At 50.7% G+C, this 57,671-nt stretch carries 44 protein-coding genes (1 of these 44 running past the window's edge); 21 read left to right on the forward strand and 23 right to left on the reverse strand.

Translation table 11 applies throughout. From position 1 onward, the window contains the following. Positions 1–220 precede the first annotated feature (220 nt). Together HY774_12750 and HY774_12755 are read right to left on the reverse strand one after the other, a co-directional pair. Positions 221–4,363, reverse strand: coding sequence for a carboxypeptidase regulatory-like domain-containing protein (locus HY774_12750; protein MBI4749353.1), 4,143 nt, complete (start codon positions 4,361–4,363; stop codon positions 221–223). Positions 4,364–4,734: 371 nt separating this feature from the next. Next, a complete protein-coding gene (locus HY774_12755) occupies positions 4,735–6,270 on the reverse strand; it encodes a sugar transferase (protein MBI4749354.1) in 1,536 nt (511 codons plus the stop codon). A gap of 386 nt (positions 6,271–6,656) precedes the next feature. Between HY774_12755 and HY774_12760 the strand changes: the two genes are divergently transcribed. The 5 genes from HY774_12760 to HY774_12780 all read left to right on the forward strand — a co-directional run bounded on the left by HY774_12760 (position 6,657) and on the right by HY774_12780 (position 12,471). Then, a complete protein-coding gene (locus HY774_12760) occupies positions 6,657–7,463 on the forward strand; it encodes a metallophosphoesterase (protein ID MBI4749355.1) in 807 nt (268 codons plus the stop codon). 405 nt (positions 7,464–7,868) lie between these two features. After that, on the forward strand, positions 7,869–9,122 hold the full coding sequence (locus HY774_12765; protein MBI4749356.1) for a VWA domain-containing protein: 1,254 nt from the start codon (positions 7,869–7,871) through the stop codon (positions 9,120–9,122). 153 nt (positions 9,123–9,275) lie between these two features. After that, positions 9,276–10,181 carry a hypothetical protein gene (locus HY774_12770; protein ID MBI4749357.1) on the forward strand — a complete coding sequence of 302 codons (906 nt, stop codon included), beginning with the start codon at positions 9,276–9,278 and terminating at the stop codon, positions 10,179–10,181. A gap of 302 nt (positions 10,182–10,483) precedes the next feature. Further along, the gene (locus HY774_12775) at positions 10,484–11,710 is read left to right on the forward strand and encodes an ATP-grasp domain-containing protein (protein MBI4749358.1); all 1,227 of its coding nucleotides are present in this window, start codon (positions 10,484–10,486) and stop codon (positions 11,708–11,710) included. A gap of 179 nt (positions 11,711–11,889) precedes the next feature. Next, the gene (locus HY774_12780) at positions 11,890–12,471 is read left to right on the forward strand and encodes a phosphatidylglycerophosphatase A (protein MBI4749359.1); all 582 of its coding nucleotides are present in this window, start codon (positions 11,890–11,892) and stop codon (positions 12,469–12,471) included. 237 nt (positions 12,472–12,708) lie between these two features. Here HY774_12780 and HY774_12785 read toward each other — a convergent pair whose 3' ends face one another. The 3 genes from HY774_12785 to HY774_12795 form a co-directional block, all read right to left on the reverse strand. Next, a complete protein-coding gene (locus HY774_12785) occupies positions 12,709–14,244 on the reverse strand; it encodes a glycosyltransferase family 39 protein (GenBank protein ID MBI4749360.1) in 1,536 nt (511 codons plus the stop codon). Positions 14,245–14,686: 442 nt separating this feature from the next. Continuing rightward, a complete protein-coding gene (locus tag HY774_12790; protein MBI4749361.1) occupies positions 14,687–15,475 on the reverse strand; it encodes a response regulator transcription factor in 789 nt (262 codons plus the stop codon). Then, positions 15,472–16,602 (reverse strand): histidine kinase, encoded by a 1,131-nt coding sequence (locus tag HY774_12795; GenBank protein ID MBI4749362.1) that lies wholly within the window; start codon positions 16,600–16,602, stop codon positions 15,472–15,474. Before HY774_12795 ends, HY774_12790 begins: the two co-directional genes overlap by 4 nt. Positions 16,603–17,012: 410 nt before the next feature. Here HY774_12795 and HY774_12800 point away from each other — a divergent pair, with 410 nt between their 5' ends. Together HY774_12800 and HY774_12805 are read left to right on the forward strand one after the other, a co-directional pair. Continuing rightward, the gene (locus HY774_12800) at positions 17,013–20,261 is read left to right on the forward strand and encodes a WGR domain-containing protein (protein ID MBI4749363.1); all 3,249 of its coding nucleotides are present in this window, start codon (positions 17,013–17,015) and stop codon (positions 20,259–20,261) included. Beyond that, on the forward strand, positions 20,251–21,909 hold the full coding sequence (locus HY774_12805; GenBank protein ID MBI4749364.1) for an SWIM zinc finger family protein: 1,659 nt from the start codon (positions 20,251–20,253) through the stop codon (positions 21,907–21,909). Before HY774_12800 ends, HY774_12805 begins: the two co-directional genes overlap by 11 nt. 401 nt (positions 21,910–22,310) lie before the next feature. Here HY774_12805 and HY774_12810 read toward each other — a convergent pair whose 3' ends face one another. Further along, positions 22,311–22,487 (reverse strand): hypothetical protein, encoded by a 177-nt coding sequence (locus tag HY774_12810; protein ID MBI4749365.1) that lies wholly within the window; start codon positions 22,485–22,487, stop codon positions 22,311–22,313. A 189-nt stretch (positions 22,488–22,676) separates the two neighbouring features. Here HY774_12810 and HY774_12815 point away from each other — a divergent pair, with 189 nt between their 5' ends. From HY774_12815 to HY774_12825, 3 genes are read left to right on the forward strand one after another with little or no spacing between them, the layout of a single operon-like run. Next, positions 22,677–23,309 (forward strand): Uma2 family endonuclease, encoded by a 633-nt coding sequence (locus HY774_12815; GenBank protein MBI4749366.1) that lies wholly within the window; start codon positions 22,677–22,679, stop codon positions 23,307–23,309. A 54-nt stretch (positions 23,310–23,363) separates the two neighbouring features. Continuing rightward, positions 23,364–24,917 (forward strand): RNA-directed DNA polymerase, encoded by a 1,554-nt coding sequence (locus HY774_12820; protein MBI4749367.1) that lies wholly within the window; start codon positions 23,364–23,366, stop codon positions 24,915–24,917. Between the two features lie 52 nt (positions 24,918–24,969). Continuing rightward, positions 24,970–25,512, forward strand: a complete 543-nt coding sequence (locus tag HY774_12825) for a hypothetical protein (protein ID MBI4749368.1) — start codon at positions 24,970–24,972, stop codon at positions 25,510–25,512. A 136-nt stretch (positions 25,513–25,648) separates the two neighbouring features. Here HY774_12825 and HY774_12830 read toward each other — a convergent pair whose 3' ends face one another. The 8 genes from HY774_12830 to HY774_12865 all read right to left on the reverse strand — a co-directional run bounded on the left by HY774_12830 (position 25,649) and on the right by HY774_12865 (position 32,980). Continuing rightward, positions 25,649–25,786, reverse strand: coding sequence for a hypothetical protein (locus HY774_12830; protein MBI4749369.1), 138 nt, complete (start codon positions 25,784–25,786; stop codon positions 25,649–25,651). Positions 25,787–25,862: 76 nt separating this feature from the next. Then, on the reverse strand, positions 25,863–26,441 hold the full coding sequence (locus HY774_12835; protein ID MBI4749370.1) for a TerD family protein: 579 nt from the start codon (positions 26,439–26,441) through the stop codon (positions 25,863–25,865). Positions 26,442–26,478: 37 nt separating this feature from the next. Beyond that, entirely contained in the window at positions 26,479–26,931 is a 453-nt protein-coding gene (locus tag HY774_12840; GenBank protein ID MBI4749371.1) for a DUF721 domain-containing protein, read from the reverse strand. Between the two features lie 90 nt (positions 26,932–27,021). Then, positions 27,022–27,828, reverse strand: a complete 807-nt coding sequence (locus HY774_12845) for a hypothetical protein (protein ID MBI4749372.1) — start codon at positions 27,826–27,828, stop codon at positions 27,022–27,024. A 93-nt stretch (positions 27,829–27,921) separates the two neighbouring features. Further along, positions 27,922–28,131 carry a hypothetical protein gene (locus tag HY774_12850; protein ID MBI4749373.1) on the reverse strand — a complete coding sequence of 70 codons (210 nt, stop codon included), beginning with the start codon at positions 28,129–28,131 and terminating at the stop codon, positions 27,922–27,924. An 80-nt stretch (positions 28,132–28,211) separates the two neighbouring features. Continuing rightward, complete coding sequence (locus HY774_12855; protein MBI4749374.1) at positions 28,212–29,849, reverse strand: serine/threonine-protein phosphatase; 1,638 nt, start codon at positions 29,847–29,849, stop codon at positions 28,212–28,214. A gap of 119 nt (positions 29,850–29,968) precedes the next feature. Then, complete coding sequence (locus tag HY774_12860) at positions 29,969–30,916, reverse strand: zinc ribbon domain-containing protein (GenBank protein MBI4749375.1); 948 nt, start codon at positions 30,914–30,916, stop codon at positions 29,969–29,971. 543 nt (positions 30,917–31,459) lie between these two features. Further along, positions 31,460–32,980, reverse strand: coding sequence for a DUF4388 domain-containing protein (locus HY774_12865; protein MBI4749376.1), 1,521 nt, complete (start codon positions 32,978–32,980; stop codon positions 31,460–31,462). 571 nt (positions 32,981–33,551) lie between these two features. Between HY774_12865 and ccsA the strand changes: the two genes are divergently transcribed. The 3 genes from ccsA to hemC all read left to right on the forward strand — a co-directional run bounded on the left by ccsA (position 33,552) and on the right by hemC (position 37,048). Then, positions 33,552–34,382: a cytochrome c biogenesis protein CcsA gene (gene ccsA, locus HY774_12870; protein MBI4749377.1), complete on the forward strand. Its 831-nt coding sequence runs from the start codon at positions 33,552–33,554 to the stop codon at positions 34,380–34,382. Positions 34,383–34,445: 63 nt separating this feature from the next. After that, entirely contained in the window at positions 34,446–35,783 is a 1,338-nt protein-coding gene (locus tag HY774_12875; protein MBI4749378.1) for a glutamyl-tRNA reductase, read from the forward strand. A 308-nt stretch (positions 35,784–36,091) separates the two neighbouring features. Beyond that, positions 36,092–37,048 (forward strand): hydroxymethylbilane synthase, encoded by a 957-nt coding sequence (gene hemC / locus HY774_12880; GenBank protein MBI4749379.1) that lies wholly within the window; start codon positions 36,092–36,094, stop codon positions 37,046–37,048. Positions 37,049–37,107: 59 nt separating this feature from the next. Here hemC and HY774_12885 read toward each other — a convergent pair whose 3' ends face one another. Together HY774_12885 and HY774_12890 are read right to left on the reverse strand one after the other, a co-directional pair. Beyond that, a complete protein-coding gene (locus HY774_12885; protein MBI4749380.1) occupies positions 37,108–37,539 on the reverse strand; it encodes a hypothetical protein in 432 nt (143 codons plus the stop codon). Between the two features lie 71 nt (positions 37,540–37,610). Next, positions 37,611–40,925 carry a hypothetical protein gene (locus HY774_12890; GenBank protein MBI4749381.1) on the reverse strand — a complete coding sequence of 1,105 codons (3,315 nt, stop codon included), beginning with the start codon at positions 40,923–40,925 and terminating at the stop codon, positions 37,611–37,613. Positions 40,926–41,246: 321 nt separating this feature from the next. Between HY774_12890 and mdh the strand changes: the two genes are divergently transcribed. Further along, positions 41,247–42,170: a malate dehydrogenase gene (gene mdh, locus HY774_12895; GenBank protein ID MBI4749382.1), complete on the forward strand. Its 924-nt coding sequence runs from the start codon at positions 41,247–41,249 to the stop codon at positions 42,168–42,170. Between the two features lie 252 nt (positions 42,171–42,422). Continuing rightward, a complete protein-coding gene (locus HY774_12900; protein ID MBI4749383.1) occupies positions 42,423–43,481 on the forward strand; it encodes a mechanosensitive ion channel family protein in 1,059 nt (352 codons plus the stop codon). A gap of 53 nt (positions 43,482–43,534) precedes the next feature. Here HY774_12900 and HY774_12905 read toward each other — a convergent pair whose 3' ends face one another. Beyond that, entirely contained in the window at positions 43,535–44,434 is a 900-nt protein-coding gene (locus HY774_12905) for a class I SAM-dependent methyltransferase (GenBank protein ID MBI4749384.1), read from the reverse strand. A 37-nt stretch (positions 44,435–44,471) separates the two neighbouring features. Between HY774_12905 and HY774_12910 the strand changes: the two genes are divergently transcribed. Beyond that, positions 44,472–45,269 (forward strand): mechanosensitive ion channel family protein, encoded by a 798-nt coding sequence (locus HY774_12910; GenBank protein ID MBI4749385.1) that lies wholly within the window; start codon positions 44,472–44,474, stop codon positions 45,267–45,269. 32 nt (positions 45,270–45,301) lie between these two features. Next, positions 45,302–46,303, forward strand: a complete 1,002-nt coding sequence (locus HY774_12915; protein MBI4749386.1) for a VWA domain-containing protein — start codon at positions 45,302–45,304, stop codon at positions 46,301–46,303. 276 nt (positions 46,304–46,579) lie between these two features. On the opposite strand, the gene bamE is transcribed toward HY774_12915, so the two are convergent. Both bamE and HY774_12925 read right to left on the reverse strand, forming a co-directional pair. Further along, complete coding sequence (gene bamE, locus HY774_12920) at positions 46,580–47,089, reverse strand: outer membrane protein assembly factor BamE (GenBank protein ID MBI4749387.1); 510 nt, start codon at positions 47,087–47,089, stop codon at positions 46,580–46,582. 333 nt (positions 47,090–47,422) lie between these two features. Further along, complete coding sequence (locus HY774_12925; protein MBI4749388.1) at positions 47,423–49,666, reverse strand: DUF3488 domain-containing protein; 2,244 nt, start codon at positions 49,664–49,666, stop codon at positions 47,423–47,425. Positions 49,667–49,943: 277 nt separating this feature from the next. Between HY774_12925 and HY774_12930 the strand changes: the two genes are divergently transcribed. Then, positions 49,944–50,498 (forward strand): polyketide cyclase, encoded by a 555-nt coding sequence (locus HY774_12930; GenBank protein MBI4749389.1) that lies wholly within the window; start codon positions 49,944–49,946, stop codon positions 50,496–50,498. A gap of 78 nt (positions 50,499–50,576) precedes the next feature. Further along, complete coding sequence (locus HY774_12935; GenBank protein ID MBI4749390.1) at positions 50,577–51,482, forward strand: DUF4351 domain-containing protein; 906 nt, start codon at positions 50,577–50,579, stop codon at positions 51,480–51,482. Positions 51,483–51,560: 78 nt separating this feature from the next. Here HY774_12935 and mutS read toward each other — a convergent pair whose 3' ends face one another. Further along, positions 51,561–54,233, reverse strand: coding sequence for a DNA mismatch repair protein MutS (mutS, locus tag HY774_12940; GenBank protein ID MBI4749391.1), 2,673 nt, complete (start codon positions 54,231–54,233; stop codon positions 51,561–51,563). Between the two features lie 208 nt (positions 54,234–54,441). Between mutS and HY774_12945 the strand changes: the two genes are divergently transcribed. Both HY774_12945 and HY774_12950 read left to right on the forward strand, forming a co-directional pair. Beyond that, positions 54,442–54,654, forward strand: coding sequence for a helix-turn-helix transcriptional regulator (locus HY774_12945; protein ID MBI4749392.1), 213 nt, complete (start codon positions 54,442–54,444; stop codon positions 54,652–54,654). Next, a complete protein-coding gene (locus tag HY774_12950; protein MBI4749393.1) occupies positions 54,651–55,217 on the forward strand; it encodes a restriction endonuclease in 567 nt (188 codons plus the stop codon). The genes HY774_12945 and HY774_12950 overlap by 4 nt, the downstream gene beginning before the upstream one ends. Here HY774_12950 and HY774_12955 read toward each other — a convergent pair. From HY774_12955 to HY774_12965, 3 genes are all read right to left on the reverse strand, one after another. Next, a complete protein-coding gene (locus HY774_12955; protein ID MBI4749394.1) occupies positions 55,165–56,142 on the reverse strand; it encodes a site-specific DNA-methyltransferase in 978 nt (325 codons plus the stop codon). The two genes, HY774_12950 and HY774_12955, sit on opposite strands and share 53 nt — an antisense overlap. 151 nt (positions 56,143–56,293) lie before the next feature. Continuing rightward, positions 56,294–56,794 carry an NUDIX domain-containing protein gene (locus tag HY774_12960; protein ID MBI4749395.1) on the reverse strand — a complete coding sequence of 167 codons (501 nt, stop codon included), beginning with the start codon at positions 56,792–56,794 and terminating at the stop codon, positions 56,294–56,296. 410 nt (positions 56,795–57,204) lie between these two features. Further along, positions 57,205–57,671, reverse strand: partial view of a formylglycine-generating enzyme family protein gene (locus HY774_12965; GenBank protein ID MBI4749396.1) — the 3' portion only. The gene runs 448 nt beyond the window's last position; the window shows 467 of its 915 coding nt (coding positions 449–915); its start codon lies beyond the right edge, outside the window; its stop codon occupies positions 57,205–57,207.

A 57,671-nucleotide genomic window follows, 5' to 3' on the forward strand; every position in this document is an offset into this window, starting at 1 on the left:
TCAGGGATTTCCAGTATCGTTTTTCCAGGCACAGATGACTTTGCTCCTTGGTTGGTAATTTTCTTTTTTCTCAAGTATCAAAGTTTTTGGTCTGTGCCAAGTCTTCTTTCTCTGTTCCAATCCCTTGTGGACCGATTTAGTTACAAGCTGGTTTTTCTCAAAAACGAACTCATTAAAATATCAGGATTTGGTCTACTGACTACTGACTACTGACTACTGACTAAAGTGTCTTCACTTCGCGAACGACTTGCCAGATGCTGTGGCTGCGCTTGATCCAGTACCGCATCAGGTCAATGCGATAGGCAAAATCCTCGTTGCCTTCCTTGATGAGGATTTCACTGCGGAACAATTCTTCGAGCGTGAGACGGATGGTGTTTTCCGAGAGCGTGACCGGATAGTCATTTCGGACAATGACTCGGGCAAGCCTGGCAGCCGTGGCAAATTGGGAATCATCTGAAATTACTTCAGCCAGTAGGGAAAGCACAAGCTTTTCATCGTCACTTAGACCTTCCCAGAAGTAAATCATTTGCGGAAGCGGGTTATCTACGATTTCTCCGATGATGTGTTTAAGGTCGGCCCGCACAATAAAGTGGCGTTTGTGTTCATTTAAGTAGTCAATCACGTTTTGGCAAATGACCTGGGTGTAGAACGGCTGGCCTGCCGTCAGGCGGTAAATCCGTTCCACCACGCCGCGTCCATACACCACCTGGTCGCGTACGGGTTCGGTTGTCAGACGGAATGTGTCACGCTGGCTGAGATATCCGACTTTGCGGAAGAGCGACCGGCGCAGCATTTCACGCCAGTAGCGTCGGTCCCGTTGTTCGATTTTCTTCGAACCAGTAAAAATGAACGAAAGTTGATCGTGGCTATCAATCAGACCAGCCAGAAAGGCAAAAATTTCGCGGTTGAGTTTTTTATTTTCGACTTTGGTTTCGAGCAACTCATATTCATCCACGAGCAAGATCAACCGGCGGTCGCCAATCATGCGCAACACTTCATTAATGAATTCCCGAAACAAATCAAAGGGATTGGTACCAACCTGGGTAAATGGATAGCGCTTGGAGTCATAGCGCGGCGTGCCGGACTGGGAATGAAATGGAAATTCGAGGGTGCTTTCCGGTCCCAGGTGCCGGTGAACTGATTCGGCAATCAGCCGGGCCATGCGTTGAAAGAATTCACCATCGCTTTCGATGATCATTTCCTGCATATCAATAAACACCGGCACAAACCGCACGCCCAGCCGCCCATTCTGAATTTGATACAAAATCGAACTTTTTCCGGTTCGTCGTTCGCCACAAAACACAATCACGAGTCCCTGAGCGGTGCCTTCCAGTTTTTTGCGGACGTAGTTGAAATCATCCTCGCGTCCAAAAAACATTTGCGGCTGGCGGATTGGATTCCCGACAATGTACGGGTTGGGCTCGATGGGGCGGAATGTCTTGAGATGCGGAGGCAGGAAATATTCACGCCGTTGGTGGCGTCGAATCAGGAAGATCCCGGTTCCACCACTGGCCAGCAGGGTGATGCCCACCGCCAGAAACCAGGGTTTGGTGTAAATCGGGCGATCAATGCGCACGGTTAACTGGGTGGGCGGGGCATTCCAGCCATAGAGATCCCGGTTTAAGGCGCGGACCTCAAAGGTATATTCACCTGGCGGTAAATCCATCACCGGTGACTCGGTTTTATTTGGCCGGTCGGCATCAATCAGCTTCCACTCATCATTTCCGTTTTTATCGCCAACCAGCCGATACAGATATGCCACATCACTCATCATGCTGATGCCGACATATTGAAATTTCAGCCGATGCTGGCCGGAACTGATATAGACCGGGGAGGGCTGGCTGATTTCAGCCCCATCCACTTCAAGTTTGATATCAATCGGCGGTGTCAGCCGATTGGGGACATGACGAGTTAATCCCTGGTCGGTGGCAAACCAGAGAATCCCCGCCGCATCCTGGGTAATGGTGCGAATTCGGGTGCCGGTGAGATCATAATCATCACGTTTATAGGTTTTGGTCAGTCCGGCAATCTGCGGGAGAAACTTGCGCAGGTTCCCATCTCCAAGCCCAACCCATAAATATCCATCCTGATCCAGAAACAAACATCGGACATCGGCCCCTTTGGTGGCACTGCTGATCGGTTCCAGGTCAAACCGGCTGCCATCATAACTTTCAACGCTATGTCCGGTGGCAAACCAGAATTGTCCTTTGGTGGGTTGTTCCAAAATCCAACGCACATCGAGGCTCTTCAAGCCCTGGTCGGTGCCGATGACGACCAGTTCAGCTTTGGTCGGGTCATACCGGTACGCGCCACGGTCAGTTGCCACCCACAACAACCCCGACGACGCCTGCATCAGAAATCGAACTTTTCCATCAATCCGGACTGGCTCGCCTTCCGGTTTGAGGGTGACAGGGTTGATTGGAATGACCGAATTGGTGGTGGCAACCCACACCAGTGGTCGTTTGGTGTCAATGACAATGTCCTGCAACTCAAGGTTGGGGAACAGCGTCGGCTCTGTTTTCAAGAGGCTGCTCCCGTCCCATCGAAACAAACCAGTGGAGGCCGCGATCCAAAGCGCGCCATCAGGCGCCACCAACAATCTGCGAACCATGACGTCAGGCGGCAACTGGTCAAGCTGGCGGAACTGGATTCCGTCAAATTCAGAAACCCCGCGTGAGGTGCCGACCCAGAGGTGTTTTCGGCTTGTATCGGGCGCAATTGCATAGACATCGCTGTCAGTTAAGCCGCGACTGGTGTCAAATCCAACAAAACTAAAGACATCGTGAAAAATGGCGCCTTCGTTGGTGCCAAACCATAAGCTTCCTTCCCGGTCAACGGCCAGGGTCAGAACCTGATCTGTCCCGAGCAATTCGGCTGCTTCCCGGCGGAGTGGGTCATACACGACAATGCCTTTTCCAGTTGGCACACACCACACATTTCCCAGCGCATCAACCGCACATCGGGTCAGTGGAACATTGACGGCGCCAGGCTCGGCTTTAAAGAGGATATCGCCAATCAAGGAATACAACCCGGTGGCCGTGGTCATCCACAGAGTTTGTGAGTTGTCTTCGCTCAGCCCAAAAATTTCACCAATCGGATTCCCCGATGGATTCTGGATCGAGACCAACGACCATTGCCCATTAAACCGAAACAAGCCCTGGTCAGTCGCTGCCAGTACCTGACCTCCGACTTTGGACTCAATCAATGCATTGACCCGTCCATCGGTGAGCCCCTGATCTTTTCCCCAGAGGGTGACTGCCTCATCCACCAACCGTGCCACGCCGCGTTTGGTGGCAAACCACATCACCCCTGAGCGATCCTGGAGTATCGAGGTGACTTCCAACGAAGATAAAATTGATTCTGGGAGTACTCGTTCGAGGGAGTGTTTGGCGGCTGGCTGGAGATAGATCCCTTCACTGGTGGCAAACCACAATCCGCCATTCCGATCCCGTAGGATCGCGTTGACCTGCAATGTGCCAATCAGGTGCCAGGGCACATCCGTGCGTTCGGAGGATTCATAATTCTGGCCATTGTACCGACACACACCGTGCGTGGTGCCAAACCAGATGCTTGAGTCCCGGTCCGGATACACGCAGAGCACCTGGTTAGCTGGGAGTTTCGGGACAGTAAAAGACCGGTTTTTTTGCTTATTTCCAAGCGGGATGGTTGATACCCGAGCCAGCACAACGGTTTGTTCGTTCGTCACGCCTGACGTAATGGAAATGCCATCCAGGTCACGCGTTTCATACCCGGTCACCGATACCCGCATTTCATAGAATCCATTGACCAGTCGTCCAAAAAAATACTCACCGTTTCCCACATCAAAGGCCCGTCGCGTGGTTTCGTCATTTGGACTGCGGATCGTAATCACGCCGCCGGCCAGGCGCTCGTTGGTTTTTTGGTCATAGAGGGTAATGCGCAATGAGGTGGGGAGCAGTTGCCGTGGAGGAAGGATGACGGTGGTTTCTTCGGGTTTGGGGAGCGCAATTGGTTGCTGGACAGGACGATAGCCGCCGGCGCGAATGAGCAGCGTGTAGTTGCCCGTGCGCGGCACCGTGATTGAGAACTTCCCATCGGCCTGCGACAGCGCCAGTTGCTTAAAATTTGCCGCGCCAGTCAGCGTGAGTTGTGCTCCACTAATCGGACGATTGAGTTCATCCGTCAAAATGCCCTGGACAGTAATGGTGCCAGGTTGCTGGAAGAAGACAAAGAAGTGGTTTTTTGCAAAGTTTGAATTACTGGAAATTGCTATCGCTCCGCTCCCCTCCAACACCAGTAAAGCCACGCCAATCAGAAACAAGCGAGTCGCGAGTCGCTTGTCGCGAGTAGTTCCTGAAGAAGGGGTGGAGAGATTACTGGCCATTCACGGTGAGGCTTTCGGGGATTAGAAATGCCAGTTAAGAGTTGAAGCAGTTTTTGGTTTTCAGCCCAGGAACTGGGTGTCGGCTCGTAGCCCAGGGTGAGTCTTCGAGCCCTGGGAATTCGGGTCATTCCCCACTTTTCCCTGCCCGGCCAGCCGCCGCCTACGGCGGCGGCTGGCCGGGTAGGGGTGAGGATGCGACGTTTTCCCAGGGTTAAAACCCTGGGCTAGCGTGCCTTCCGCCCAGTTCCTGGGCTCAAATCCGCTCTTTTTTCAACTCTTAACCAGCAGTAGAAGACGACTTTCAAGGACTTGAAAGGGCTTGAGTGGTTGTCTGGTCCGACTATTCGCTATTTCCTACTTCACTATTTTACTCAATACGCATTATCCCCACGCAGCACAACCGGGATGGTCAGGAGCAGGATTTTGAGTTCCAACCAGATTGACCAGTTTTCGATGTAATAGAGGTCAAGTTGCACCATCTGTTCGAAATTCAACCGGTTGCGGCCTGAAACCTGCCAGAGTCCGGTGATGCCGGGTTTGATGTTAAACCGGGAGCGGTGCCACTCTTCATATAGTTCGACTTCGTAAGGGATCGGCGGTCGTGGACCGACCAGGCTCATTTCACCAATCAGGACATTGAGCAGATTGGGTAATTCATCAACGCTATAGCGTCGGATCCATTCGCCAATATGAGTCAATCGGGGATCATTGGCAATTTTGCCGAAGATGGGCTGTTCGTCATCGCCTTGATTGGCGGATTGGGCGTTGGTGATGTTTTGGCGCATCACTTCGCGATGAATTGAATCATCGGCATCAACCCGCATTGATCGGAATTTGTACATCTGGAAGACACGGCCATCCATGCCGACACGCTCCTGTTTGTAGAGCGCAGGTCCTGGAGACTCGCGTTTAATCAGAAAGGCAATCACCGCCCAGAACGGGGCCAGGAGAATGATCCCGACACTGGCGCCAAGAATGTCAATGGTGCGTTTGAGGATTCGATTTGGACCAGCCAGGGGGTCTTCAAAAAGTTTGATCATCGGCAGCGAGCCAATTTGATCAATTTCCGTTTTGCGCGGCAGGCAGTTAAACAAGTTTGGCACCACCCGAAAGGTCAAATGGTGTTTGCGTCCCACGCGCATCATGGACTGGAAAATATCACGGGACGGAAGGGTTGAATCAGTAATCAAGATTTCCGTCACCCCAGATTGCTTGGCCAGCGCCGGTAAGTCATCAAATTGACCTAAAATCGGCACTCCCTGAACTTCACCCCTTTCTAATTCTTCCGGCGTTGAGCTGCGTGTGGCCAACGCACCGACAACATAGTACCCAAGCCGTGGTTCCTCGGAAATTTCAGCAATGCACACCTGCGAACTCTGACCCGTGCCCACCACCAGCGTTGGAATCAGGTTCAGTGACCGGCGGCGCAAGATATTCTGGAGGCTTCGCAGCAGGATCCGCACCAGAGCATAGCCTCCCAGTGCCAGGGCCCAGTCATAGACAAACACCAGCCGGGAGTAGGAAAACGTCTGAAAGGCAAACCCGCCGCGGAAGAAAAACACAATCACAATCACCAACAAGGAACTCATGGTGACAGCTTTGACCAGATGGGTGGCATCTTCAAAAAAGGCGTATTCGCCGCGCAGTTGATAGAGTCCGTAATAGCGCAAAGTCAAAATGCGCACCACTGGAATAAAGGCCAGCAGCGCAAAATATGGACGAAACCCCCAGGTGATATCTGTCGGCAACCAGGCACCAAGCGGGCGATAAAAAACTGCTTCATTGTGCCGCAGGTAAAATGCCACCAGAAACGAAGCCGTGGCCACGATCAAGTCACATAAAACCAGCGCCACCGTGGCCGTGCGCAGGACGTGGGCGTCGGATGGAACCACCCGCGGAAAAGGCAAAACCTGTGTCTGAGGAAGTGCGGAGGAAGACCCCGGACCTTTGGATGACATATGAAGAATAAAGAATTGAGAATGAAGAATGAAAAAGAGACGAAATAGTTATGATTCAGTGAAATACACTATCCATCGTTCATAATTCATGGTTCATTTTTGGTATTTGAGATGAGGACGTTGGAAAATATGTGCTGTCGCTTTGGAAATTCGTTTTCTGCCGTGAATGGTCGCGAGCATACCAAACTTGCGGGGAAGTTTCGAGTTTTTGGCGCCGTGTGTTAAGTTTTATTCTCATTGTCATCAGATCCAGTTGTATTTCATTCAGGTTTTGGGATTTCCCAAGTTTCAAGGAGAGCCAAACCCTGACCCCTGATCCCTGAACCCTAACTTGCATGCGTGTTTTTGCTCTCGGTGATCCACATCTTTCATTTGCCCGCCCGAAGCCAATGCACATCTTTGGTGAACACTGGAGAGACCATGCCCGCAAAATTGCCGATGCCTGGGCGGCGCTCGCCCTTCAACCCGGTGAAAATGGAGCGGCAGGTGCCGAAGACGATGTTTTCATTTTAGCTGGTGACCTTTCGTGGGCGTTGAAAGCCGAAGATGCGCAACCGGACCTCGACTGGATTGCCAACCTGCGGGGGCGAAAAATCATCATTCGAGGCAACCACGATTTCTGGTGGCATTCAATCAACAAAGTTCGGGTTGCGACAGGTCCCACCGTGGAGCCACTTCAGGCCAGTTGTTGTATTTTCAATCGAGTGGCTTTTGTTGGAACGCGCGGCTGGCAGTGTCCGGGAGCGGATTCCAGCCTTGATTTGATGGAACGAATTGAGCAATCCGGGCGTGAAGCAACTGACACATCCCGTGAACCCGCCCCACATCGGGGCTATACCGAACAAGATCTCAAAATTTACCAGCGAGAAGTTGGCCGATTGCGCATTGGATTAGAGCAGGCACGCCGGCGGGCCGCCGAATTTGACCGCCTGGTGGTGATTTTGCACTACCCGCCAATGAACAGCCAGCACGAGCCCAGCGGCTTTACTGAATTGCTGGATGAATACCAGGCCATCTGGTGCGTGTATGGCCATTTGCACGGCGATGCCATCGCCACTGCCTTCAACGGACAGCGCAACGCCACCAGGTATCAACTTGTCAGCGCCGACAGCATTCATTTCACCCCATTTCGGTTGTTTTAGTTGCTAGTCAGTAGTCAGTAATGCAAGTTAAGGGTTGAAGTGTTTTTTGGTTTTCATCCTGAAGGGATGGAGTAAAGTGAGCCGGTGGTCAGCGTCGCTTTGGACGCGCCACCACCGGATGCGGGTCATCTCCAATCCAAATTTCTCCCGCCCCACCGGCAACCGCCGTAGGCGGTTGCCGGTGGGGCGGGAGAAATTTGGGACGACCGTAAACCCAGGGTTTCGAAGACTCCACCCTGGGCTACGAGCCTACCACCCGCTTCGCAGGTTAAAACCAAAACCTCGTTGTATAGCTAAATAACTTAAATCAAACAAAATACACTTGACAGATACTTTAAACCCCAACGTTTGACTACTGACTATTGACTACTGACTACTGACTACTGACTACGAGGAGGTTTTTCCGTGACAGCATTTCAGCCCGGTCGCACCGTTTTCAAATATCGCATCCCCATCCAGTGGCGACGAATTGCCTTCGTAGTGCTGGTGGTCGGGATGTTGCTGGCCAATTACACCCTGGTTGGTCTTTCCACTTCATTGGCTCAGTCTGGCACGGGCCGACCTCAGTCAAACCAGAAGAAAAACCCGGACATTCCTGAAAAAGAGCCGGAACCGACTGTGAAGCAGGAAGAGCCGGAAAAAACCCCGTCACAGGGGACACTCCGCAGCAAAGGTCCCGGACGCCGTCCGCCGCTCAAACGTGACAAGCCCCAAACGGATACCGACGAACCCATCGTGATCGAAACCAATGTGGTGAACACGGAGGTGGTCGTCTATAACAAGAAAACCGGCGCCATCTATCAAAATCTCAAGAAAGAGAATTTCACTATTATTGAAGATGGCGTGAAGCAGGAAATTTCCAATTTCCGTCCGGTCGAAGCCCCAGTCACGATGGTGATGGTGCTCGAATACAGTCGGGTCATCTCCGGAATTCGAATTGAAGTCCTGCAAGCCGCTGGTGCGTTTTTGCAGTATTTTGTCAAACCAGAAGACTATATCTCGATTGTTGCCTATGACATCCGTCCAAAAGTCCTCAATGACTTTTCAAATAACCCATCTGAACTCATTGGGAGCGTCAACCTGCTGTGGCGCAATGTTCCAGCGTTTTCAGAAAGCAATCTCTTTGACACGCTGCGGTTTGTGATCAAGGGTGGGCAACTGGATGGTGAAGAATATGTCGGGCTTGAAGAAGTTCAGGGCCGAACCGCGATTCTGCTCGTCAGTCTCGGAATTGATACTTTCAGCAAGCTCAATTTTGACGAAGCCCGCCGGATGGTTGATCGGGCCGGGATTCCGGTCTATAGCATTGGTATCGGGAATTTGTTCTATAAAATGAATGATTTCCGGATGCCGCCCGAGCAAAATCTGACGTTCCTGCAGGCGTTTAACACACTCCGGACTTTTTCCGACTCCACTGGCGGCAAATATTTCCCGGTGACCTTTCAGGGGGAATTGCCAACCACGATGAAGTCCATCAGTGCCCTGATGCGCAACCAGTACAGCCTTGGGTATGAGCCGAGCAACACCCGGCGCGAAGGCAAACGCCGCAAAATTGAACTCCAGGTTGATGTCAACAACGATGGAAAACCTGACAACAAGGAACTTGAGCTGCAATACCGCAAAACCTACACCGAACCTGGCGGCAAGCCGGATAAATAGTCATCCCAGTTTGTAGTCAGTAGTCCGTAGTCAGTCGTTCACTAAGTTTATTTGATTGAACTAATTAACTGATTTCTAATACGAGGCTGCCGTACAAATTGGTATCACCTCAGAGAGTTCGCTTCTTTGCTCAGAAATGATTGGTCAAAAATTATGTTAATCCTCAAAAAGAATATCCTGTGGCTGCTGTTCTGGGTGATAGCAGCCAGTGTACCGACGCTGGCTCAGGAAACAGCCAAACCTGAGAAATCAGCCCAACCACAGGTGAAAGACGCCGCTCCAGCGGCACTTCTGCGCAAGGAATATACCCAGGAGAAACGGTTTGGGTTTTCATACGCCCGAGGCTTAAAGATATATATGCCGCCGGTGGGAAATATTTCGATTGAAGGCTGGTCAAAACGAGAGCTTACGATTCAGGCTAAAATTGTAGTTGAGGCCAAAACGGAAGCTGATTTGGAAACCCTGGCCCAAAACACCGGGTTTGCACTTTCAACTGATGCCATGACCTGGGTGCTGGCTTCAATTGGGCCACAGGCCAAAATGGATCGAAAACAAAAGAAAGAGTATGACAAACAGGTGCCTGGCCGGTTGCAAAAAATCCCCTATCGCATTGACTATGTGCTTCGAGTCCCAGATTTTACCGATCTCGAAATCGAACAGACACAGGGCGATCTTTCAATCGGGAATGTCTACGGAGGGTTAAATTTCAATATTCATACCGGGAAAGCGACATTGTATGGCCTGGGTGGAGTTGTCCTGGGGCGGATTGCCAATGGTGAGGCCCTGGTGGTCTGTGGCGGCTCAACCTGGCGGGGAAGCGGCTTAAACCTGCAACTTGGGATTGGCAATGTCGAGCTTCGTCTTCCGACCCCCTATGCGGCTGATTTAACCCTGGCCTCAACCCAGCCATTGAAAGTTGCCTACACCCTTCCGGTTGAAGAAGGCGAGGATTTGGACGCACCCATTGGAATTGCTCTTCATAAAAAGCTCAATGGCGGCGGACCATCCATGTTGCTCAGTACCAAACTTGGGCAAATTCAACTGGTTTCGACCAACTAAAGCGAATTAGCGAACTAGCGAAGTAGTGAAATAGTTCAGTATTGATTCTGAAAAAGACCTGTTGCCCAATAACCTCAATTTCTTCAACTGTTTCGGCATTTCTTTCCTCTGTTATTCACTGTTTTGCTATTCACTCTTTCGCTACTTCACTCTTTCGCTATTTTGTATGGCTGTCGCCTTTGCCTTGACTGAATCAGCAAAAAAAGCAATAAGGTGTGTTCTCCCCATCAGTTTTCAACTGACCTCTAACTACTGCGCTGTGTTTCCATACAACTCAAAATTTATCTGAAGAGAGGTAGACTGTGACCGAATCACAATCTCGTCAATTAAACGTCGTGTGTCTGGCAAGCTATTTTAAGGGTGCTGAATTTATCGAGGAATGCAAAAAACAAGGCTGCCGGGTTATTTTGGTGACAAAGGAAAAGTTGCTCCGCGAAGAATGGCCGCGTGAGAGCCTGGATGAAATTATTGCGGTTCCCAATGATGCCAGCCCGGAATTGTTTATTCACACTGTGAGCCAGGTTGCCCGTCGGATGAAACTGGATCGGATTGTGGCGCTTGAAGAGTTTGACGTGCTGACAGCCGCATTGATCCGCGAGCATTTGCGGATTCCAGGAATGGGCAGCACCACCGCCCGCCATTTCCGTGACAAACTGGCAATGCGGGTGCAGGCGCGAGATGCGGGCGTACCCGTGCCGGATTTTGTTCACGTGCTCAACTATGATGACCTGGCGGAATATATGCGGCGGGTGCCGCCTCCGTGGGTGATGAAACCCCGGTCAGATGTTTCCGCGATTGGCATCAAGAAAATGCACAACTCAGAACAGGTCTGGCGCACGATTGATATTCTGGACGCACGACCCGCCCTGACCGAACGCTCATCCTATTACCTGCTCGAAAAATATGTCGCCGGAGACGTCTATCACGTTGATTCACTGGTCGAAAACAGCCAGGTTGTGTTTGCCGGGACCAACCGCTATGGGCGTCCTCCGATGAATGTCGCGCACGACGGCGGTGTGTTTGTGACCTATACCCTGGAGCATGATTCTGATGACCGGAAAGCACTGCTTGAAGAAAACATCAATCTGATCAAAGGGTTAGGGTTGGTGCGTGGGGCAACCCATGCCGAATTCATCAAGAGCACTGAAGACGGCAAATTTTATTTTCTGGAAATTGCGGCTCGCGTCGGTGGTGCCTACATTGCCGAAACCCTCGAAGCCGCGACTGGTGTCAACATCTGGCGCGAATGGGCGACCATCGAGTTGAATCGAGGTGAAAAACCGTACACCTTAGTCCCCGAACGCGATGAATACGCCGGGATTGCACTATCACTTGCCAAACAGGAACATCCAGACACTTCAGCCTATACTGACCCGGAAATCATTTATCGAGTCAAGCGAAGCCACCACGTCGGTCTGATCGTGCATTCACCCAGCTATGACCGGGTGCAGGAGTTGCTTGGCCAGTATGTCAAACGGATCGAACACGACTTTTCTGCAATCCAGCCTGTCCCTGAACGGGCTGAATGACCACGTGATACCAGTTTGTAGTCAGTAGTCAGTAGTTCACTAAGTTTATTTGATTGAATTACTTGACTATTTTCTAATACGATCATTTCATTGCAAATTGGTATGACCATCGGACAAGCTGAACTCAAAGAAAGAAGGGCGCTGCTGGTTGCCGCGCCCTTTTGCTATCCTGAAAGACTATGAAATTACGAAAACAACTCACCGAAGACAAAAAGCTGCCGATCACTCCGCCGAGTGGTGTAGTTGATTATATTGCCTTAATTTGGGCGACTGGATTGTTGTCAGGGTATGCGCCGATTGCACCAGGGACGTTCGGCTCCGCCGTAGCCGTGATTGGCTATTATGGCGCCGCAAAACTGGGCTGGTTTTCGCCTTTTAGCACGGCTTCGGTCTTGCCGTTGATGCTGGTGTGTGTGGTGGTTTCTTACACCGGGATTTGGGCCAGTAATCGAGCGGAACACTTTTTCGGATACAAAGATCCGAACGAAGTCGTGGTTGACGAAGTCGCCGGCCAGCTTATTACCTACCTTTTTCTTTCCTTGACTCCAAATTTGGCCAAAGTTGCCTGGAGTTTCGAAGCCTGGACACTGGTTGGTTTTTTCGTATTTCGCGCCCTGGATATCCTCAAGCCCTATCCAGTCAGAGACTTAGAACGACTGGAAAGTGGGCTTGGCATTATGGGCGATGACATTCTGGCGGGGATCCAGGGTGCCGTACTGATGGCCATTGCCAGTTTTGTCGCCAGCTTGATGATTGGGTGATGAAATCAGGGTTCAGGGTTCAGGGTTCAGGGTTCAGGGTTCAGGGTTCAGGGTTCAGGGTTCAGGGTTCAGGGTTCAGGGTTCAGGGTCTTCGAATTTATGTCCTTTATGTCCTTTCGTCTTTTCTGACCCCGACTCCTGACAAGGTGACAAGGTGACAAGGTGACAAGGAGATCTTTTTCATCCCTCATCCTTCATCCCTCATCCCTTCGAAGACCCCCTGACCTCTAAACCCCACTAAATAAAATGTTTCGTCTTTGGCCAAACCTCGTGCATCGGCTTTTTCAAGCGCCGGCAAACAAAGATCGGCAGGTTGTTTTCATAGGGCATTGCATAGTCATCAACAAACACACCTTCAATTTTAACCTCTTCAAAGGATTGTTCATGGTCTTCGGCATCCCCGCCGATGATGATCATGACCTCACCGGTTTGATTGCCGGGTCCCCAAAAGAAATAGTTGTTGTGCCCACAAATGGCTTTCGGTAACCCGTAGCGTGTGCCGAAGAAATCCACCGCTCCGGCTTCGCCATAGTTTTGGGCATACACTCCGCATTTTTTCTGCTCTTCGGCTGGCAGTTTGTGAAATACCTCAGCCACCGTCACGACCATTTTTTCCCAGCCATGCATATCGGCAAAAAATTGTGGCAATTTGCCCATTTTGTGATTTTCAGACTTGGTGCCGGTGATTTTGAGTGATTTGGCGTAGCTGATGAAGGTTTCTTCCGGCAGCAACGGCATGGCGAGCGGCGCAACGATGATTCCGCCCAACACCAGTACCGTGGCATATGTCGGAGGGAGAAACCGTCCCCACCGTTGACGACTCAGGATTTCAATTGAAATGCCCCCAGCCGCAAAGAGGACAGGCAGAATCGGTGCCAGATAGTAGGGCTTTGCCTTCTGAACTAAAAACAATCCCAGAATCGCCACAAACATCCAGCCCAGGAGCCGAAATGGCTTTCCTTCACGCAAAACAAAGAAAAAGAACAAACTCCCCAGCGTCAACGGAAGCGTGAACGGATTGGCTTCCAGAGTGACCTGAATCAAAAACTCCGGTGGGGAAATCTGATAGTTTTTATAGCGCTGGGCATTGCGCATAAATTCAAGCGTTGGAAAGTCATGCGTGATTTGCCAGATGATATTTGGAAGGAATAAAAGCAAGGCAATCCCGGCACCAATCCAAATCCATTTGGAAAGAAAGTATTTTCTGGCTGGTGTCAGCAACAATCCCACAAACACGCCAAAACACAAAAAGAGCATGGACACTTTATTTTCCAGCCCCAATCCCGCGACCAGACCAAACCAGACCCACAATTTTGGTTCATCCTGTTTGAGAATTGCCACAAGCACGAGTGCTCCGAGCAGCCAGAACAGATGATCAAAGGCATTCATTGACAGGTAGTTATGAATGTTTAAAAACACCGGCGCCCCAATCGAAGCGATGGCTGCCAGAATTTGCGCCGCCCGATTCCCACCCAATTCCCGTGTCAGATAGCCGGTCAAAAAGGTGATTGTCGCGCCGCACAATGCCGGCAAAATCCGAATTGCCAGCAGCGACTCGCCAAACAGTGTCGTTGCCAGTTTGGCCACAACGGCCACCATCGGCGGGTGATCAACATAGCCAAAGGCGAGATGTTCGCCGCACGCCAGGTAGTAAAACTCATCCCGAAAATAGCCATAGCCTTTGATGGCAAATAAATGAATCAGGAGTTTAACCCCTGCCAGAAGCAACCAAAGCTTCACATCAGTCGAAAGACGCCACGAATCCCGGTTCATATCGCACCTCTTGGAATTATGAGTTATGAATGATGAATTATGAGGTCTATGCCAGCTAAGTATCTTTTATCCAATGAGATAGATTTATTCTGAGGCAACTGGCGGACTTCAACTGAAGGTTGAAAAATCTGCTTTTTTCATAATTCATAATTCATAATTCATAATTCCAGGCTGGTTTGACAACTTGCGGGGGACCACCGGGCTGCAATCAGGGACGTGCGGGCCTGGCCCCACAGCAGGCAAGGGCCAAGGTGACAGGGTGACAAGGTGACAAGGTGACAAAATGACAAGGTGACAAGGTGACAAGGTGACAAGGTGACAAGGTGACAGGGCATACACTTCAAGCGAAGGGTTTTAGGCCCGCAGGGTCGTTGTGTAATAGCCGTGGTGCGAAGCCCACGGTCTGGAGCAGACAAAATGACGATGTTTCATTCTCAATTCTTCATTCTTCATTCTTCATTCTGTTTCGGTTGAGCAATTCGGCTGCCCGGCCAACGTAGCGCCGGGTCCACATCAATTCGGTACCGTCGGTGAGGATGATGCGATATTCGCCGTGAAACCAGGGCTGGAGTTCACGGATACAGTCCAGGTTGACGATGCTTGAGCGATTGACCTGGACAAATTTTTGCGGGTTGAGCTTGAGGGCAAAATTTTCGAGCGTGCTGCGCAGGGTGTAGGTTTCAGTTTGGGTATGCAGATTGACGTAGTTTTTGGCGGCTTCCACCCAATGAATTTTTTCAACCGCCAGAAAAAAAGCCCGTTCGTCGAGTTCAATCAGGATGCGATCTGGAAAGGTGGGCGAGGCTGGCTGCAATTGCGCCAGCAGCGATTGCAGATTGTGGCTCAAATCGCGGTTGGTGCGGAGCTTGACCTGTTCTTTGGCCCGCGTAAGCGCCTGCCGGAACCGATCTGGGTCAAAGGGTTTGAGCAGGTAGTCCACGGCCTGGACTTCAAACGCCTGGAGCGCGTGTTGATCAAACGCAGTGATAAACACCACCACCGGGTTTGGTTCTCCGGCAATGGCTTTGGCCAGTTCAAGTCCATTCATTCCTGGCATTTGAATATCCAAAAAGACCAGCCCCGGCTTGAGACTTCGAATCTGTGCCAGCGCTTCCGAACCGGTGGACGCTTCGCCGACCACTTCAATTTCCGGGTCGGTTTCGAGCAGCCGACGGATTTTGCGACGGGCTGGACCTTCGTCATCCACAATCAGCGTTCGAATCAGCGTCATGCCGGTACTTTCTCCTGGAGCGAAGTTTGAAACGGCAGAGTCAGATGAACGGTCAGCCCGGCGTGGACGCCATTGTGAACCGCCAGTGTATGATGTTCGGGATACATCACTTGCAGGCGTTCGCGCAGATTTGCCAGCCCAACTTTGGTTGATTCTGACGGGGATCCATTTCCATTCAAACCTGGCCCCTGGTCGCTGACTTCAAGTTCGAGATGCAACCCGTTGATTTTGGCCGAAACATCAATCCGAATCTTGCCTGTTGTCTGGTCAACGCCGTGTTTGAGCGCATTTTCAACCAGTGGCTGCAGGACCAGCCGGGGAACGAGTGCTGGTCGGGCTTCGGCTTCGATTTCCAGCCTGACGGCGAGCTGTTCTTCAAACCGGGCCTGCATAATTTCAAGGTAAAGGTTCAGGAACTCAATTTCGTCTCCGAGCGGAATTTGCTGGGTGCTGGCGGTTTTGAGCGTGGCTCGGAGAAAATCACTCAGCCGGGCAATCATCCGGTCAGCTTTTTCAACGTCTTCATACAGCACTGCCGAGATGGTGTTGAGGGTGTTAAATAGAAAATGGGGTTGAAGTTGCAGTTGCAGTGCCTGAAGTCGGGATTGAGCGAGTTGTGATTCAAGTCGCGAGGCTCGCAGTTCCTGGTCACGCAATTCCTGATAGCGATCAAAGAGGTGGATAAACCCAACCACGGCTGAATACCAGAGCAACTGGTTGGGAAATTCCATCGGGTAGCGCAACGGCATATACCCATAGTCATAGACCCCGAGTCCACACAGGGAAAAAATGGCCTGCCGGGTCACTGCCATCAACGATGTATGCAGAAACGATTGAAGCACCACCGTACCGAGGTGGGCCGCCAGTGATTTGAGCAGATGCGGGCGATAGAGTCGAAACCGGCGGGCTGACCAAAACACCAGCGGCACCAGCAGCATGGCTGTATAAGCACCAGTCATTTCTTCAATCAGTCGAGTTAGAAATGTACCGGACTTAAACCGTGTCAAATCATCCAGATAACGGTAGGAAAACAACAACAGCCCATTGAGGGTAAAGAAGCCAAACACCATCAACCAGACAAATTTCTGGTTGCGCTTCTGGTCTGACTGGCTTATATCATTTGCCATACCGGTGCTCTCTTTCTTTTCCACTTTCCCAAAATAAAAAGGTTGACAAAATAAAATTACGGAGTAATTTATTGCCATTGGCCCAACCTTACGGGTTAAAGGTTGGCGATTGCTCGAAGGAAGGGTGGAGGATTGGTGAATTCAGGGGTAAAAGGAGTTTATCAACCTTTTTCCCTTCCGAGCAAACTCACAAATGATACCAGTCAGTAGTCAGTAGTCAGTAGTCAATAGTCAGTGGTTCATTAAGTTCATTTGATTGAATTATCATAAGTTTCATGAGATTGATTTTGGTAAGTATTTGATTTTTTGTGTTTTTCGTGTTTTTCGTGGTTAAAAATGCCTTGGGATTTTCAGTTGGATATTTACAAACACCCAACTCAAACCCTGACCCCTAATCCCTGAACCCCGATATGAAGCTCATCAAACAAACCCTTCTTTCATTTCGCGAAGGCTCATCCGACAAGGTCTATGAAGTTGACCTGTGTGAGGTCAGCCAGAATCGGTATGTGGTGAACTATCGGTACGGGCGACGCGGAACGACCCTCAAAGAAGGAACTCAAACCGTTTCGCCGGTCTCACAGGCTGATGGCGAACGGATATTTGCTGAGCTGGTCAAATCAAAAACCAAAAAAGGGTATCGTGAAGGTGCGTCTCCCGAACCTGCTCCCACGGAACCTGCCGCCAAACCCGCCACACCTCTCGGTCCGCCCAATCAGGAAGCTCGAAATCAACAAATTCTCCATTTACTGGCTCATCCTGAACTGGCCCAGCGCAAACCGGTCACTACCGGAGTTCTGGGGGCCGTTCGAACTGTCTTGAGCGGGCGGCAACCAGAGAAAAAGGGCTGGCCGCTGGAACGTGTCATCTGGCGCGCCGGGGAACTCAAACTCCGTGAAGCGGCCCCGCTCCTGATTCGATTGATTGGGACGGGTGATACACTTCGGGATTATTGCATTGCCTGGGCGCTTGGGTGGTGTGGGGATGAAAAAACAGTTTCAACTCTGGGCCGAATGTATGGTGACGCTGGCACCCAGGAGTTTGTCCGCCGGATTGCCTGCGAAGCCCTGCTCAAACTCTCTGACCCGGAAACCCGTGCTGAATTTCAATCGGATATGATTGACCGGCTGCCGTCGCCGCTCAAAGAAACTGCCCGTGCCGGGAAGCCGGAAGAGTTTACCTCAGCGTTGCGTGGCTATCTCGACAGCGGTGGACCGTCGCACTACGGCGTACTCGACACAATCTATCTGATTGACAATCAGACAGTTCGCCCGGCATTGCTTGGAATATTAAAAGGCGCGCCGCTTCGGCCAAATTACTTTCGGGCATTTCGGCACATTTTCAAAGCGGCTGAATATCGGCGTGATGCCGAAGTCTTTGGCCTCCTCGCCTATCGGTTTGAAAAAGAAAAACCGATGTTTCGGAAACTGGGGAGTTACAGTAGCTACTACATTGATGATTCGAGCCGGACCCATTCGAAGGAAGACGTCAAGAAGACACTGAAATCAGCCTCGTCAAAGCTGGCCTACAGCCAGAACACCCGCAATTTCTTGCGGATGCGAGTCTGGCGTACGCTTCGCCGGCTGGGTGAACTTGGCGACCATGATTTTGTGAAAATGGCGGTTGGCGTCTTGTTGCCGTATTCAGATGCGGATGCTCACCCCACGCGAACATCAACCCGGTATGTGGCGCGACCAACCACCAATCAACGTGGACGGCGCTCGGTGGACTATGTTGCGGTGACCAATCATTGGGACACGTTTGCCCCATATTTTGCCTTCAATGCCATTTTGTACCAACACAGCCCTCGATATTTTCGACAGAAGGAAAATATGGTCTGGCGCTGCAAACCCAATGCTCGCCCTGGTCAGCCTGTCCCGACGGTTCGCGAAGAAGCTTTTCCCAAACTCTGGGAGGCAATGCCGGTTGGTTTGCTCCATCTGTTATCGGAAAGTAACTGTCTACCAGTTCACCAGTTTGCAGTGCGGGCGCTCCGAGCCTGTGCTGAGTTTTGCAATCAGCTTCCGGTTGATGCGGTGGTGATGATGTTGAATCGGCCATATGAAGTGACGGCCCAGTTTGGGTTTGAACTGGCGAAGGTCCGATACAAGCCGGAAGTGCCTGATTTTGAACTGGTTCTGGCTGTGGCCAGTTGTGCGTATGGTGCTGCCCGTCAGCAGGCTTACCAGTGGGTCACCACCAGTCGTGACCAGTTTGTGAAGGACAGCAGTTTCCTGGCTGGACTGGCCTCCAGTTTTTATGCTGACACCCGCGTCTTTGCCCGGACACTGCTCCGCTCAGTTTCCTTTACCGAAGACGCCGCCCGAGCCTGCATTGTCAAACTGATTGCTCATTTACTGGTACTTGAACCCCAACAGGCCGAGCAGGCCAAAGATATTGCCGAAACGGTCTTTACCGTGTTTAGTGCGCAGTTGCGGACGATTGGACTCAATGTCGTGGCCGATCTGGTGACGCACCCGATGGTTGAAGTTCAGGAACTTGGCGGAAACATTCTGCTCAACCACGAGACCAAAGCCCACAACCTGCCGGAAAGCCTGATTCATGCGCTGATTCAATCAAATTTTGAAACCATTCGGGCGATTGGGATCCGGTTGCTGGGTGAGTTACCAGATGAAGTGCTCGTCAACCGCAAAGGTGTGTTGCGGGCAATTTGTGTTCATGCGCTGCCAGATTTGCGTCAGGCCATTCGGCCTCTCATTCGCCGCCTTGGCGCCACCGAGGCCCATCCTGACTTTATTCTTGGATTTTCGACACTCCTGCTTGAATCGCTCCTCAAACCACAACCCAACGATGGGGTCTACTCACATCTGGTGCTGGTCCTCAAAGAAGACCTTAACCCGATCTGGGCCCGCCAGGTTTCAAAGGAACTGGTCTGGCACCTGATCAAGTCCCGTGGTTCGGCTGCCCAGGATGTTGGCGGGTATTTGCTCAAGCTCAATGTTGCCTGGGCCGAGGACCTGACAACCGACGACATCACCCGGCTGTGCAATCATGAAATGCTTTCGGTTCGTGAAGCGGTTCAGGCACTGTTTCAGGCCATTGTGCTGCGATTGCGCGGAAATCATGAAGAAATGGGCAAGGCGATCCGGCTGCTTGATTCCAAATGGCCTGATGTGCGGCAGTTTGGCGTGAAGACCTTGCGCGAGGAATTTTCAGAAAGTGATTTTAATCCGCAGATTCTGGTTAGTTTGTGCGATAGTATCCGCCCTGATATTCAGCAATTTGGCCGCGAGATGATCACCCGCTACTTTACCGAAGCCGACGGCCAGGAGTATTTGCTCAAGCTCAGTGAGCACCCTGCGGCGACGTTGCAAATGTTTGCCACCAATTATCTGGAAGGGTATGCGGCTGGAAACGTCGAACGGCTAGGGCATCTAACCCCATATTTTGTGACCGTGCTTTCACACGTGAACAAAGCCAGAGTGGCCAAAACCCGCATTCTCCAGTTTTTAGAAGCCGAAGCCGTCAAAAGTGAAGCTGCCGCCCAACTGGTGGCCGAGATCATGAGTCGTCAATCAGTAACCATGGCAATCGGCGACAAGGCTTCGACGATTGAAATCATGGTCCGACTTCATCAGAAGTACCCATCCATCCCGCTGCCAATGGCAGTCAAACCCGCCGAGGTGCGCTATGCAGTTTGACTATGCTTACCGGGGAAACTCTGGTGTTGATAATCAGGCAAACCGCACCGCGCTGTCATTTGCGCCGGACCTGAAGCGCGAGCCGACGTTTTTTGTCGCTGAATTGCGGAAAAACATCGCCTTTCGCGAAGCCATCAGTGCTCTTCATGATGTGGTTGTTTCTGATTTGCGGTTTAAGCCCAAGGATAAAACAGCCTACAAAGAATGGGCTGCCCAACGTGAAGAGATTGACTGGCAACAAGTTACCTCAATGCGCAAAGAGGTGGCCGAAAAGATAAAAGTTCTGCAGACAGAGATGAATGAACTGAACCAGCGCAGTACCAGCCGCTGGGGCCCGTACTGGCAGGCGCAACGCCGGTTCTTTGATTATCTATATCAAAAAGAACGCGATGTCTGGTTTGTCCTGGATCCGGTCATCACCGTGCATCCTGACGAAGTGTTTTTCGAGTGTTTTAGCCAGGATGAATCGAGCTATGGTCGGCTGGGCGTCAACTATGATGTCTTCAAAAACATTGATGAAGTTTCCTACGGTACGACCAACATTGATTATTCAGCCGCACTCTATGACGAATTCCAAAAAATCCGCAGCTACAAATCAACCCGCTTTGTGATTGATCCAACTGGGTTTACGGCTGAGACTGGCGAGGATGAAGCCTATAAGGAAGTCAAAATTGACTTGCCGGAGAGCTGGGTGCGCGGGTTTTTGCAGGTCAGTTCGGCCATGTCATTGCCGACCACCTCGTTTACGCTGCACCCGATGGACATTCACAATTTGTGTTTTGTGTTGCGACGGCACAAGGAACGCCAGGGGCCACGGTCGTTGCGCTACCATTTGACCCCCGGTGAACCAGTCAAAATTGTGCTTGAACCCTGGGGAACGGAAATTCTTTGCCCTCGCTCGCCATATCTGGGCAAGGCTCAGGACGTGATTCGTGTCTGGGGCCGTCGGAGAATCCACATTCTGGAACGGCTGATCCCGGTGGCGAAATCCTTCACGGTCCACCTGATGGGAACCGGATTGCCATCCTTTTATATTGCTGATCTTGGGGATATGTCGTTCACGCTTGGTTTATCGGGCTGGACCATCAATGACTGGGCCAAAGCCGGGAACTTTGATTTGATGGCACCCCGAGCCGAAGTTGACGACTATACCAAACGGCTGGTGTTTGAAGCGCTCAAACGCCACTGGGCCGAACATCCTGACCAGCTTGCGGAACGGTTAAATCTGGATCGGGCGGTTGTTCTCGGCGCCCTTGGCGCATTTACCCAGGCGGGTCGAGCCATTTACGATCTCAATAAAGGCGTGTATCGGGCACGTGAACTCAGTCGTGAACCGCTTCCGATGGACAAATTGCGGTTTGCTAACCCGCGTGAAGAAAGCGCCACGCAGTTGCTTGTCAAAAACGTGGTGCTGGTGACTGCCAGCCAGGATGGACAGGGGAATCTGGTCCTGCAGGGCAACATTCGCGAGAATAGCCACATGTACCACACCTCGGTTACCATTGATCAGGACGAACGCATGATCAATGCTTCCTGTGCCTGTAACTGGCATCAACACAACAAATTGTACAAGGGTCCGTGCGAACATCTGCTGGCGACCCGGTTGCAATACCGGCGTCAAACAGAATCGGTGCGGGCAAGTGCTTAATAGAGGGCTTGGGGCTTGGGGCTGAAAGAACCAGTGGCCAAGAACCAAATAGTGGTTAGTGGTTAGTGGTTAGAAATCAATACTTTCGAAGAAGAACCAGGAACCAAGCACCAAGAACCAACCAGATTTTCCTTGCAACCCGGACGGTGGATCGCCGTCCTTGCGCGCAGTTTGAACCAGCATCACTGGTCTGCTCTTCACTTTGCACCCTAATGTGCTAATAGCCCAATCCCGGTTTGGATGTCCCACATCAAATGTGGGCTATTAGCACATGGGTGCTTGAGTTGAGCAAGCCCAGTCCTGAGAGGTTTTCGAAGGAAACTGGAATTTTTCTCGAATTATGAATTATGAAGTATGAGACAGTTAACTGTTTGATATCAATGAGATAGCTTTCTCATAATTCATTCTTCATAACTCATCATCAGTGGTTTGAAAATAGAGGGGCCTTGCAATCTGGGCGGTGGATCGCCGTCCGTGCGTGGAGTTTTAACCAGCATCACTGGTTCGCTCTTCACATTGCCCGAGAGCCCCGGATGCGGAACTAACGGTTTGGCTTGCCCCAAGCAAAGGTTCCGCATCCGGGGCGCTCGGGCTTGAGTTGAGCAGACCCAGTCCTGAGAGGTTTTCGAAGGCTATACCATTCTGGGATGAGATACTCGTAGCAGTTAAGTAACTCGAAAAACTAGAGTTAGTGAACTACTGACTACGGGCTACCAACTACAAACTGGTATTATTTTCAAACCACCGCTTTTTTCAGGAAGATTTTTATGGCGGCTGTACTCCCAAAACCTGAGTTGTGGCCTGTCGTGCTGAGATTTGACCCAGTCATCCAGATGACTGAGGGGCAGTTCTTTGACTTTTGTCAGCAAAATGATGACTGGCAAATTGAACGCACGGCGGGAAATGAGATCGAAGTCAGCCCATTGTCTGGAGGAATTACAGGACACCAAAATTTATTGGTTGCCTATCAGTTTGGCTCTTGGGAACAAGAGTTCCCATTGGGATTTTGTTTTGGTTCAAATTGTGGATTTATTCTCCCAAATGGGGCCGAGCGGTCACCAGATATTGCCTGGGTGGCAAATGAACGATGGGAGGAATTGACTGAAGCAGAGCAGGAGCACTTTGTTCCCGTTTGCCCAGACTTTGTTCTTGAACTTCGGTCCCCAACCGACAATCTCAGTCGTCTCCAGCAAAAAATGGAAGAATACATCGAAAACGGCGCCAAGTTGGGCTGGTTGATTGATCCGAAAAATATGCGAGTTTATGTGTATCAACCAGATCAGCCAGTTCAAACCCTTGAGAATCCTGCAGAGCTTTCTGGTGAGCCGGTGCTCAAGGGATTCACGCTGGATCTGGCTCAAATCTGGTCATCAAAACCCAGAATGAAAAATTCTAAATAGTTGAAAAAAAAGTACTACTGACTACTGACCACTGACTACTGACTTCGCCTACTCATTATGGACCAGCCACGCACTCGTCAGGAACTCTATGAACGCATTCGGCGGACTTCGCGCGAGGAGTTTATCCTTGAGGAAATGATCCGGCTTGGGTTTTGGCCGCGTGAAGGTCAGACGCCTTCGGATCCAGCCGATGAAATCCGTCGCCGCGGAGAACTGTCACGGGAGTTGACCAAGCTCCGGACAGAGAATGCCCGGTTGTACAATGAACAGGCGTTGATTCAGGAAATGCGTAAGCGCCGGCTGGCTGAATCGCGTCAAAAGCAACAGGAAACGAAAGCCCGGCACGAACGCGAACGCCAGGAACGGGCCCAAAAGTGGCGTGAGAAAAAACAACACGAAATTGTTTTTCTTGGAGAGAAAGTTTCCGGTGGGTTGAACTACACGGAATGTGACGAAGCTCGGTTAAACCAAAACGGGCTGTCAGCATTTTCCACGGCTGAAGACATTGCGGCGGCAATGGGGATTTCGCTGAGTGACTTGCGGTTTCTGGCCTTTGATCGAAAAACCTCGACCGTTTCGCATTATGTCCGATTCAAAATTCCCAAAAAAACCGGTGGCGAACGATTGATTTCAGCGCCCAAACCACACTTGAAGGCTGCCCAGGAGTGGATTTTACACACGATTTTGGAAAAGGTGACCCTTCACGAAGCTGCCCATGGCTTTCGGACTGGACGTTCGATTGTGAGCAATGCCCGGCCACACCTCAAAGCCGAAGTCATTATAAATATTGATTTAAAAGATTTTTTCCCTTCGATTGCCTATCCACGGGTGAAAGGGTTGTTTCGGTCGCTTGGGTATTCTGAACAAGCCGCAACCATTTTTGGCCTGATTTGCACTGAGCCGGATGTTGAGGAAGTCGAACTAGACGGAAAAACCTATTTTGTCGCGCTTTCAACCCGTCACCTTCCGCAAGGAGCACCAACCAGCCCGGCGTTGACCAATATTTTGTGCCGTCGGCTCGACCGAAGGTTGACCAAACTGGCTGAGAATCGGGGATTTGTGTACAGCCGGTATGCTGATGATTTGACGTTTTCAGCTTCGGGCAACGCAAAACAGAATATTTGCAATGTACTGCGCGGGGTGGAGTCCATTACCGCCCACGAAGGTCTGGCCATCAACACAGAAAAAACCCGCATTCTGCGCCATTCACGTCAGCAGGAAGTCACTGGCGTTGTGGTCAACGAAAAGCTCAATGTCTCGCGTGAGGAATTAAAGCGCTTTCGGGCCGTGTTGTTTCAGATTGAAAAAGATGGTCCAGAAGGGAAGCGGTGGGGAAATTCGAAGGATGTGATTGCTTCGATTCAGGGGTTTGCCAATTACGTGGCCATGGTCAATCCCGAAAAAGGCGCTGAGTTTCAGGCTCAGGTGAAAGCAATCATTCAGAAATATGGGTGGCAACGCCCGGCGTCGCATCGAAGGTCAATGGCCAGTTCTGAATCGCAGTATCCAGGTCCTGCTTCAGCTCCAGAACCGGAAGTGACTTCACCTGCCACCCCGGAATCTGAATCGTCGAAAAGCAATGATAAGAAGTGGTGGAAGCTGTTTTAAGTGAAAAGCGAGTAGCAAAATGAAGAGTGAGTAGCGAGTTGGATGACAGGCATTGAGTCAGGCTCAATCATTGTCTTCATTATTAAATAGTTTGATTTCATACACTTACCGAGGTCAGAGTATGGGATACACAACCACATTTTCTGGGGTGTTCTACTTCAATAAATCACTCACACCTAAAATCATTGAAAAACTGAGAGAGCTTGAGGGAATGGACGGACGTGATTTTGACGATGATCGTCCCCAGGGGTATTGTAAGTGGAATTTGACGAAGGATTTAAAGGGGTTGGCCTGGGATGGGGGAGAGAAATTCTACGGCTATATCGAGTGGCTCGAATGGATTATTAAACGAATTCTGAAACCTGCGAAAATTGAAATAAACGGAATGGTCGAATACCAGGGTGAATTTGTTGAGGATTGTGGCGCCATCATTGTAAAAGCCAATCAGGTACGACTGGCGAGAGTTTCAGTTCTGGAAGCATTGGAACTGAAAGCCTTTAAAGACTTTGTTTTAGATAGTGAATACGGTGAAGCCATTTGGGAGCTGTGGAGCCTGCATAAAAAGACGTTGCAGGAAAAATTGAGCCAATCATAAACTCAATGGCTGGTTCTTGATTCAAAGCAAAAGCCGTGGTTTTGAGAAACCACGGCTTTTGCTTTGAGTTGTGATTTGTCTGACCCGTCAGAGTAAGCAGGATTGAGCAAATGAGGGTGGAAAGCCAGCCTGGGTATCAAGCCATAAGCGCCAGGCTAAGGATTTGAGGCCCGCCGGGTCGTCGTGTCATAGCCGTGGTGCGAAGCCCACGGTCACGGCCAGGACGAGACCCAAGCCCGACAACAGCATCATTCAATGCCAACGGAAAGGACACGGGTTTTCTTATCCTGGTGCTCATGGGGTATCAAGCATATCGCTACTCGCTCTCCATATCACTACTCGCATCTTTCTCACCCAACATCCACGCCAAATTGACGAGCCATCGCCGCCAGGCCGCCCTTGTACCCCTGGCCAACAGCCCGGAACTTCCATTCATTGTTGTGGCGGTAAATTTCGCCAAAAATCATGGCTGTTTCAATACTGGCGTCTTCCGAAAGGTCATAGCGGACAATTTCACGGGTGTTTTCGTCATTCACAATTCGAATGAAGGCTGAACCAATCATGCCAAAATTCTGCCGTCTGGCTTCAGCATCGTGAATCGTCACACAGAACACCATTTTGTGAACATCACCCGGAACCCGGGTTAAATCAATGCGAACTGCTTCGTCATCGCCTTCACCCGCCCCGGTGCGGTTGTCGCCGCTATGGACAACTGAACCATCCGGCGATGTCAGGTTGTTGTAAAACACAAAATCATAATCACTGCGAACTTTCCCCGTTGCGGCCAGCATAAAGACACTGGCATCAAGGTCAAAATCCGCGCCGTCAGTGCCGCGTGCATCCCAACCGAGCCCCACCAGAACCTTTTTCAGCCCTGGTTCGCTTTTTTCGAGGGAAACATTGCCACCTTTGGAAAGTGAGATTCCCATTGTTGCCTCCCATGACAAAGTGTTGAAGAAACAAAAGTTAGCGTTTTGAATCGCGAGACGGATGATTGAGATACCGGGTCGCGGTTCGTAAGTATTGATCCCTCAGTTTGGGATCTTCGATGGTGTTGGCTACATCCAGTAAATCAGGGTCAGGTGGTGGAAGTGGCTGCAGTGGAAGGAGCGTCGGGAGTGACCGTCGCTTTTCTTCCACCCAGGCTGAATCCACGACGATCTGAATGCGGGCCACGAGTGGCTGACCCAGGGTAGAGTTTAACCGGAATAAAACTTGGTCGGTGAGGGTGTCAAGTTGTTTTTTCCATCGCTGATCAAGTGTGGCCACGGTTAAAAGCTTGCCTGAGAGGCTGACGGGAGCGCTGATTCGAGACGTCGCCTGTCCAACTGCCAGGTCCCAGGCCGCAAAGCAGGCACTCTCCAGAATTTCTTCATTTTGCCCTGCTGCCTTAATCATCAGAGGCAGCAATCGTGACATACTTTCCATAACAGTCTGTTACCAGATGGTTGAGATCATGATTTCTGAAAAAAGCGATCTCTGGTGGTTTTGGCCGTTCACTCGTCCTGACTATTTTCCACCAGATGCTGGTTGTTGTTGTCTGGCTCGTTTGATTTGCTCTTCCACCATTTCCTGTCGGGCTTTTTCAATCGCGGCTTTCGCTTCAGCGACCACCGAGGCAGCCTGTGCATCGTCAGGAATAAATGAATCAAGCGGGACATACCGGTTGAGAAACGTTGGTTTCCCGGCTTTGTCAAACTTGACGCGTAACTCCCCAAGCTGTTTGGTCTCACTGAAACTGGTAATGAATGAAACATTGCCAATCGGTTCAATTGGCGAGACATAGGGTTGGTTAAACCCGGAAATGACCACATCTGCCTCCTGGCAGGAGGTGGCCAGCAATTTGGCTTTATCCACCGGCATATAAGCCAGCACGATCAACAAATTGACTTTTTTGCGCAACTCGGGAAGGACCTCCCGGGCGGCTTTTTCCGGATCACGCCAGACGTACCCGAGATGGGCGGCTGGCGCTGGCTCACTCAACCCAACAATCCCGACTTTGATTTTTCCCTTTGGCAACCGTGGGCTCTTGACCTCTCGAATCACATACGGCACCACGGGAAGATGGCTTTGGGCGCTCACTTCCGGTGTCAGATTGGCCGAGATCATGGTTTTGAGGCCAGGGAATTCAATCAGTGCCGTTTTTTCTTGTTCTTTGGTCAACCACTGGCTCAGGTACGGCAAATCATGGAATGAAATATTGGCGGCATCAAACGGAAACTGGCTATATCCCTGCAGGGCATAGTGGTTTTGAGCCGCAATGTCTTTGAGCGGCGGCGTGTAATTCGCCCCAGCATCGTTGAGGTAATAGCCCACGTTCAACTCCAGAACGGGAGTGGTCGGGAACAATTTTCGAAAAGCCTGTGTGTAACTGACGCGCCGCGCCAGACCCCCCATGGGATGGGCCCGTCAACCACAGGTATCAATATTCCCGCGGGTATCCCCACCGTACAGAATGGTCAGCTCGGTCCCATCATCAGTACCAAGCAGGTTTTTAAATGCCTCTGACATGGCGGGTTGTCCGGGAGACTGGCGTGGGGCCGAAAAGGCTGAGGCCAGGCCATTGACCAGAACAAACAATAATGCAAAGGACAAAAATCGAAGGAATCGTGAATTCATGACAGGTACTACCTTGGAGTAAAAAATAGAGTTACCTGGGAGCAACCGGGAATTGTCCAGGAGTAAATCGCAAGCCGGGGTTACGACGGTTTGGTCGGGAACGTCCCTTTTCGATCTGGAAGACCCTCTTCCCCTTTTGGAGCTTTGGTGACTGCCTTTTTGGCATTTTCCAAATCCGTATGAATTTCCTGGATGGTTTGTTGTTTGACTTCGTGAGTGATGGTTTGGTTTTCGATCAAGTGTTTGAGCTTTTGTTCTCCCCGTTCCAACCGGCTCAGATGGTTATGGAGTTCGGTTTGGGAAATGGAAAGTTGATCAGGTGCGGAAAGGTGTTGCTTGAGTTTGAAAATTGTTTCCCGGACTTCGTTGAGCATCCGCGCCGGGTCATTTGGTTCCGGGGTTCGCCCAGGGTCTCCAGCCGGCATTGATCCATTTGTGCCACCAGTCCGATCTGGAAATGATTCCGGGGCCGGAGCAGGTGGATCCGGTAAGTGACCGGATTGAGCTGGTGGTGGGGTTGACTCAGTGCCCGTCAGTTTGAAATACCCGGCGAAAAAAATCAGCAGCAGTCCAATCAAAAGAATCAGTCCACCACCAATTCCCACCACGATCCATCGCACCGGAACCCGACCCGGTACCGGCTGGGGCTTGTGGGGGAGCACTTGCGGCGCCATGGCAGGTGCCGGCGCGGGCGCTGGTCGGGTACTGGCCAGCGGGGCAGTTGGGGGAGGTGGCAAGGACGCAACGGCTCCAGGTTGAGGCTGCGTGTGTGATGGAAATGCCGAGTAATTGGGTGACGGGGGGGGCAGTGACCCAAGCAGCGCCGTCATTGGGGAACTCTGGGGAGGGGTGCCGTTCTCAGGATCGGTTACTGGCGGTAACACATTGAACGTCTGGGTAATGGTCAGATTGCTGCCGACTGGAAGCGATTCGCCGTCAAACCGTACCACGATAACGGTGATGTTATCTTCGCCGCCCCGTTCATTGGCCAGATCAATCAGAGCCCGGCAGGCCGCTTCAAGGCTTGGGGAACTGAGCACAATGCTTTGCATTTCCAGGTCCTGGACTTTGTTTGAGAGTCCATCACTGCACAGGAGCAGGAAATCGCCGCGACAAAGTGCAATCGTGGTGACTTCGGCATTTAAATGTGGCTGAGTTCCAAGTGCTTGTAAAATAACATTGTTGGGGATATTGCGCGGATCAACCCCAGTTTTTTTGATGGCATTGGCCCAGGATTGATCTTCGGTGATTTGTTTAATTTGCCGGCCCCGGACGATGTAGGCCCGTGAATCACCAACTTGTGAAACATAGAGGTGGCCTTGATGAACAAACGAAGCCGTGAGCGTTGCTCCCAGGCCGCGAACACTCATATCGGACTGGGATTTCTCCCAAATGCGCTGATTGGCAATTTCCGACGCCCGACGCAAGGCTTCAGCGATTGGGACCCCGGGATTGGTTTCCCGGGCCATTTCTTCGAGCAGGATTTGCACCGCCATTGCACTGGCAACTTCACCGGCGGCGGCCCCGCCCATGCCATCACTGACCACAAACAGGCTGCCTCGATGGCCAAGGCGGTGAGTGAGGACTTCCGGACACAACCCGGTCTGACCAGTGGACACATCAGCCACCAGAAAGCTGTCTTCATTCCCGCTTCGGCGCCGGCCTACGTCTGTGCGCGCTGAAACAGAAATCAGAATGTCATTCTGAGAAACCGACATATCCATGAGAACCTGATCCTTCAACACTCAAAGTCGCCTGGGATGAGGGCCCAGGTCTGGTGAAAAAACGGCATTCTGGGTATCGGGCGTGTCATCCAGATGCAATTTTCAGAACGGTTCTATTGCACTTCAAACCGAAACAATTGTTTGCCGATTAAAACGACATCTCCTGGTTTGAGAACGACATCCCCATCAATCTTAATAAATGTTCCGTTGCGCGAGTTTTCGTCATTGAGAATGAACTGGTCCCCGCGTCGTGAAATTTTGGCGTGTCGGCCTGACATGTACCCGTCATGAGGAAATCGAATGTCGCCTGAATTGCGACCAACCGTAACCTGATCGGAATCCAGGTTATACACTTCGCCTTCGCCGCCACCTTCCTGAATGAGCCGGAGTCGGGCAACCGGTCCCCGAGTCGGCGAGGCAATAGCAATGGTGGATTCGGCGGGTTGCCCGGTGAGTTTATTGCCACAGGAGGCGCAAAAACTGCTGCCGGCTGGATTGGATTTACGGCAGTTGGAGCAAATACTGCCCCCGGAAGGCTTTTCGTCCTGGCGGGGAGGCGAGACTTGAGTGGGGCCTGGGTAGCCGCCTTGCATTGGGCCACCTGGACCAACCTGGGCCACCACGGTTGGCGGGGCGGCCATCGGCTGGGCAATGACGGTCGGAGGCGCCACCATCGGCTGGGCAATCACAGTTGGGGGGGCCGCCATCGGCTGGGCAATCACCGTCGGGGGGGCTACTGGAGGTGACGGCGGCGGGGCCTGTTTCGGAGCAACCGGGACCGCCATCGGTGGTGCCGCCGCAACTGGAGCCCGGTGAAGCGGAGACCCGCATTGTTGACAAAATGCCCAGGAGGAATCATTCACTGCACCACAGGTGCCACATAAAACTTCGCCAGGTCCAGGCATGTCCCCAGGCCCTTTGGGGGCATCATATCCACCGGCCACAACATTTGCTGGAGCAACAAGGGTTGCTGGGGCCTCAAGCGGTGTCGCACACATCCGACACATGGTTGCCGTGGGTTTGTTTTCCGCCCCACATCGAGGACAGGTCGTGATTGCCATTGCGAAAAATCTCCTCTGTCTCAGGTTATGTGAAAGTAAGGGTCCTATAGTAGCCTGGAACCAAAAAATGATGGCTGGAAGGAAGATAGCGTCGTTGATGCGTGCCCGTGTTGTATTGCCGAAATATACCACAGGCGTTGCAAATCAAGACAAGGCTAATTCAGTGGGTTTAGGGTTTTCAATCAGGGCAAAGGGCTGAGGGCTGAGGGTTGAACAAAACCCATGTCCTTCAGCCCACATTCCCTGGGTTCAGAGACAATGGCGTCAATCTCAACTCTTCGGATTGATTTTATCCCTCGCCCCTTAGATTTTAGGGAGTCGGATGGAAATATCATACCACCAGGGTTCAGGGTTCAGGGTTTAGGGTTCAGGGTAGGTTAATCCAACTTGAGCCCTAACCGCCGGTTTCCAGGTACTTATCTTGAGCGGGATCAGTCGCTTCATCGCCTCAAACCCTGAACCCTGAACCCCGTTTCATTGGGATTTTATTTTCTTCTGGGTCCCTTATCCTCCATCCGTTGATGTTTGCCGTCCAAACCCAGATTAGAGTTCAATTTCCTGCCCCGGTTCAAGGATTTTCTGCTGGAGAAGTTCACCGATCAGGACCAGTGTTTCGAGTTCACCATTTAATTCCTCACAGCAGGTCCGCAGGGTATTGCGTCCATTAAACAGTTTCTTGATCCGGGCCATGTTGGGTTCAAATTCTTTTTCAATCGGCAGGGTATAAAAACTATCACCACAGACAAAAACCAATGACAGGTCTGGAAATTCTTCGTCAATCAACCGGCTGGCTTCATCATACCGACGCATGGCTTCCATCAACAACTGCTGGGTATTGAGTGAGATTTTGCATTCACGCGTGACCTGGAGAGAGCGGAAGGCAAATTCCCCGCGCATCCAGTAGACCAGTTTATAGATGACGACTTCACCCCGAAAATCCTTCATTTCAGCATCAACGATAAATCCTTGATCAAAATACAGATGGGCTTCGCGTCCAGCCGATTGAACTGTCAAAATTCCGGTTTTTCGGCCACCTTCCAACATTTGGAGCAATTCCGGCAAGGCGATTTGGGCCAGTTGCCCCGACATATCGGCTGGGCGACGGGTTCGTTGCAACAGTTTGCGGACCCGGATCGTGAGTTCGGCAATGCTAAAGGGTTTGACCCAATAGTCTTCGACGCCGCGGTCGAGCGCCGCAATCCGCTCCATCTCTTGACCACGCGAGGTCAGGCACACAAATGGAACCCGGCTCAGCGTTGGGTGACGGCGCAGTTGGGCAAACAACTGGCTGCCATCCATTTTGGGCATCAGAAGGTCGGAAATAATGAGGGTTGGCTCGGTTTCAACCGCAAGATTAAAGGCTTCCTCGCCGTTGCTGGCAGTGAGGATCTTGCAGCCCAGGCGGTTGAAGGCCGCATTTAAGAGCTGGACCACGCCCGGTTCGTCATCAACCAGCAGCAAGGTGTGATCGGGAAATTTCATGTCCGTATCCCGCAGGGCGGCTTCCGGGGTTGGCGGAGTTTCCCCCTCAATCACCCAGGTACCTTTGGCCCCTTGGGCCCATTCGTCCCGGTTGACATTGACCATTTCAACCAGTTCTTTTCGGTACTGGGCATCTTTGGGACCCAGTGCCGGCAGGGCATTGACCAGGCCAATTGCGGTGTCGGCTTCTTTTTTATTAATCAGAATTTCCAGCAGGTTGCGCATGCGCTGGTAGGCATCTTCAAACCGGCCAAGCTGCATGTTGATGTCAACGAGTTGGCGCAAAATCGTCATGCGTTGGTCGCTCGTACCCAGGCGCTCAGCCTTGCGGAAAAACGCCAGGGCCAGATCCATTTCTTTCCGCCCCCGGTGCAATTCAGCCGCCTGACACAAAATGGAGACCGACTTATCGGGCAAACCCGCTGCCTGATACAGGTCGCCAAGTTGCTGCATGCTGAAAATATTGGTTGGATCTGTCAAAAGATCCTTTTCAAACCTGTCAATTTCACGACGTATTTTGGCTTCATCAAGCATGCTGGCCATTTGTTGACCAACCGAGCGAACACGATCAAACAATCCCATGTCGTTTTTCGCGCCAACAGAGTTCCTTCTCTCTTCAAACCAGGGCTTGATTTTAGACAGAACTTCACGCCAGTCAGCGCTTCAACCAGGTGAAGCGACTCAGGAGCGTGAGGGCGGGCGCGACCTCCTTCCAGGTAAATGATAAAAGACACGATTCCAGGCGGAATTCAAAAATCCCGGTTGAGTTAAATGATGGCTCAACCGGGAAGCAGGGCAGGATTGGGGTCAAAGAGCCAAAGCTGGTTCAATCTGAGGCAAACGAGCTTTCGGTACGGGGTTTGCTTAGGAAAATTGCGTTCTTGCGGAGCGGAAAATCCCTGGTGAGTTGCTTTCTGGGTGGTGCCGTTCGGGGTTGGTAACGCTCAAGGCCCATCATCCCTGGGCTTCTTGCCTGTACCAGATCGAGTGGCATTTGACCGTAGCTGAGAGCAAAAATGACCGACCGGGGAGATTTGGGGCATTATAGGCGTGTTCGCAAATCCTGGAAAGGATAAAGAAACCATGCATCGCAAGTTGTTTCAGGTCACATCCAGCGGTACAATTGAGTTCTCCTTATCCTCAAATTGACGACATGTGGATTTCTCCTGTGAAAATGCTCCTTTTCCTCAGCTTGATGTGCTACGGCGTGGGCGTGGTTCATTCCCTCTGGCTGCTGATCCGGAAACAGAACGTATTGTTTCCAGTCGCCATGGGGGCCATGGTGGTTGGGTTTCTGGCCCACACCGCATCGCTGGTGGTGCGGGGGGTTGAAGTGCAGCGCTACCCGCTGATGATGCATCAGGAAGTCAGTTCCTTTCTGGCCTGGGCCGTGATGGCCTATTTTCTCGGCGCTCAATTCTGGTATCGCTCCAAATCACTCTCGCTGTTTGTGATTCCGGTCGTGTTCATTTTCACCGCTACGGCACTGCTTTTGCCTGCTGATCAGGAAGTTCCCTCATTGCTCCGATTTGGGGAAAATTCCACACTGCTGGTGGTGCATGCCAGCGTTTTTGTCCTGGCCTATGCGGCGTTTGTGATCACTTTTTTAGCTGGGGTGATGTACCTCATTCAGGAACGCGAATTGAAACTCAAACGCTTTGGTTCCTTTGTGTTCCGGTTACCTTCGCTCGATACCTGCGATGATTTGAGCTACAAGTCGCTGGGCATTGGGTTTGTTTTAATGACACTGGGAATTGTGACTGGAATTGTCGGCTCTCATCACGTCGCGGGAATTTACTGGCGCGGCGATCCGTCAGAATTTCTTGCCCTGGCCACCTGGATCATCTACCTGTTTATGGTCCACTGTCGCCTGACCGCCGGATGGCGAGGCCGAAGGGCCGCCCTGGTGGGCATTGTCGGCTTTGCAATGACCCTGGTGAGTTTGGTCGGGGTCGGATATTTAAGCGGCTTTCACTTTGAATGAGGTCACCCACCACACACAAGAACAGACTTTTTCATCCCTCCTGGTCGTCACATGATCGAAACTATGAATCTGGTACTCATTGGACTCAATCACAAAACCGCACCGGTTGAAATTCGCGAACGACTGGCATTTGGTTCGCAGATGCTCCCTCACGCCCTCCATCATCTGGTGGATCGAGCGAATGTGGAGGAGGGAATGATTGTCTCGACTTGCAACCGGGTTGAAGTACTGGCCAAAACGGCTGCTCATCCAAGCGAAGCACGACACATTATCACCCAGTTTTTGTACAATTATCACACACTGCCTCAATCTGAGGTAGCACCCCACCTGTATATTCATGAGGGGCAGCAGGCTGTCCGCCATGTTTTCCGAGTGGCTGCCAGTCTTGACTCGATGGTGGTTGGGGAGCCCCAAATTTTGGGGCAAGTCAAAGATGCCTACAACGAAGCCGTCAAAGCCGGAGTCGTTGGACGAACCCTGTATCGGCTCCTGCCGCGCGCGTTTTCGGTTGCCAAGCGAGTCCGGACTGAAACCGGGATTGCCTCATTTGCCGTGTCGCTGAGTTATGTGGCGGTTGAACTGGCTCGAAAAGTGTTTGAAGACCTGCGCACCAAAACCGCACTCCTGATCGGAGCTGGCGAAATGGCCGAACTGGCGGCCAAACATCTGGTGGCTTCGGGGATTCGCAAAGTCCTGGTTGCCAATCGGACCCCTGAAAATGCCAAAAAACTGGCCGAATCGTTGGGTGGGAGTGACTGGATGACCTTAGAATCGTTGCCAGGTCGGCTTCACGAAGCGGACATCATCATTGCGTCAACTGGGGCTGAGACCTACGTGGTTGATGCGATGATGGCGAGATGGGCGCTCGAAAAACGCCGAAATCGTCCGATGTTATTGATTGATATGTCGGTTCCGCGCAATATTGACCCCTCTATCGCTGACTATGACAATCTGTTTGTGTTTGATGTGGATGACCTGGAAAGCGTCATCGCGGCCAATTTGCGCGAGCGGCAACGGGAAGCTCAGCGGGCAGAAGGCATTATCGAGGTTGAAACCGAGCAGTTTGTCGCCTCTTTTCATGAATCTGACCTGGGCCCCACTGTGGCTGCCTTGAAATCTCGACTGACTCAACTTGCCCATACCGAATTTGAGCGTCAGCGGCGACACCTGGGAAATTTAACCCCTGAACAGGAAGAAGCCATCAAAACCATGTTGCTCGGGTCATTTGTCAACAAAGTCATGCATCCGATGATCCGTGGTTTGCGAGAAGCCGTCCATCAGGAAGATGGTCGGGTTGATTTGCGCCAGATTTTTGAACTCGAACAACAGGTACATTGCCTGAAAGACGACCCGGAACCTGCGGAACAACGGGTGGCAAAGCCTGACAAAATGACAAGGTGACAAAGTGACAAAGTGACAAGGTGACAGGGGACAAAGTGACAAAATGACAGGGGGATTTTTTCACCTTCATCCCTAGCTCTTCCACACCGCAGGCCGTAACCAACCTGCCTCAATTCAGCCACTGCTCTGCGGCGAAAACTGACAACTGATCGGGACCGTGGGCTGCGCACCACGGCTATTACACAACGACCCTTCGGGCCTAAAACTCCTTATCCTGACGCATATGGGGTGACAGGTGACAATATAACAGGGTGAAAAAGGTGGTTTCTTTCATCCCTCATCCCTCATCCTTTCGAAGAACCCCAAACATGACATCTTCCCACTTATCTCGACTCGACGCTGATTTGATTATTGGCTCACGCGGCAGTGCGCTTGCACTCTGGCAGGCCAACTGGGTCAAAGCTCAATTAGAAGCCACCGTGCCTGACCGCCGGGTGGCAATTGAAATTATTAAAACCACTGGCGATAAGATTTTAGATGCCCCGCTCTCCAAAATTGGCGGGAAAGGCTTGTTCACCAAAGAAATTGAAGAGGCGTTGCTGGCTGGAAGCATTGATCTGGCCGTCCATAGCCTCAAGGATTTGCCGACAGTGTTGCCCGATGGATTGGGCTTAGGCGCGATTACCCGGCGTGAGGATGTTCGGGACGCGTTGGTTGCCCGGTCTGGCATTCGATCACTGGCTGAACTTCCACATGCGGCGATAGTTGGGACAAGTAGTTTGCGGCGCCAGGCCCAATTGCGCCTGCGCCGACCTGATGTTGAAATAAAAGATTTGCGGGGAAACGTTGATACCCGGCTGCGAAAGCTCCGTGAAGGCCAGTATGATGCGATTATTCTGGCAGCCGCTGGAATCACCCGGCTTGGATTGGCCGATCAAATTACCGAATACTTGTCGGCTGAGTTTATGTTGCCGGCAGTTGGTCAGGGAGCGCTGGCTATTGAAATTCGAGAGAATGACACGATCACAGGTGAGGCCGTCGGAGCACTGAACCACCAGGAAACCCGGCTGGCATGCGAAGCCGAGCGAGCCTTTCTGGCTGCGCTTGGTGGTGGATGCCAGGTCCCCATTGCAGCAACCGCAACGGTTGATGGCGATAGCCTTCGTTTGTGTGGGTTAGTGGCAAGCGTTGAAGGGCGTTCGGTGGTGCAAGGGGAACAGGTTGGAAGCGCCGTTGATGCGGTTCATCTGGGCCAAAATTTGGCCCAAACTCTCCTGATGATGGGGGCACGAGAACTTCTGAATGAAGAAACCACTAACCACTAACCACTAACCACTAACCACTAACCACTAACCACTAACCATTTTCTTCATTCTTCATTTTCTTATCGCGGATCCAGGCCCTTCATCATTTCGCGGAACCGGGTGATTCGTTCTTTGCCATCGGGCATCCGTTCGATGAGTTGTTCCAGTTGGGAAAGGTATTGAGGACCAAAAAACTGGCGTAATTCGGATAAAAATGGCTCCACCTTGGCAAAAACGGCGAGGTGTTCGCCATTGCAATCCAGGAAGAGTTCTTCATTGAGTGCGCCACGGTTGACCAGTGAGGCAGCCATTTCCCAATAACTGGTGACCTGGCGAAAGTAGGCGCCTGGCTCCGGGTTATCCCGATCCGTTAAAATTGCCCGAATGTCATCAACTGATGACGGAAAAAACAAAAACAAATAATAGTTTCGTGCCTGCCGCATAACGTCTTCGCGACGCAATTCATAGAGCTTCAAAATCAACTGGGCGTCTTCGTGAGTTGCTGATTTCATAAGTATTCAAATTCCTTTCTCTGATCATGGATTGCTAAGTCATTGTTGGAAAAAGCGTAATTGACCACTGCCTATTGTTTCAATTCTTCATTCTCAACCCGCTGCAGCCGATCTGATGAGGTTATAATCGGCAGCATAATCGTGAAACTCGTCCCCACTCCAAGCTGGCTTCGAACCGAAATATTGCCCCCATGAGCCGCCACAATGCGCTTGACAATCGCGAGTCCGAGACCGACGCCGAGCCGGGCTTTTCCGGACTGAGCCTGATGATAGGGGTCAAACAAATAGGGCAAGTCTTCGGCGGGGATTCCTTCGCCGGTGTCGGTGATGGTGATGAGCAGCTTGGTAATTCCGGTTTCGACGCCCTGGCCCTGAACCGTGCGTGACTCAAGGACAATTCCTCCGCCAGGCTGGGTAAATTTGATGGCATTGGAAAACAGGTTGCTAAACACCCGCCCCAGTTTTTCCTGGTCGGCAAAGAGTGAGGGCAAATCAGGTTCAATGCGATAGGTAACCGAAATGGTGTGGGCTGCTGCCGCCACCCGAGCTTCTTCGGCGCATTCCCGGAGGAGTTTTTCAGTATCAATAAAGGATTTGCGGAGCGTGATCCCCTGCGTTTCAGAGCGAAAGACTTCGAGGACCTCGTTAATCAACGCCAGTATTTTGTCAATGCTGCGTTCTGAAGCCGTGACCAGGGGCATCAAGGTGCTTTGTTGGATGCTTTCTTCGACTTCAAACAATTCAAGGGTTGCCTTGACCACACTGAGCGGAGACTTCAGATCATGGACGAGCATGGCGGTAAAGTTGACCTTGATTTGATCGAGTTCCCGGAGTTTGAGATTGGCTTCCGCCAGCTCATTTTTCTGCGCGACGACTTGAGCGGTACGTTCGGCAACTTTGGCTTCCAGTTCCTGGGTTCGACGTTGTAAGACCCGCAGTCGAAAGCGAAACAGGGCAAAGATGGCCCCGGTGGCCACCAGCGCATAGACCACATAGGCTGGCCAGGAGCGCCAGGGCGCCGGGCGAATCTCAAATTGGACGGCAACCGGGCCCGTTACATTCCCCGCATAGTCCTTTCCCCACACTTGAAAGCAATACTCACCTTCACCCAGGTTTAAATATTCTTTTTTGAAATCAGTTGTCCAGGCAGTGGGCGATGCCTCGATCCCAACCAGTTGGGTTTGAAATCGGGTGTCACCCTCACGAAAAAATGAAAGCAGTGCATATTCAAAGGACAGGTTGTTTTCAGTGTGCCTGAGTGATCCAATCGCCTGAGGTGTTGCTGGCTGGCCGCCAACTAGAATGCGTTCGAGGAAAAGAGGTTTTGGGGAGGTATCTGGAATTTCTTTGGTTGGATCAAACACAACCGCACCCGCAATTGTGCCAAACCAGAGCCGACCCTGATGATCAACAAACGAAGCCCCACGATTACATTCATTGCTTGGCAATCCATCTTCAAGCAAAAACGATTCAACTGCATAGTCTTGCAGGGAAACGGATTGAGCCGTAAGGCGGATAATTCCCCGGTTGGTTGAAAAGTACATCCGGTGGCGAGAGTCCTCACGAATCTGGTACACCGTGTCGTCAGGCAGTGCCGGACTGGTGGTTTCAGTAAAATTCTTCCAGGTAGGGGTCGAGGCTGACAGGTCAAGTCGGGAAACCCCGCCGCGGGTTCCAATCCAGAGAAAGTGCGAACCGGTATCCGGGCGTGATTCGCACAGGCTCAGGATGTGATCGTACACCAGTCCGTTTTGGCGGGTATAGACCGTCCATTGCTGGTTTTCAAATCGTGCCAGTCCGGCTGTGGTTGCTGCCCAGACAACTTGCTGACCATTTTGATTGGCTGTGACCAGCAATTGGGTAACCGTATTGCTCGGTAAGCCCGATTCGGTGGTATAGGTGGTGACGGTGCCGTTGTTGAAGTGGAGTAGCCCGTTACTTAACCCAACCCAGACTTCGCCTGGTTTCTCTGACGCATTCAAGCCCGGCGAGAGTGACATCACCCCACCCGTAGTCGGGTTGAGTTGGATTGGAATTTTTTTCCACACTTGATCAGACAATTCAAACAAACCGCCATTGGATCCATACCAGAGCTTCTTTTTTCCATCAGTCGTCGTGATTTCGCTCAGAACCCACCCGACACTATTGGGAATGACAGAATGGTTTTCAAAACTGGTCCACTGCCCATTTTCAAATTTCGAGAGTGCTCCACCAAGCCCACCTCCAAATGAACCAAACCAGAACGTCGGAGGTCCATCCGGTCGCACGCTTTCCAGAATTGAAAGCACAAATGGATTCGGAAGCCCGGCCTGGGTATCAATCGCGAGCCATTTTCCTTCGACCAGCCGGGACAGCCCGCCAAGGGTGCCAATGAAGAGAATGGGAGTTGAATCCCCAGATTTGATTTCCAGAAGCTGGTACACAAAGTTATGGGGCAATCCCTTCCGGGTATCAAAAAGCGCCCATTGTCCATTGTGATATTTCAACAGGCCGGCATTGGTTCCAACCCAGAGGATGTTTTGTCCCTGAGCGTCAGTGGTTGCCAGAGTCGTCACAATGTGTGGCAGTTGAGTTCCAAACAGTGAGCGGGGCAACTCAATTTGTGTCCAGACAGTATCCAACTGCCAGATAGTTCTGCCAACTGTCACCCACAACCGGGCTGTTCCTTCCCGATCAATAAGTGGGGAAATATTCGACAGCGGAATATTGGAAAGTTCTTCAGGGAGACTGTTTCTGAGCCAATCCAAGCCTGAATTTTGGTAAATCTGTTGGTTTCGTGTCCCAATCCAGACCTGAGGTTTCCCATTTGGGGCGGTTGCTTCGGCAAACGTGGTCACCCAATCGCCTGGGTGTTTGGGGAAACTTTCCAGCGGATGCCACTGCCCCTGCTCAAAAACAAGGACCTCACCATTCGTGGTGGCAACCACGAGTGTTCGCTGATTTTGAGGGAGAACCGGTAAGACGCGAGCCGCGCTGATCGTGGACGTTGTGGCCTTGGGCGGCGCAATCGAAAAATACTGCCAGGTCCCATCTTGTTGATTGAGGCAGCAGATATCATCCTTGTCAGTGGTAAACCAGATGCGATCTTCGGGGGCGGGGCAAATATGCTGGACAAAATTGGAGACTGCTTCCTTTGGAAGGCGAACCGTCGTCCATTGGCGGCCATTGTAATAGGCTGCACCATCCTGGGTGCCAATCCAGAGATAGCCACGGGGATCAATTGCCAACGCCTGGATTGTATTTTGAGGTAGCCCATCCCGGTCGGTGTACGTCCTGAAAAATGGTCGTCCGAGCGTGGCCAGATCGGAGATGGGTGTTGATACGACTGACGGTACCGGGCGTTCAGGTGGTACGGCCAGCGTTGTTAGCCAGGTGAAGCCAACCATGCCGCACAGCACCGCAAGTATGATGCAAATCCTGATTCGGGGTCTCATGAGGATGAGCGGAAATCGGAAAATGGAATGTTAGAATGGCGCTGAAGGGACAAGACTCCTTCATTTACCTGAAACCGTGGTGAGACACAAGAGGGAGGGGGTTTTTACTGAAGGTTCTGACTTCAATTGGGTCTTTGACAAGAGCGGGAATCGTGCCGAACTTGTTGCCAAATTTCGACTTGCCACGTATGCTTTCGCGCGCATTTTATTCGTCCCCCATACCTCTTGGACGAATCCATTTTTCATACATGTCAGAATAGAAGGGAATTGTTTATGGGTCGTAAAAAAGTCACTGTTGTCGGTGCGGGCAACGTCGGTGCAACTGTTGCCGAACTGGTTGCATTGAAAGAACTTGCGGATGTTGTTCTGATTGATATCGTCGAAGGTTTGCCACAGGGAAAAGCCCTGGATATGAATGAAATGGCACCGGTCGAAGGCTATGATGCGCTGTTGACTGGGTCAACTTCATATGAGGCGAGTGCCAATTCCGATATCGTTGTCATCACCTCTGGGAAACCACGTCGGCCAGGCATGAGCCGCGATGATCTGGTCGAAGAAAACAAAAAGATTGTGGCGGCGGTCACCGAACAGATTGCCAAATATTCGCCCAATGCCATTCTGGTGATGGTTGCCAACCCGCTCGATGCCATGTGTACCGTCGCGCAACGAGTTTCCGGCTTTCCACGCAATCGCGTGATCGGGATGGCGGGTGTGCTCGACTCGGCCCGCATGCGGTTTTTCCTGGCTGAAGCCCTCAACGTGTCGGTTGAAAACATCACGGCGTTTGTGCTTGGCGGTCACGGTGACACGATGGTGCCGCTGCCACGCTATTCAACCTGTGCTGGCATTCCGATTCCGGAATTGCTTGCTGCCGAAACGATTGAAGCGATTATGAACCGGACTCGCAACGGCGGCGCCGAAGTCGTCAAGCTGCTCGGCACCTCTGCCTGGTATGCTCCGGCGTCAGCTTCGGTTGAAATGGTGGAAGCGATTCTCAAGGACAAGAAGAAAATTCTGCCTTGTGCCGCCTTGCTTGAAGGCGAATATGGTTACAATGGACTGTTTATTGGCGTTCCAGTCAAACTGGGGGCCAATGGGATCGAGCAGATCATTGAAATCAGCCTGACTCCGGAAGAAAAAGCCGCGCTGGATAAATCAGCCGCGGCGGTTCAGGAACTGGTTGATTTGTTGAAGTAATGGTTTGGAAATAAGGGGGATGTCAGATCTGTTGAGCTGGCTTTCCCCTTTGGTTTTTCCCGAGATTCCCATCTCTGGTTGTTCCTGAACCCAGGTTCATTTCCCGCCTATCCTCACGGGAATCATTCCCATTTTCTGTCATTGATATGCCTTTATTTCCACAGGCTTGGATTTTTGCAGCCTGTCCGCTGGAGGTGTCGTTGCCTGTGATTTTTGAAGCGAAGCCATGATCGAGGAGTTACGGAGTCGAAAATGCTATCTGAAGTTTGGAAACAACTCGTTGAGAATGTGTGGTTTACCTTTTGGATCTCAGTATTGACTGGGATTTTGGGGGAAATCGGATTCCGCTATTTTTATAAGTGGTTTCGGGATTTTACCGAAAGCACTGAAACCCAGCTTGATAATATCTTACTGGCTCGGATGCACTACCCGATGCGGATCGCCGTCTGGTTGGGGGCGGTACTGGTCTTTCTGCACTGGCAACCCCAGTTTTCGACCTCGATCATTCGCAAAGTAATTGATGTCGTTGAGGTTGGACTGATTCTCTACATCATTGTCGAAACGCTGGAAACGCTTGGGGTTGATTATTTTTTGGTGGAACGCCGGAAGGTTGATATTCCCTGGCTGTTGCGCGACATCGGGCGGGTTTTGATTTTCAGCATTCTGGGAATTGTGCTCATCCAGAATGTGTTTGGGGCGGATTTAACCCCGTTTTTGGCGACTTCGACCGTCATCAGCGTGGTTTTAGGGCTGGCGCTTCAGAGTACGCTGGGCAATTTGTTTGCCGGTATTGCGCTTCACCTGGAGCGCCCGCTTCGACTGGGAGATTGGATCCTCTACCGCACCTTCGAAGGGAAAGTGGTCCAGATGGGTTGGCGTTCCGTTACCTTGCAAAACTTCGATGGTGACCTGATTACGGTGCCCAATCATGCGATTTCAACCGCCGACGTGGTGAATTTTTATGCGCCAACCAGGTTGCACGCCCGAAAGCTCCGAATCCTGGTCAAGCATCAGGTATCACCGGAACAAGTCGAGGAAGCTGTGATGCTGGCGATTGAGCAGGTGCCGCAAGTCCTCAAGGACCAGCCCATCAAAGTTTGGCTGGTTGAATACTCACCCGTGGCGATTCATTACACAGTGAAATTCTGGATCGAGGATTTTGCTTTTCACGACGACATCGAGAGCCATTTAATGAAGCAGTTCTGGCATGCTTTTGCCAAACTTGGGCTTGAGCATCCGCTGGCGGTTTCAGTTTTGCTGCCCACCACCAAAGATGAATGGCTGGGAATCAAGTCAGTACCACCCGCGTGAGCGGGTGGGTTTGGGCACAACCAGGCCCACCCACTGACGCGGGTGGTACTGACTCACCTGGGTTTGCGCAAGACCGCCACCACGCGATGGGTAAACATTTCCTGGATGAAGGGAATCGTTGCCAGCCAGACAAAAAACCAGCCGTAATATTTCATTTTCCAGGCGTGGTACCGCCGGTTGGCTTTGGTAAAAAGCGGCAGGCAGGTGAAGGTGTCAACCTCAAATCCAGATTGTTGGAGCATGGCGCGAAATGATCGAATCGTCAGGCCATTAAGCGAATACAAAATATGGCCAGGATAAAGCGCCAGCGGTTGGAACGTCCCTTTTCGACTGGCCAGGATTTCGTCAATTGCCTGCAACAGTGTCGAGGCGGAAAACAGCACGCTGGCATAAGGCATGTGCGAGACATAGCCTTCCAGGTGGGCACCGGTTGGATGATGGTATGGCGGAAAAACAAGCCAGAATTCGCCGCCTGGTTTGAGCACTCGAAAGCATTCGGCCAAACATTGCTGCGGATTTTGAACGTGCTCAAAGACGTCATAACAAAAAATGGCGTCAAGGCTGGCGGATTCAAACGGCAGCGATTCGCCGACACCAGCCACAAACGACACACTGGTTGTCTCTTTGCGTCGGGCAAATTCGCGGGCACAATCCACAATGCGCTGGTCAATTTCAATACCAATGGTGGTTCCCTGGATTTTCTGCTGAAAGGCAACTGTCCGCCCGCCAAAGCCGCAGCCCAGGTCGAGCAGTGTTTTCCCCAGGGGAAGCGGCCTGTTTTCAAACAGTTTCAAAAAACCACTGGTGAGTTCGTCGTTGAATTCTTCTTGAGCCCGACCAAGGCCACTTTCAAGCGTGAGTTGGTCAAGCGGGAGGTAATCGGGTGAGGGAAAAGCCGGAGCCAAACGAAGATACGCTTTGGCCAGCCCCACCCACAGTGTATGGATAACCATGCTGGATTCCTGATGAAAAGTGAGATGTGTTTACACCATGCCTTTATCCGAACATCTTTGGCAAGTCTTCTTCAAGGTCAACGACTTTGTCCTCAGCCATGCCCCCGAAGTCATTGGGGCGTTGCTCTGTGTTGGCCTGACCTGGATTATGGGTCGGGTGACCCGGACGGCGATCCAGGTCGCAATGACCAGAACCGATGCTGGTCCCAATATTCGTTCGCTGGTGTCCCAGAGCGGTTACATTGGCGTGTGGGTTCTTGGGCTGGCGATTTCGCTTTCCCTGCTCAATGTCAATCTGGCTGGAGTGCTGGCAGCGTTGGGAATCACCGGGGCGGCCCTGGGGTTGGGGCTGCGCGATGTCATCTCCAACATGGTCTGCGGGATTATCTTATTGAGTGTGCAGCCATTTAGCCTTGGTGATACGGTGGTGATTGAAGGGAATGAAGGCACGGTCGAAGATATTAAAATCCGAGTGACGACACTGCGAACCGGGGATGGGAAACAAATCCAGATTCCAAATAGCCGTGTCTTTGCCGCCAATATTACCAATCTGTCAGCCTATACCGAGCGACGGCCAGGTTTTGTAATCAAAGTTGCCGGTTTCCATCAACCAGATGCGGTCAGAAAAATTTTGCTTGAATCTGTAAAATCAGTTTCCGGCGTACTAGCCGAGCCTGCCGCCTCGGTTCAGTTAACGGATTTGAACGGAGAAGCCCTCACCTTTGAAATTGCTTTTTCAGTTGATACCACCCGCGCCTCTCTTGGCGACGTTCAGCGCACGGTGCGGGAAACGGTCCGAGCCCGGCTGCTAACCAACCACATCCGGTTGGTTTAATTCCTCTTGAAAGGTAATTGAGCAGCATGAAGATGTTTTATCTGATAGGTGTGCTTGCGCTGTGTTTATGCAGTGCCCCAGTAAAAGCACAAACCGAGAACAATCAAACTGACGATGTGATTCGTCAACACATTGATGTTGTGACATTTGATGCGTTTGTTCACACGCACAAAACCGGCCAGTCCATTGCAAACTTGAAAGCAACGGATTTCAAGCTGTATGAAGACGGCGTTGAGAAGGAAATTGAGTATTTCAGCCAGGACAAACTCCCACTTTCGGTGCTTTTTTTGCTTGATGTCAGCGGGAGCGTCTTGCCAATTTACAAGGAATTGCGTGACGAGGCGCTGCACGCAGTCGAGCGCTTTAAACCCGAAGATGAAATCGCCTTGATGGTTTTCTCAACGGAAGCCCAGCTTGTTCAGGGATTTACCAAAGATCGAAACCAGTTCGCCGATGCACTGGAAAATCTTGATCAAAAGGTCAAAGTTGGTGGTGGAACGTTTCTCAATGAAGGGGTGTATCATGCCACGCGGTATTTACGGAACGCGGCCACCCCAAATAACCGAAAAGTGGTGATTGTGATCACTGATAATCTGGCGAATAAACCTTTGAAAAAAGGCAAGACTCACAATGAAAACGAAGCAATGGCTGAATTAATCGAATCAGGAGGGGTCATCTGTGGAATTATCGTGAAAAGCTGGATTTCCAATGTGGCAACCTATCATCCAGTTGCCGCTCTGATGCGAACGCTGACCCAGCCTGGATCGGTCAATCATTATGCCGAAGAATCAGGCGGGACGGTTATTTCCAGCCGAACTGAGCAGTTTGAGGAAACGCTGGGAAAGTTGGTTGATAATCTGCGAGCCCGGTACAGCTTTGGGTATACCTGCTCACCTGATGCCCGGGATGGGAAAGTCCACAAAATCAAATTGAAGCCGCGTCCGGAAGTCGAAAAGCGCGAAGGAAAAATTGCCATCAAAACCATTCGTGGTTTCAAATTTTCAAAAACAGGTGAGCGCACCAGGACAAAATAAGACCAGTTTGTAGTCAGTGGTCAGTGGTCAGTCGTTCACGCACTTCATTTGATTGAATGACCTGACTGTTTTCTCATCTTTCCAGATCTTACCTGCCTGGTGCCATTTCAAAGGTATTTCAAAAAAGAAACCAAAACACACTGCAAGTCGAAAGAGAATAAAATCGCAATTTTCAGTTTCAGTGAATATGTACCGTGAGGGCCTGTGAGCACAGAAGTGTAATGACTCTGTTGTCACAGGCCCTTTTTAACAAGACTTAAAAGACTTCTGGCTGGTTTAGTGTTTTTCCGGTTGCCTGGCTTGCTTGTTTGGAATTGGAGTGGATGGATCGCCGATTTCCTTTAGAGGAAATAAATTTGTCGGCAAAGCCCAGTGAGTTCTACAACTTTCGTCAAAGAATACTTCAACGCACTGATCTTCTTTGGTATTGAACGAAAAAGGATCTTTTCGATAAAAAAAATAAACCCAGACTGATCCAATGTATGGAGGCGGGCTGATATCTGGGAGATACAACTCCTTCGAAAAATGAGGAGTTCCCAGTATCTGTTGAACCTCATCCTTGCTCAGGCCAGTTTTGAGTTTTTTATAGTTCGCTAAAACTCTTTTCTTCATGAGGTCGGAAATTGTGAATGGAAAGGTGTTTTTCATCACAAATTCGCGGAACTGCTTTTGGTAATCCTGACACGGAGATTTTTGAACCGGAGGTACTTGACCCCTGATAGATTGAAAAATCAGAGGCGATAGACAAACCAGACTCAAGAAAAGAAACCAGGAGTGTCGAGACATAATCAGTTTGATAGTTTTGGAGTCTGCTTGGATAAGCAACACTGGTCAGTGTCGCGATCAATTGAATGAGATGAATTGAATTCAATATTCTTTCTTAGGGACTGTAAAAATACAACTTCCCGTTTTTATCGAAAGTCACCCGGAGAGATCCAATTTCAGAACAGGAAACCACGAAAACCACGAAAACCACGAAAAAGAAATCCAAAGACTTCAATGGGGTCTGAGCTTTTGTCAGGGAAAGTGCCACCGAACTCAAAAGAAAATGGCTTCGACCCAAATGAAAATCGGGAAGTTGTTTTTTAACGCTCCCTTAATTTCGTCAGCCCGACGTCTTCAGCCCCTCTTCCGCCGTTGCCGGACGGCTTCTTTCACGCGCTTCAGCATTTCCTGCATCCGCTTGACGTCAAGTGCTGCCTGTTCATCGCGTCCATACCGAACCCGATTGTAATACTCAGTGACCGCCAGAACCTCAGGCATATGCGTCTGGGCGGCAAATTCAAGTGGTGTCAAATACTTTGGTTTTTTCCAGCCAAAGCGGGCCATGATGGACAGCATTTCATTATAGAAAAGCACCACTGCACCCTGTGGGTTTTTCGGCGCCGTCAATCGAATCCAGGGAACCAGTAACCACTTGCTCCACCAGGCGGTAAAAAAGGTTTCGGGTGACTTTCTCAACTGGCGAATGAGGACCATGATTTGCACAAGTATGATCAAGGCGCCGGTTAACAGGGCAAATGACCAGAGTGCGGCTGGAAACATTGGGTGATGAAGTGTTCCAGCCGCCACCTGATCAAACTGGCGCAGGAATGTGGAAACTCGTTCGCGATAGGACTTCATCCAGAGCTGGTATTTGGATTGATACCCAATGACAGTTTCCTGGGCAGTTCGAGCCAGTGATTTTTGCCGGTCAGTATCATAGGTCACCACCCAGTCAATCCAAAACAACCGCAACGCATCCAAATAGCGATTGAAATAGCCCGAAAACGTGGCATCCACGACATCAGGCCCAGCCGGCGGTGTTGGATCAAAGTCATTCCAGTTCTGGGAATTCGGGAAATAGACTTCAACCCAGGAGTGAGCATCTGATTGACGTACAATATAACTATTATTGAGCGAATTGTACTCTCCGGTTTGAAACCCATTGACCACACGAGCGGCCACGCCGACCGACCGCAACATAATGGTCATGGCTGAGGCAAAATATTCGCAATGTCCTTTCTGGCGAAGGAACAAAAAGTCAACCAACGGATCAGGTTCGCCAGGGGTAGGGGTCTGGTCCAGCGTGTAGGTAAACTGAGATTTGAGATATTTCTCAATCGCAACAGCCTTTTGATAGGGCGTTTGAGCGTTGCCCACCACTTTTTGAGCCAGTTGGCGAATGCGAGGATCAAAGGTGTCTGGGAGTTGGAGATAGAAGGTTCGAATGTCAGGGGTGTAGTTGCCTGGATCCCGTTGCATGGCTTCTTCGGTCAATGAAACTGATTCGGCAACCACCGTATATGAAAGGCGTTGGGCGGAATGAAACCCTGTGTACAGAGAATTTGTCCGGTCATAAGCCAGTTGTTCAAACTGACTGCTCAGAAGCAACGGTTTGCCGGCTACGAACAGAACATCGGTCCCCATCGGCTCCAAATAAAACGTTTGCGTACTTTTTCGCTCAACCGGGACCTGCCGGTTATCCAGCAGAAAGACGCCTCTGGCATCGGGTAAAACCCGTTGTTTTTTATGCGTGAAAGGATTTTTGATCCAGCTATGGCCAGTGAAGGTTGAAAGTGCCAGTCCTCGCCAGCGTAATCTTCGGGTGGCATCGGCTGATCCCTGAACCCGGACATACATGACGACCTTTCTGCTCATCTGGATTTTCCCGACCGACCCAAGTTCAACCGAATCGCTAAATCCACTCAGGGTCACTGATGATTCTGGAGCATTGTAAGCCAGTAGTCCTGTATTCACCCGCGGTATCAAAAAAAAGACTGGAACACTGAGACACATAATCAGGATTCCCATGACACAGGTTGCAACGAGGAGTAGCCGGGTCGGTTTGACGGGTTTTTTCAGGTGCAATCCATCGTGTGAAAAAACGCGTTCAACCTTGGTTGGCCGGATTCCCTGCTGTGCCCGTTTGATCTCAAACGCTTCAAGGGCTGCCAGTCCAGACATCACAAACACCAGAAGCATCACAATGAACAGGGCATCAATGGTTAACCCGGCAGCCAGCAGAACTTCAAACACTGCAAGTAGATACAGGAAAACCCAGTCGCGATCTTCCTTGACCTGAAAGAGCTTGAAAATCGAGACAAACAAGAAAAAGTGAATCAGCACCAGTATCCAGGAATTACTTAAATAACGGTAATCAATCCACAAAAAAGGCAGAAATCCCAATACCAGGCGATTGGCGGTTGTTGCCTGAATCTGGAGTCCGGAATCAGGTGTATCAGCCCGCCAACTGAGAATGATGGCGACCAGATAGACCACAATTGAAAACCCATCAACCTTCCCGGTCAGTGCCAGCGTGGCAAACCCGGAAGTGATCAATGTGTAGGAAACGGTCTTGAAAAACTTATCAATTGAGGTCATATGGATGGTGCTCCGGTCAAAAGAAACTGAAATAGTGAAAGAGTGAAATAGTGAGATAGGAACCCCCGATCTCTTCAGATATTTAGTGACTGGCAGGTGCATAGCAGAAGTCAACCTGGACTACTTCACTACTTCGCTACTTCGCTACCTGCTTTGATTGTATGAGCACCAATCAGAGAATCCAACTGCAATCCCCAACTGGTGACATCTATTGTGCCAGTTATCTTCGGAAAGACGACGCATCATTTCAAACTCAAACAATCAGAGGAAATTAGATATGTCGTCGAATGAATATCATTTTATCACCCGGTGGTGTGTGGACGGGACTATTCAGGAAGTTTCGGATGTGATTGGAGATGTCACTGGACTGGTGCGCTGGTGGCCCTCAGTATATCTGGATGTAACTGTTTTGGAACCAGGTAATTCTGAAGGGGTTGGCAAACTGGTTGAGTTGTATACCAAAGGTTGGTTGCCCTATACGCTCCGCTGGCGATTTCGAGTGACCGAATCACGCAAGCCGTATGGTTTTTCTCTGGAAGCCATCGGCGATTTTGTCGGACGTGGAATCTGGACGTTTACCCAAAATGGCGATCAGGTTGATATTCAGTATGACTGGAAAATCCAGGCGGAAAAACCACTTTTGAAAATGCTGTCAGCGGTGCTCAAACCAATTTTTTCAGCCAATCACCAGTGGGCAATGGCCCGTGGTGAAGAAAGTCTCAAGCTGGAACTCGCCCGCCGTCGTGCTCAAACTGAAATCGAGCGGGTCCAAATTCCAAACCCACCGGGTCCGACTTTTCCTCACAGTTTATGGTACAAGCCAGCCAATTAAAGTGTGATTGACTGGAACGTGCCTTGCTCAAGTTGCATTGAGAGAGACGATTCAATTTTGAAAAGAAAGTGCAACTCAATGCAAACAGACAACTTATGTAAATATTTAGCTGAAAAGTATCCCCAGGATTTTGCTGCCTGGGTTTTAGGGCAACGACCCACCCACATTGAAGTTTTAAAAACCGAACTCAGTATTGAGCCAATTCGGGCTGATTTTGTAACATTTCTTCGTGCGGATGGATGTATTCTTCACCTCGAATTCCAAACCACGGCTGAGAGTGACCCCCCATTGCCATTACGGGTGCTCGATTATTTTGTGCGACTCTATCGCCAGTACCGGGTCCCAATCATCCAGGTTGTAATTCTTTTGGTCGAAACTCAGTCTGGACGTGATTTACCGAGCGAATTTCGACTTGGCGGTACTGTTCACCCGTTTCACGTTATCCGATTATGGGAACAACCACCAGAAGTGTTTTTAAACAACCCGGCGTTGTTACCGTTGGCCGCTTTAACCAGAACCACTGACCCCGGCAGGTTGCTAAAACAAATTGCAACTCAAATTCAATCAATTAACAATGGTGATGTCCGTCGTGACATCAGTACCTGTACTCAGATTTTGGCTGGGCTTCGCTTTGATCAAAATCTCATTCGAGCTTTGCTGAGGGAAAAAACGATGCGTGAATCTGTCATTTACCAGGAAATTTTAGAAGAAGGTTTGCAAGAAGGTCGAGAAAAAGGGTTGCAGCAAGGGTTGCAACAAGGGTTGCAACAAGGGTTGCAACAAGGGTTGCAACAAGGGTTGCAACAAGGGGAAGCGACGGTTGTTTGGCGACTTCTGAATCGTCGGTTGGGCAATCTTCCTCCGGAAATTCACACCCAATTAGAGCAACTTCCGCTCAATCAGCTCGATGAGTTAACCGACATTTTGTTGGATTTTACTTCTATCGAGGAACTCACTGGCTGGTTTGAGAAAAACAAATCGTAGCCATTTTTTTGGGGCTGAAGAAGTCGGATAAATCAGCCCGACGTCTTCAGCCCCAAGCCCAATGTCTTCAGCCCGACCTCACACCAACTGGCTTTGCAGTGCAATCAGGGCTTTTTTCGCTTCTTCCGGCGTAAGGTGTTCAACATCGAGTACCCGCAGGTCGTCAATGACCGACTCGTTGGCTTTATCAAAGAGCGTCGGCTGATTTTTCTTCCAGTCTTTGCGAGACGGCATATGCCGGGCAAGTTTTGGTTTCCCCAAAACATCAAGTTCATTGGCTTCAAGGTTTTCCAGGATTTCCCGTGCGCGACCCAGCACGGCTGCCGGGAGTCCAGCGAGTTTGGCGACTTCGATTCCATAGGATTTACTGGCGCTTCCTTGCACGACCTTGTGGAGAAAGATCAGATGGCCATCTTTGGCGGTAACGGCAAGTTGCACGTTGTGAACGCCAGGAAGTAATTTTTCAAGCTCCACCATTTCGTGATAATGCGTGGCAAAAAGTGTTTTCGCCGCGTGTTGTGGGCTGTTGTGAAGGTGTTCAGCAATGGCCCAGGCCAGCGAGAGTCCATCAAAAGTGGCGGTTCCACGGCCAATTTCATCAAGCAGCACCAGGCTGCGTGGCGTGGCGGTGTTCAAAATATTGGCAGCTTCGGTCATTTCGACCATAAAGGTTGACCGCCCACGCGCCAGATTGTCAGACGCACCAACGCGGGTAAAGACTCGATCCAACAGTGGAAGCCGTGCTTGCGAGGCCGGAACAAAACATCCAATCTGCGCCAAAATCACAATCAATGCCGTTTGCCGCAAATAGACGCTTTTCCCGCCCATGTTCGGTCCAGTGATAATCACCAGCCGGTCTGTGGTGTTGTTGAGATGCACATCATTGGGGACAAATCGTGTCGTGTGAGTTTCAACCACTGGATGGCGCCCATTGATAATGGTCAGTTCGTCATCTTCGTGGAGTTCAGGTCTGACATAGTTGCGCATGGCCGCCAGTTGCGCAAAAGACCCGAGGACATCGAGCGTTGCCAGGATTCGGGCGGTGATTTGAATTCGTCCGATTTGAGCGGCAATCCGTTGTTTCAGTTCAGTAAAGAGCGTTGTTTCAAGCTGGAGAATATTTTGCTCGGCGCTCAGAATTTTTTCTTCATAGTCCTTGAGTTCAGGTGTGATAAAGCGCTCGCCGGTGGCAATGGTTTGTTTGCGTTGATAATCACCAGGGACATTTTTCAAATTGGATTTGGTGATTTCGATAAAGTAGCCAAACACATTATTTGACTTGACCTTGAGCGAAGCAATTCCGGTGCGTTCGCGTTCGCGACGTTCAACCTCGGCAATAAAGCTTTGGGTATTGCTCCGAAGTTCCCGAAGGCTATCCAGTTCAGCATGAAATCCGGCCCGGATGACATTGCCCTCGTCAATTTTCATGGGCGGGCTTTCCGTCAATGCCTCACCGATCCAGCTCCGAACATCGGTCAATTCATCCAGTGATTCATACAGGACCTGGAGCAGTGAACTCTTCATCGTTCCCAGCAATTGTTTCAGGGCCGGAAGCGGTTCCAGACTCGACCCAAGCGCGACCAGATCACGCGGGTTGGCTGTCCCCAGCGAAACCCGGCCCAGCAAGCGCTCGACGTCATACACCTGGGTCAGCCACTGCCGGAGTTTATCCCGATTCATGGTTTGTCGGTGAAGTTCCCCAACTGCATCAAGTCGGGCATTGAGTTCACCCAGTTTAAGCGATGGTCGGAGCAACCACGATTTGAGCAGCCGGGCGCCCATTCCGGTTTGGGTCAGGTCAATCGTTCCAAAGAGCGTTTCACGTTTTCCGCCCTGGATGGCTTCGATGAGTTCCAGATTGCGAACCGTCGCGGCATCAAGCTGCATGTACTCTTGTGGCTCAAAGTAGGAAAGCTCCGTAATGTGTTTGGCATCACACATTTGCGTATCGCGCACATACCGCACAATCGCGGCTGATGCACCAATCGCCCATTTTTTATCACTCAGGCCAAATCCATCGAGTGTTGTGACTTCAAAATGTTGCGTGAGAAAGTCGGTTCCCTGCTCCGGGGCAAACGACCAGTCGTCCAGCAGTGTCAGCACCGTACTGAGCCGAAGGCGCTGGTCGGCTGATTCTTCATCTTCGGCTGGTGTCGGAAGAGCTTCAGTTGAACGTGGCGCAATATGTGGGGCAAAGAGTGGCTCCAAACTCCGTGGACAGAGGATTTCACGTGGATTGAACTGCTCAAGTTGTAAGAGTGTATTGGTGAAATGATCGGGCCCGGCAAATTCTGTCGCTTGAAATTCACCGGTGGAAAGATCGAGAAACGCAGCGGCCATGTGGTCTCCGGCGCCAAAAACGGCGGCCAGATACTGATTGTCAGTACCTTCCAGAAGCTGTTCGTCAATGGCTGTTCCTGGGGTAATCACGCGCACGACTTTGCGTTTTACCAGCTTCACGGCGGCAGAGGCTTCTTCGACCTGTTCGCACAGCGCGACGCGATACCCTTTTTTGATCAATCGCGAAAGATAATGTTTAAGGGCATGGTGGGGCACGCCGCACATCGGCACCGGGTTGTCGGTTTCTTTATGGCGGGCGGTGAGGGTGATTGAAAGTTCACGCGCGCCGATTTCAGCGTCTTCATAAAACATTTCATAAAAGTCGCCAAGCCGGAAAAATAACAGGGTGCCAGGATATTGTTTGCGAATTTCGTGATACTGCCGAAGCATCGGCGTATTTGGGCTGCTCATAAGTCTCGGGTTCAGGGTTCAGGGTTCAGGGTTCAGGGTTTCAAAACCGAAACCAGAGACTTTAGAGAGGAAGCCCAAAGTGAGCAAGGGAAGAGTGATAATATGATTCGTTGACCAACGAGCCAAAGGCAAAGCCATATCGCGATTGACGAATACTTGCTACTTATAGACTGTCGCTCATTGGTTATCTTGAGTGTTAAAAAAAGATATGGACGTTACCCGTATCTTTGCTGAGAACATTAAGAAATTCAGGCGAATAAAAGGACTTTCGCAAGAAGCTTTAGCCGATAAAGCTGGGCTTCATCGAACTTATATTGGTGCCGTTGAACGAGGGGAGCGGAATATCACTCTCGTCAATGCCAATCGAATTGCTAAAGCCTTGGACGTCAGTTTGAGCGATTGTTTAAGTGAAAAACCATGACCAACCAACTCCCACTTCAAAAAGCGTTAGATGGGGTTCTTCAACACTATCGAGATTCTTTTTCGAGCAAAGTATATGAAGAAGAAAACAATGAGATTGATCCGCTTATGGATGTATTTGGGATTACACCTGAGTTGAAGCGTGAAAACCGTCAATACTGGGGAAGAGAATTGGGGATGTGCTGGCAGCGACTTATTGTTGAAGTATGCCGCCAAACCCGCCCTGACTTTGCACCACCCTTGAAGTTCAATGCTGATGAGCCATGTGACTTACTGGTTGGGAATCAGGCAATTGATACCAAATATCGAATTGGCTCAGGTGACTCTGGAACGCTCAAAAAGTTTAAAACCTATGCTTCATTATTACGAAACGCCGGGTATGAACCCATTTTGCTGATTGTTCGTGATGATAATCTACCAGCGGCAATCAACGCCTGCCAGATTGGTGGATGGAGTGTTCTAACCGGTAACGCAACCTTCAGTTTTATCCATCAACTCACTGGTTTTGATATCAGAGCTTATCTGATGGCCACAACGTCGGGGTATAAGATTGATCGGTCGTAGATTTTGGTAGCAGGTCTTTTAATTCTGTTTCTGATAACCGACTTTCAATAATCTCCACATACTCTGGCACAATTTCAATGCCAACATAACTCCTCCCAAGGCGCTTGGCCGCCACAAGGGTTGTTCCTGACCCTGCAAATGGGTCCAAGACGATATGCTCACTTGAAGGAGGTACAAAAATGTCAATGAGTTTTTCCATGAGTGCCACAGGTTTGACTGTGCAATGGACATTGTAGTGGTTGTTTTTATCTCGTGGGATGTTTTCTAAAATATTGGATTGGAACGACCCATCCTCATTGATTGCGTGAAATAATCCGACTCCAAATTCAACCAGGGTTTCAAAATAGTTGTTTACAAGTGGCTTTTGGACAACCACGATTGCTTCCCATTCATTTCGTAAACAACTATGCCAGCCTTCCCATTGCTGATACTCAGGCATGCCTTTTTCTTTGAGCTTGGATTGAATATTAAGCCCTTTGGGAATCCCACTTGCCCTCCTGTAAACCAGACAGTCTCGGGCATAAAAACCAGCTCGTTCCATGGCAATTTGGACATGGGCCATTGTTCGAGTACTGTTGAATGCGGCAACAATCGCTCCAGGTTTACACACCCGAAAAACCTCTTCCGCCCACTCAAAACACCATTGCTCATAACTTAGAATGTTTTCTCTCACTCGTTTGTACCACTGGGCATTCCGGACGCCTCCTGCCAGACCGCTCCCATAGGGAATATTCTTGATAAGTGTTTTACTGCTGCTATCTTTCACTTTTTGTAAACGCCGTTCGATTTCTTTGCTATCCCAGTTATGACCAATAAATTCATAGTTATAAGGTGGGTCCGTGATACAGGCGGAAATCGAATCAGCCGGAAATTCCAATAATACCTGTCTGCAATCACCAGTAAAAATCTGGTTTGTGATTTTCATATGCAAACACCCTGGTCCAAATCAAAAATGATATGAATAGTATGCAGGAATGTGATAAGTGTCAAATTTGAGTGTGGTTTAGGAAAGTCTTGATATGGAAAACAGTCGTGGAAAGTGTTAAGACCTGAATAGCTGTAAAGGTATACATGTCCTATTTTCCTGAACGTTGCTGATGAAAATAAGTCTGGGCCACCCGGGTATGGAGCGGGAACGCCAGTTCTTCAAGTACCTCTAACACAACCATTTCCATCGTCTCATCAGTTGGAACGAAGTTAGGGAGTTCGGCCCTTGTCTGTGGCCCGGCCTGACCAAAAATCAACACGGTGCTGTCGGGGGCACTGATCACATCAAAGAGGGAAATTTCAGCCGGGTCAAGCGGAAGACCTGTCTCTTCAAAGACTTCACGGGCTGCAGCCTGTTGCCAGGATTCGCCGAAGTTCACATATCCGCCCGGCAATGCCAGCATTCCTTTGCGTGGTTCGATGCCACGCCGGATCATCAGCAACCCGCTTTCAACTGGAACCAGGACCACGGCGACCGGAATCGGATTACGAAACGTGATGTTTTGGCAATTGCCACAGACACGTGGCCAGGGCTGATCGTCGGCAAATGGGGCGCCGCAAAAGGAACAATGTGAATTGCGTTTGTGCATAGCGAATACCGTTCAGGGTTCAGGGAAGTGTAATTATTTCAATGATTTAACCCTCAAATAGATCAAAGGTATACTTCCAAAATGATATGAGATGTTAAAGGCGAAAAAAGAACCTGCATTTAGACCGCTTCAGAAACTACTGTCAACAAAAAAACACCACGTGAAAGCCGCAGAGGGTGCTGCTTCCACGTGGTGGACAATCTTCGCTCCAGTGCGAAGGGAGTCTAGGGGTTTTGTGCGGGGAGATTGCAGGGTTCTGAGTTCCGGAAAAGACCAAAAGGACTTAAAGGACTTAAAGGACTTAAAAGGTTCAAATTCGAAAACCCGGAACCCGGAACCCGGAACCCGGAACCCGGAACCCGGAACCCGGAACCCGGAACCCGGAACCCGGAACCCGGAACCCGGAATTCTCACATCGGAATCACCACAACTCGAAATCCCTGATTGCTCCGGCGGCTATCAGGTGTGGCCCGATACCGAAACGAAGAGCGGCAGTAGCTGGCATAGTAGGACCACGATCCACCGCGCAAAACCCGGTATTCATAGTCTTTACCGTCATCCCAAACGCTGCCGTCGGTGGGGGCGCCGGCATAGGTATCGTGATACCAGTCTTCACACCATTCATACACATTGCCGTGGACATCGTGCAGACCAAACGCATTCGCCCGTTTTTTCCCGACTGGATGCGTGGTGTCATTCGAATTTTCGTTGTACCAGGCATATTCAATGAGCATTTGCTTGCCACCGCCAAAACAGAAATTGGAATCTGATCCAGCCCGGCAGGCATATTCCCATTCGGCCTCAGACGGCAGGCGATAATAAAACCCTTCCTTCCGCTCATTGAGTTTTTTCAGAAACTCCTGAATATCGAGCCACG

The sequence above is a fragment of the Acidobacteriota bacterium genome, from assembly GCA_016208495.1.
Classification (GTDB): domain Bacteria; phylum Acidobacteriota; class Blastocatellia; order Chloracidobacteriales; family Chloracidobacteriaceae; genus JACQXX01.

What these genes read in the sequence shown, in the direction of transcription:
- HY774_12875 (MBI4749378.1), top strand. Translation starts at nt 34,446, where the DNA reads ATGAATCTGGTACTCATTGGACTCAATCACAAAACCGCACCGGTTGAA.
- HY774_12850 (MBI4749373.1), bottom strand. Translation starts at nt 28,131, where the DNA reads ATGAATTCACGATTCCTTCGATTTTTGTCCTTTGCATTATTGTTTGTT.
- HY774_12930 (MBI4749389.1), top strand. Translation starts at nt 49,944, where the DNA reads ATGTCGTCGAATGAATATCATTTTATCACCCGGTGGTGTGTGGACGGG.
- HY774_12760 (MBI4749355.1), top strand. Translation starts at nt 6,657, where the DNA reads ATGCGTGTTTTTGCTCTCGGTGATCCACATCTTTCATTTGCCCGCCCG.
- HY774_12855 (MBI4749374.1), bottom strand. Translation starts at nt 29,849, where the DNA reads ATGTCGGTTTCTCAGAATGACATTCTGATTTCTGTTTCAGCGCGCACA.
- HY774_12890 (MBI4749381.1), bottom strand. Translation starts at nt 40,925, where the DNA reads ATGGTTGGCTTCACCTGGCTAACAACGCTGGCCGTACCACCTGAACGC.
- mutS (MBI4749391.1), bottom strand. Translation starts at nt 54,233, where the DNA reads ATGAGCAGCCCAAATACGCCGATGCTTCGGCAGTATCACGAAATTCGC.
- bamE (MBI4749387.1), bottom strand. Translation starts at nt 47,089, where the DNA reads ATGTCTCGACACTCCTGGTTTCTTTTCTTGAGTCTGGTTTGTCTATCG.
- HY774_12910 (MBI4749385.1), top strand. Translation starts at nt 44,472, where the DNA reads ATGCCTTTATCCGAACATCTTTGGCAAGTCTTCTTCAAGGTCAACGAC.
- HY774_12835 (MBI4749370.1), bottom strand. Translation starts at nt 26,441, where the DNA reads ATGGGAATCTCACTTTCCAAAGGTGGCAATGTTTCCCTCGAAAAAAGC.
- HY774_12780 (MBI4749359.1), top strand. Translation starts at nt 11,890, where the DNA reads ATGAAATTACGAAAACAACTCACCGAAGACAAAAAGCTGCCGATCACT.
- HY774_12915 (MBI4749386.1), top strand. Translation starts at nt 45,302, where the DNA reads ATGTTTTATCTGATAGGTGTGCTTGCGCTGTGTTTATGCAGTGCCCCA.
- HY774_12960 (MBI4749395.1), bottom strand. Translation starts at nt 56,794, where the DNA reads ATGCACAAACGCAATTCACATTGTTCCTTTTGCGGCGCCCCATTTGCC.
- mdh (MBI4749382.1), top strand. Translation starts at nt 41,247, where the DNA reads ATGGGTCGTAAAAAAGTCACTGTTGTCGGTGCGGGCAACGTCGGTGCA.
- HY774_12840 (MBI4749371.1), bottom strand. Translation starts at nt 26,931, where the DNA reads ATGTCACGATTGCTGCCTCTGATGATTAAGGCAGCAGGGCAAAATGAA.
- HY774_12770 (MBI4749357.1), top strand. Translation starts at nt 9,276, where the DNA reads ATGTTAATCCTCAAAAAGAATATCCTGTGGCTGCTGTTCTGGGTGATA.
- HY774_12815 (MBI4749366.1), top strand. Translation starts at nt 22,677, where the DNA reads ATGGCGGCTGTACTCCCAAAACCTGAGTTGTGGCCTGTCGTGCTGAGA.
- HY774_12750 (MBI4749353.1), bottom strand. Translation starts at nt 4,363, where the DNA reads ATGGCCAGTAATCTCTCCACCCCTTCTTCAGGAACTACTCGCGACAAG.
- ccsA (MBI4749377.1), top strand. Translation starts at nt 33,552, where the DNA reads ATGTGGATTTCTCCTGTGAAAATGCTCCTTTTCCTCAGCTTGATGTGC.
- HY774_12795 (MBI4749362.1), bottom strand. Translation starts at nt 16,602, where the DNA reads ATGGCAAATGATATAAGCCAGTCAGACCAGAAGCGCAACCAGAAATTT.
- HY774_12865 (MBI4749376.1), bottom strand. Translation starts at nt 32,980, where the DNA reads ATGGGATTGTTTGATCGTGTTCGCTCGGTTGGTCAACAAATGGCCAGC.
- HY774_12950 (MBI4749393.1), top strand. Translation starts at nt 54,651, where the DNA reads ATGACCAACCAACTCCCACTTCAAAAAGCGTTAGATGGGGTTCTTCAA.
- HY774_12935 (MBI4749390.1), top strand. Translation starts at nt 50,577, where the DNA reads ATGCAAACAGACAACTTATGTAAATATTTAGCTGAAAAGTATCCCCAG.
- HY774_12945 (MBI4749392.1), top strand. Translation starts at nt 54,442, where the DNA reads ATGGACGTTACCCGTATCTTTGCTGAGAACATTAAGAAATTCAGGCGA.
- HY774_12810 (MBI4749365.1), bottom strand. Translation starts at nt 22,487, where the DNA reads ATGCGGAACCTTTGCTTGGGGCAAGCCAAACCGTTAGTTCCGCATCCG.
- HY774_12885 (MBI4749380.1), bottom strand. Translation starts at nt 37,539, where the DNA reads ATGAAATCAGCAACTCACGAAGACGCCCAGTTGATTTTGAAGCTCTAT.
- HY774_12925 (MBI4749388.1), bottom strand. Translation starts at nt 49,666, where the DNA reads ATGACCTCAATTGATAAGTTTTTCAAGACCGTTTCCTACACATTGATC.
- HY774_12800 (MBI4749363.1), top strand. Translation starts at nt 17,013, where the DNA reads ATGAAGCTCATCAAACAAACCCTTCTTTCATTTCGCGAAGGCTCATCC.
- hemC (MBI4749379.1), top strand. Translation starts at nt 36,092, where the DNA reads ATGACATCTTCCCACTTATCTCGACTCGACGCTGATTTGATTATTGGC.
- HY774_12785 (MBI4749360.1), bottom strand. Translation starts at nt 14,244, where the DNA reads ATGAACCGGGATTCGTGGCGTCTTTCGACTGATGTGAAGCTTTGGTTG.
- HY774_12905 (MBI4749384.1), bottom strand. Translation starts at nt 44,434, where the DNA reads ATGGTTATCCATACACTGTGGGTGGGGCTGGCCAAAGCGTATCTTCGT.
- HY774_12900 (MBI4749383.1), top strand. Translation starts at nt 42,423, where the DNA reads ATGCTATCTGAAGTTTGGAAACAACTCGTTGAGAATGTGTGGTTTACC.
- HY774_12790 (MBI4749361.1), bottom strand. Translation starts at nt 15,475, where the DNA reads ATGACGCTGATTCGAACGCTGATTGTGGATGACGAAGGTCCAGCCCGT.
- HY774_12805 (MBI4749364.1), top strand. Translation starts at nt 20,251, where the DNA reads ATGCAGTTTGACTATGCTTACCGGGGAAACTCTGGTGTTGATAATCAG.
- HY774_12860 (MBI4749375.1), bottom strand. Translation starts at nt 30,916, where the DNA reads ATGGCAATCACGACCTGTCCTCGATGTGGGGCGGAAAACAAACCCACG.
- HY774_12955 (MBI4749394.1), bottom strand. Translation starts at nt 56,142, where the DNA reads ATGAAAATCACAAACCAGATTTTTACTGGTGATTGCAGACAGGTATTA.